Source organism: Chryseobacterium sp. R2ACT005 (assembly GCF_049949215.1).
Taxonomy (GTDB): domain Bacteria; phylum Bacteroidota; class Bacteroidia; order Flavobacteriales; family Weeksellaceae; genus Chryseobacterium.
Genome location: NZ_CP188192.1, coordinates 978,785 through 1,036,455 on the forward strand (window position 1 = coordinate 978,785; position 57,671 = coordinate 1,036,455).

The 57,671-nt window shown below is 34.8% G+C and carries 50 protein-coding genes and 1 pseudogene (2 of these 51 running past the window's edge); 34 read left to right on the plus strand and 17 right to left on the minus strand.

Annotated features, from left to right (window positions below):
* A protein-coding gene (locus tag ACPF63_RS04525; protein ID WP_426482128.1) for a YybH family protein crosses the window boundary here: on the plus strand, positions 1-152 show its final stretch. 292 nt of this gene lie to the left of the window's left edge; the window shows 152 of its 444 coding nt (coding positions 293-444); the start codon falls outside the window, past its left edge; its stop codon occupies positions 150-152.
* A gap of 2 nt (positions 153-154) precedes the next feature.
* On the opposite strand, the gene ACPF63_RS04530 is transcribed toward ACPF63_RS04525, so the two are convergent.
* Positions 155-973 carry a helix-turn-helix domain-containing protein gene (locus ACPF63_RS04530; RefSeq protein WP_426482129.1) on the minus strand — a complete coding sequence of 273 codons (819 nt, stop codon included), beginning with the start codon at positions 971-973 and terminating at the stop codon, positions 155-157.
* A gap of 193 nt (positions 974-1,166) precedes the next feature.
* Here ACPF63_RS04530 and ACPF63_RS04535 point away from each other — a divergent pair, with 193 nt between their 5' ends.
* The gene (locus ACPF63_RS04535; protein ID WP_426482130.1) at positions 1,167-1,865 is read left to right on the plus strand and encodes a DUF1826 domain-containing protein; all 699 of its coding nucleotides are present in this window, start codon (positions 1,167-1,169) and stop codon (positions 1,863-1,865) included.
* A gap of 36 nt (positions 1,866-1,901) precedes the next feature.
* Here the strand turns inward: ACPF63_RS04535 and ACPF63_RS04540 are convergent, their stop codons facing one another.
* Positions 1,902-2,750: a sialate O-acetylesterase gene (locus ACPF63_RS04540; RefSeq protein WP_426482131.1), complete on the minus strand. Its 849-nt coding sequence runs from the start codon at positions 2,748-2,750 to the stop codon at positions 1,902-1,904.
* Positions 2,747-3,307: a TetR/AcrR family transcriptional regulator gene (locus tag ACPF63_RS04545; RefSeq protein WP_426482132.1), complete on the minus strand. Its 561-nt coding sequence runs from the start codon at positions 3,305-3,307 to the stop codon at positions 2,747-2,749. Before ACPF63_RS04545 ends, ACPF63_RS04540 begins: the two co-directional genes overlap by 4 nt.
* Before the next feature lie 252 nt (positions 3,308-3,559).
* Between ACPF63_RS04545 and ACPF63_RS04550 the strand changes: the two genes are divergently transcribed.
* The 7 genes from ACPF63_RS04550 (at position 3,560) to ACPF63_RS04580 (ending at position 7,932) form a co-directional block, all read left to right on the plus strand.
* Complete coding sequence (locus ACPF63_RS04550) at positions 3,560-4,339, plus strand: T9SS type A sorting domain-containing protein (RefSeq protein WP_426482133.1); 780 nt, start codon at positions 3,560-3,562, stop codon at positions 4,337-4,339.
* 126 nt (positions 4,340-4,465) lie between these two features.
* On the plus strand, positions 4,466-4,894 hold the full coding sequence (locus ACPF63_RS04555; protein ID WP_426482134.1) for a Rid family hydrolase: 429 nt from the start codon (positions 4,466-4,468) through the stop codon (positions 4,892-4,894).
* Between the two features lie 600 nt (positions 4,895-5,494).
* On the plus strand, positions 5,495-5,938 hold the full coding sequence (locus ACPF63_RS04560; RefSeq protein WP_426482135.1) for a transposase: 444 nt from the start codon (positions 5,495-5,497) through the stop codon (positions 5,936-5,938).
* Between the two features lie 742 nt (positions 5,939-6,680).
* Positions 6,681-6,956 (plus strand): hypothetical protein, encoded by a 276-nt coding sequence (locus ACPF63_RS04565; RefSeq protein ID WP_426482136.1) that lies wholly within the window; start codon positions 6,681-6,683, stop codon positions 6,954-6,956.
* Positions 6,953-7,087, plus strand: coding sequence for a hypothetical protein (locus ACPF63_RS04570; protein WP_426482137.1), 135 nt, complete (start codon positions 6,953-6,955; stop codon positions 7,085-7,087). The genes ACPF63_RS04565 and ACPF63_RS04570 overlap by 4 nt, the downstream gene beginning before the upstream one ends.
* 155 nt (positions 7,088-7,242) lie before the next feature.
* A complete protein-coding gene (locus ACPF63_RS04575) occupies positions 7,243-7,578 on the plus strand; it encodes a helix-turn-helix domain-containing protein (RefSeq protein ID WP_426482138.1) in 336 nt (111 codons plus the stop codon).
* A 120-nt stretch (positions 7,579-7,698) separates the two neighbouring features.
* Complete coding sequence (locus ACPF63_RS04580) at positions 7,699-7,932, plus strand: hypothetical protein (RefSeq protein ID WP_426482139.1); 234 nt, start codon at positions 7,699-7,701, stop codon at positions 7,930-7,932.
* Positions 7,933-7,946: 14 nt separating this feature from the next.
* Here the strand turns inward: ACPF63_RS04580 and ACPF63_RS04585 are convergent, their stop codons facing one another.
* Entirely contained in the window at positions 7,947-8,147 is a 201-nt protein-coding gene (locus ACPF63_RS04585; protein WP_426482140.1) for a hypothetical protein, read from the minus strand.
* 582 nt (positions 8,148-8,729) lie between these two features.
* Here ACPF63_RS04585 and ACPF63_RS04590 point away from each other — a divergent pair.
* The 5 genes from ACPF63_RS04590 to ACPF63_RS04610 all read left to right on the plus strand — a co-directional run bounded on the left by ACPF63_RS04590 (position 8,730) and on the right by ACPF63_RS04610 (position 15,824).
* The gene (locus ACPF63_RS04590) at positions 8,730-9,878 is read left to right on the plus strand and encodes a hypothetical protein (RefSeq protein ID WP_426482141.1); all 1,149 of its coding nucleotides are present in this window, start codon (positions 8,730-8,732) and stop codon (positions 9,876-9,878) included.
* 256 nt (positions 9,879-10,134) lie between these two features.
* Positions 10,135-10,998, plus strand: a complete 864-nt coding sequence (locus ACPF63_RS04595) for a hypothetical protein (protein ID WP_426482142.1) — start codon at positions 10,135-10,137, stop codon at positions 10,996-10,998.
* Between the two features lie 407 nt (positions 10,999-11,405).
* Positions 11,406-11,879 (plus strand): hypothetical protein, encoded by a 474-nt coding sequence (locus ACPF63_RS04600; protein ID WP_426482143.1) that lies wholly within the window; start codon positions 11,406-11,408, stop codon positions 11,877-11,879.
* An 18-nt stretch (positions 11,880-11,897) separates the two neighbouring features.
* A complete protein-coding gene (locus ACPF63_RS04605) occupies positions 11,898-13,532 on the plus strand; it encodes a hypothetical protein (protein WP_426482144.1) in 1,635 nt (544 codons plus the stop codon).
* 846 nt (positions 13,533-14,378) lie between these two features.
* The gene (locus ACPF63_RS04610; protein ID WP_426482145.1) at positions 14,379-15,824 is read left to right on the plus strand and encodes a hypothetical protein; all 1,446 of its coding nucleotides are present in this window, start codon (positions 14,379-14,381) and stop codon (positions 15,822-15,824) included.
* 490 nt (positions 15,825-16,314) lie between these two features.
* Here ACPF63_RS04610 and ACPF63_RS04615 read toward each other — a convergent pair whose 3' ends face one another.
* Together ACPF63_RS04615 and ACPF63_RS04620 are read right to left on the minus strand one after the other, a co-directional pair.
* A complete protein-coding gene (locus ACPF63_RS04615) occupies positions 16,315-16,860 on the minus strand; it encodes a cysteine hydrolase (protein WP_426482146.1) in 546 nt (181 codons plus the stop codon).
* 119 nt (positions 16,861-16,979) lie between these two features.
* Positions 16,980-18,014 carry a nuclear transport factor 2 family protein gene (locus ACPF63_RS04620; RefSeq protein ID WP_426482147.1) on the minus strand — a complete coding sequence of 345 codons (1,035 nt, stop codon included), beginning with the start codon at positions 18,012-18,014 and terminating at the stop codon, positions 16,980-16,982.
* Between the two features lie 102 nt (positions 18,015-18,116).
* On the opposite strand from ACPF63_RS04620, the gene ACPF63_RS04625 reads away from it, so the two are divergent.
* From ACPF63_RS04625 to ACPF63_RS04635, 3 genes are all read left to right on the plus strand, one after another.
* Positions 18,117-18,434: a MerR family transcriptional regulator gene (locus ACPF63_RS04625; RefSeq protein ID WP_426482148.1), complete on the plus strand. Its 318-nt coding sequence runs from the start codon at positions 18,117-18,119 to the stop codon at positions 18,432-18,434.
* Positions 18,435-18,519: 85 nt separating this feature from the next.
* Positions 18,520-18,891, plus strand: coding sequence for a hypothetical protein (locus tag ACPF63_RS04630; RefSeq protein ID WP_426482149.1), 372 nt, complete (start codon positions 18,520-18,522; stop codon positions 18,889-18,891).
* 1,101 nt (positions 18,892-19,992) lie between these two features.
* Complete coding sequence (locus tag ACPF63_RS04635) at positions 19,993-20,994, plus strand: terpene synthase family protein (RefSeq protein ID WP_426482150.1); 1,002 nt, start codon at positions 19,993-19,995, stop codon at positions 20,992-20,994.
* Positions 20,995-21,476: 482 nt separating this feature from the next.
* On the opposite strand, the gene ACPF63_RS04640 is transcribed toward ACPF63_RS04635, so the two are convergent.
* A complete protein-coding gene (locus ACPF63_RS04640; protein WP_426482151.1) occupies positions 21,477-23,225 on the minus strand; it encodes a tetratricopeptide repeat protein in 1,749 nt (582 codons plus the stop codon).
* Positions 23,226-23,478: 253 nt separating this feature from the next.
* Between ACPF63_RS04640 and ACPF63_RS04645 the strand changes: the two genes are divergently transcribed.
* The 6 genes from ACPF63_RS04645 to ACPF63_RS04670 all read left to right on the plus strand — a co-directional run bounded on the left by ACPF63_RS04645 (position 23,479) and on the right by ACPF63_RS04670 (position 33,065).
* The gene (locus ACPF63_RS04645; RefSeq protein ID WP_426482152.1) at positions 23,479-23,757 is read left to right on the plus strand and encodes a hypothetical protein; all 279 of its coding nucleotides are present in this window, start codon (positions 23,479-23,481) and stop codon (positions 23,755-23,757) included.
* Positions 23,758-23,807: 50 nt separating this feature from the next.
* Positions 23,808-26,180, plus strand: coding sequence for a TonB-dependent receptor domain-containing protein (locus tag ACPF63_RS04650; protein WP_426482153.1), 2,373 nt, complete (start codon positions 23,808-23,810; stop codon positions 26,178-26,180).
* A 77-nt stretch (positions 26,181-26,257) separates the two neighbouring features.
* The gene (locus ACPF63_RS04655; RefSeq protein WP_426482154.1) at positions 26,258-26,428 is read left to right on the plus strand and encodes a class I lanthipeptide; all 171 of its coding nucleotides are present in this window, start codon (positions 26,258-26,260) and stop codon (positions 26,426-26,428) included.
* Between the two features lie 130 nt (positions 26,429-26,558).
* Positions 26,559-29,642, plus strand: coding sequence for a lantibiotic dehydratase (locus tag ACPF63_RS04660; RefSeq protein WP_426482155.1), 3,084 nt, complete (start codon positions 26,559-26,561; stop codon positions 29,640-29,642).
* Positions 29,617-30,858: a lanthionine synthetase LanC family protein gene (locus ACPF63_RS04665; protein ID WP_426482156.1), complete on the plus strand. Its 1,242-nt coding sequence runs from the start codon at positions 29,617-29,619 to the stop codon at positions 30,856-30,858. The genes ACPF63_RS04660 and ACPF63_RS04665 overlap by 26 nt, the downstream gene beginning before the upstream one ends.
* Positions 30,859-30,863: 5 nt before the next feature.
* A complete protein-coding gene (locus tag ACPF63_RS04670) occupies positions 30,864-33,065 on the plus strand; it encodes a peptidase domain-containing ABC transporter (protein WP_426482157.1) in 2,202 nt (733 codons plus the stop codon).
* A 638-nt stretch (positions 33,066-33,703) separates the two neighbouring features.
* Here ACPF63_RS04670 and ACPF63_RS04675 read toward each other — a convergent pair.
* The 6 genes from ACPF63_RS04675 to ACPF63_RS04700 all read right to left on the minus strand — a co-directional run bounded on the left by ACPF63_RS04675 (position 33,704) and on the right by ACPF63_RS04700 (position 41,515).
* Positions 33,704-34,183 carry an SDR family NAD(P)-dependent oxidoreductase gene (locus tag ACPF63_RS04675; protein WP_426482158.1) on the minus strand — a complete coding sequence of 160 codons (480 nt, stop codon included), beginning with the start codon at positions 34,181-34,183 and terminating at the stop codon, positions 33,704-33,706.
* Positions 34,184-34,562: 379 nt separating this feature from the next.
* Positions 34,563-37,622 (minus strand): efflux RND transporter permease subunit, encoded by a 3,060-nt coding sequence (locus ACPF63_RS04680; RefSeq protein ID WP_426482159.1) that lies wholly within the window; start codon positions 37,620-37,622, stop codon positions 34,563-34,565.
* A gap of 11 nt (positions 37,623-37,633) precedes the next feature.
* Positions 37,634-38,680 (minus strand): efflux RND transporter periplasmic adaptor subunit, encoded by a 1,047-nt coding sequence (locus tag ACPF63_RS04685; protein WP_426482160.1) that lies wholly within the window; start codon positions 38,678-38,680, stop codon positions 37,634-37,636.
* Positions 38,681-38,684: 4 nt separating this feature from the next.
* Complete coding sequence (locus tag ACPF63_RS04690) at positions 38,685-40,055, minus strand: TolC family protein (protein ID WP_426482161.1); 1,371 nt, start codon at positions 40,053-40,055, stop codon at positions 38,685-38,687.
* Between the two features lie 43 nt (positions 40,056-40,098).
* The gene (locus ACPF63_RS04695) at positions 40,099-40,707 is read right to left on the minus strand and encodes a TetR/AcrR family transcriptional regulator (protein WP_426482162.1); all 609 of its coding nucleotides are present in this window, start codon (positions 40,705-40,707) and stop codon (positions 40,099-40,101) included.
* Between the two features lie 43 nt (positions 40,708-40,750).
* Positions 40,751-41,515 carry an SDR family NAD(P)-dependent oxidoreductase gene (locus ACPF63_RS04700; RefSeq protein ID WP_426482163.1) on the minus strand — a complete coding sequence of 255 codons (765 nt, stop codon included), beginning with the start codon at positions 41,513-41,515 and terminating at the stop codon, positions 40,751-40,753.
* Between the two features lie 535 nt (positions 41,516-42,050).
* On the opposite strand from ACPF63_RS04700, the gene ACPF63_RS04705 reads away from it, so the two are divergent.
* The 7 genes from ACPF63_RS04705 to ACPF63_RS04735 all read left to right on the plus strand — a co-directional run bounded on the left by ACPF63_RS04705 (position 42,051) and on the right by ACPF63_RS04735 (position 48,894).
* Positions 42,051-42,965 carry an NAD(P)/FAD-dependent oxidoreductase gene (locus ACPF63_RS04705; protein ID WP_426482164.1) on the plus strand — a complete coding sequence of 305 codons (915 nt, stop codon included), beginning with the start codon at positions 42,051-42,053 and terminating at the stop codon, positions 42,963-42,965.
* A gap of 1,081 nt (positions 42,966-44,046) precedes the next feature.
* On the plus strand, positions 44,047-44,940 hold the full coding sequence (locus ACPF63_RS04710; RefSeq protein ID WP_426482165.1) for a helix-turn-helix domain-containing protein: 894 nt from the start codon (positions 44,047-44,049) through the stop codon (positions 44,938-44,940).
* A 79-nt stretch (positions 44,941-45,019) separates the two neighbouring features.
* Positions 45,020-45,682, plus strand: a complete 663-nt coding sequence (locus ACPF63_RS04715; RefSeq protein WP_426482166.1) for a hypothetical protein — start codon at positions 45,020-45,022, stop codon at positions 45,680-45,682.
* Positions 45,683-45,837: 155 nt separating this feature from the next.
* On the plus strand, positions 45,838-46,299 hold the full coding sequence (locus ACPF63_RS04720; RefSeq protein WP_426482167.1) for a DoxX family protein: 462 nt from the start codon (positions 45,838-45,840) through the stop codon (positions 46,297-46,299).
* Between the two features lie 7 nt (positions 46,300-46,306).
* A complete protein-coding gene (locus ACPF63_RS04725; protein ID WP_426482168.1) occupies positions 46,307-47,149 on the plus strand; it encodes an arylamine N-acetyltransferase family protein in 843 nt (280 codons plus the stop codon).
* A gap of 9 nt (positions 47,150-47,158) precedes the next feature.
* Positions 47,159-47,770 (plus strand): superoxide dismutase, encoded by a 612-nt coding sequence (locus ACPF63_RS04730; RefSeq protein ID WP_426482169.1) that lies wholly within the window; start codon positions 47,159-47,161, stop codon positions 47,768-47,770.
* Positions 47,771-47,817: 47 nt separating this feature from the next.
* Positions 47,818-48,894, plus strand: coding sequence for a medium chain dehydrogenase/reductase family protein (locus ACPF63_RS04735; RefSeq protein ID WP_426483200.1), 1,077 nt, complete (start codon positions 47,818-47,820; stop codon positions 48,892-48,894).
* A 211-nt stretch (positions 48,895-49,105) separates the two neighbouring features.
* On the opposite strand, the gene ACPF63_RS04740 is transcribed toward ACPF63_RS04735, so the two are convergent.
* Positions 49,106-50,440, minus strand: a complete 1,335-nt coding sequence (locus tag ACPF63_RS04740) for a potassium channel family protein (protein WP_426482170.1) — start codon at positions 50,438-50,440, stop codon at positions 49,106-49,108.
* Positions 50,441-51,245: 805 nt separating this feature from the next.
* Between ACPF63_RS04740 and ACPF63_RS04745 the strand changes: the two genes are divergently transcribed.
* The 3 genes from ACPF63_RS04745 to ACPF63_RS04755 all read left to right on the plus strand — a co-directional run bounded on the left by ACPF63_RS04745 (position 51,246) and on the right by ACPF63_RS04755 (position 53,831).
* On the plus strand, positions 51,246-52,007 hold the full coding sequence (locus ACPF63_RS04745) for a terpene synthase family protein (protein WP_426482171.1): 762 nt from the start codon (positions 51,246-51,248) through the stop codon (positions 52,005-52,007).
* Between the two features lie 87 nt (positions 52,008-52,094).
* Positions 52,095-53,093, plus strand: coding sequence for a terpene synthase family protein (locus ACPF63_RS04750; RefSeq protein WP_426482172.1), 999 nt, complete (start codon positions 52,095-52,097; stop codon positions 53,091-53,093).
* Positions 53,094-53,495: 402 nt separating this feature from the next.
* Positions 53,496-53,831 carry a hypothetical protein gene (locus ACPF63_RS04755; protein WP_426482173.1) on the plus strand — a complete coding sequence of 112 codons (336 nt, stop codon included), beginning with the start codon at positions 53,496-53,498 and terminating at the stop codon, positions 53,829-53,831.
* 338 nt (positions 53,832-54,169) lie between these two features.
* Here the strand turns inward: ACPF63_RS04755 and ACPF63_RS04760 are convergent.
* Positions 54,170-54,994: pseudogene (locus ACPF63_RS04760) on the minus strand (DUF932 domain-containing protein); the annotation flags it as partial.
* Positions 54,995-55,622: 628 nt separating this feature from the next.
* Here ACPF63_RS04760 and ACPF63_RS04765 point away from each other — a divergent pair.
* Entirely contained in the window at positions 55,623-56,579 is a 957-nt protein-coding gene (locus tag ACPF63_RS04765; protein ID WP_426482174.1) for a hypothetical protein, read from the plus strand.
* 462 nt (positions 56,580-57,041) lie between these two features.
* Here the strand turns inward: ACPF63_RS04765 and ACPF63_RS04770 are convergent, their stop codons facing one another.
* On the minus strand, positions 57,042-57,542 hold the full coding sequence (locus ACPF63_RS04770; RefSeq protein ID WP_426482175.1) for a hypothetical protein: 501 nt from the start codon (positions 57,540-57,542) through the stop codon (positions 57,042-57,044).
* Position 57,543: 1 nt separating this feature from the next.
* Positions 57,544-57,671: the 3' end of an SDR family oxidoreductase gene (locus ACPF63_RS04775; RefSeq protein ID WP_426482176.1), read on the minus strand. Its footprint extends 694 nt past the window's final position; only the last 128 of its 822 coding nucleotides appear in the window; its start codon lies off the right edge, out of view; it ends in the stop codon at positions 57,544-57,546.

The following is a 57,671-nucleotide window of genomic DNA, read 5'->3' on the forward strand; positions in this document are numbered from 1 at the left end:
AAACCTCAGTCACTGAAGAAAGTTATTACGAAATGACAGATGTAGAAGGTAAAAAACTGGATGACGGAAAAGTAATAGTGATCTGGAAGAATACAAAAGAGGGTTGGAAAATGCACCGCGACATGTTCAGCAGTAATCATCCTGCAAAATAGAATTAAAAACCAATATTGACAGCCTGTTGAAGATCCATATCATTTTTAATCAGTGACTGCCTGGAGGCAGAAGGAGTGATGCCTGTAAACTTTTTAAACTCTTTGATAAAATGGGCCTGGTCATAATACCCGCAGTCATAAGCTATAGTGGTAAGTGATTCCGGGGTGTTGAGAACCATTTGCAGGCTTTTGTTAAATCTGATGACAGCAGCAAAAGCTGAGGGGCTTATTCCAACATTCGTAAGATAAAGTTTTTGAATATACCTTTCCGATAACCCTGAAGCCTGTGTCAAAGCCGGCAGGTCCAAGGTATGATGATTCATTAAAAACTGTTGACTGCCTGCCTGAACCATGATAGTTTTCTTTACCCGGTTTTCATTTTTTTTCAACTGTTGAAGAAAGTATGCTTCCAAAACATTGATTTTTGTATAAAGACTATCAGCAAACATGATGCGGTCATATAAATCTGTGCTTCCACTTTTTGCTACATCATACATATCAGTAGCGTAGTTCGTGAATTCCGACAAAGGATCAGAAAAGAATAAAGTACCGGCATATGGATAGATCCTTGCTATCAGCACCGAAGTTCCCTGTGCAACAGTAAGCCTGGTAGGAAGTGTGAGATGCCCCAGAAGCTCTATATCCGGAGTATCCTTTCTTTTTCCATTAATAATAGTAGCTGCAGCACCACCGGAAATATTAATGATCAGATCTATATATCCGCTGGGATAAAAAACTTCATCCCTGAGATCATTATCGATGGTAACAACGGTATAACTCTTTATGTAAGGTGCTAAGCTGGCGGAAGGTAAAATTTGCATAGCTGGTAATGGGTGTTAATTCATTGACAGATAGTTTCTTCGAAGTTAGGAATAAATATAATATGAATAGAAAAGAAGAATGTCAAATAAAAACTTCCATATTAAAAGTACATCTGATTTTTGTAATGACGATTTAAATAACCTATTCCGTATTTTTGTAGCCAGTAAGCAATTAAACCGCTTATTTCAAAACATGGGCAATATATTTTCTGACAATCAGCAAATAGAGGTGGTATCTTCTTTCTCTGAACTTGTAAATACCAGTTTTCAAGGAATGATGAATGCAATTTGCTGGCATCGGAATTTAGTTGGAAATTTTAAAGAAATCGTTTCTCAACTTCAGTTAAATGAAGATGTAACAGTAATTTCCGCTCAGGATCTTTTAGCATTACAATTATCAGAAGATGGGGATGTGGCAAGAAAAATGATCTTAAATGATTTACAGTTATTAAATGATTTTGGCGCTTCTCCGGTTCTTAATTTGCTTAAATGCTATGAACGGGATGAAGAACTCGGTTTCATTTCAACAGATGTATATTCATATCATGTAGATCGTTCACCCATCGGGACAGATACTTTTTTATGTACCTATCACGGAACAGCAAGTGATATCATTCCCAATGACCAGGTAGAACAGAAAATTTTGATTCCTGAAATCCGGGAACAGCTCAAAAAACTACACGATGGCCCCGAAGAAGAATTTGAAGACTTCCTCAGAGAATATTTCTTTGATCTTCATTATCAGCCCAAGCCCAATGCAGAACCCGTAAATTTAGGGAAAGGTCATCTTTGGAGAATCGCTGTAGATCATCCGGAACAGCAGGCGCTGCCATGTGTTCATAGAGCTCCTGTAGAAAACGATGGTGAATATCGGTTGCTGTTGATCTGCTGATATATTAGATACTGAAATAATAAGTAAGATGTTCCTTTACTCTTGCCCTATAGCTTTTAGTTGCATTAAATAATCTTTACCTTCAATATTCCCGACTGCAAATTCGTGTTCCAGCAGCTTAAGTCTTTCAGTCTTGGTATAAGGACGATCATAGATTTTGTTCAAAATATCATTTTCATTAACGTTGGGGTTCAGAAGATGTTTTAGATCACGGTAAGCACAATAATATCTGATTCCTAATAATCTTTGTGAATGCGCATTGAAATGAACACCATCAGGATTAGCCGTAAGCCCTTTTGCGGAAACAAAATAACAGTTTTCATTAGATTGCGCAAAGTCCTCAAGTTCCCGGTTGACGAAAGAATAGTGCGTGAAATACTGACCAAATAATCCGTTGGATAAATAATCTCCTAATCCGCCAATGATAAGCGGGGCTTCGGGAATATTGAGTTCCTGGCGTAAAGCATTAATAATCTTAGAGAATTTTTCCTGATATTGTTCTGCCTTTTCAGGAGAGCAGTCACTTTCACCCTGATGCCATAAGATTCCTTTAATCTCACTTGTTCGCTGGGCAAGTCTGGCCTGTGATAGGGCATTCTCAAACAGAGCACTCCCTACAGCCCAGTCATCAAGGCTGGTTCCTCCATCAGCACATGGAATTAATCCAATTTCATCTTGTTGATGATCTTTTCTCCAGGAAGCTGCAAATGATGAAGCGAGCCCTACACCCGAGCTCGGGCGGTCAAAATTAATTGGTTCTGACATAATCTGCCATAATCCGTTTCTCAACATTTTAATACGTTCATCAAAAATAGGCGGAACTTCTTTTGCGTAGCCACGCCCGGCCATATTGGATTGGCCTATCATTAAAAAAGAATGTATCATTTTTGTTTATTTACTACTAAGCCTATGCTTCTGCTGAATGAGTTCCAGGCTAATTTTTTTACCTCATTAGGAGCAATATCTCCTGATCTGTATGCGGTGATAGTTGCTGTGATAACGCTTGTGAACAGCATTCTTATCCATGCTAATGGCAGTGTGTTGTCTATCACCTGTTTTTCTTGCAGTGTTACTATTGCACTGAATATACTGTTTCTTGCTTTTAAATAATCCTTACTTATCTCAGTTGTATAAGCAGGTTCTACTTCGTTCAGCTTAATTAAAAAGGCATACTTCGTTCCGCTTTCAATACCAGCATATAATAAATTTTCCAGTTGTATCAGGGGATTGGTAGAACTGTTGCAGGCTTTAATGGCCACCCCTTCCCAGGCCTTCATCATATTTGCATTGCAGGCTTCCAATAATTCGTTTCGGTTTTTAAAGTATCGGTGCAATGTCCTGCGGTTAAGATTACATTGTCCTGCAATCTCTTCAAATGTTGCCGAAAAATTCTCATTGAAGACAGATATTGCTGTGTCAATAATTTTTTGTTGGGTATTCATTATTTTTTCAATGCCTCAAATATAAGGTAAATGTCTCAAAATTGAGACATTTAATTCTAAAAATACCTATGGATTTAAAAAGGCATGGCATATTAAATCTACAGTTATTAAATAAATATAGGCAGATATCAGGAAGTCTTTCACATTTACTAATTGTCCATTTACGATCCGGCTCAGAACTTTCAATTTTACATTATTAAAAAAATCAGAATAGATCTATCAATAAAAATAACAACTTAAAATCTAAATAAAATGAAAAAAATTATCTTATTGCTAACTTTTTTGCTGGTCTGTCATAATCAATTAATGGCACAAATAATTATTGGCCCCGTAGAGACTTATAAAGTCACCTTTACCAGACATGATGATTATATTCCGGGAAATATTGCGTACGCCAATACTACTCTTACACTTGAAATAAAAACCGGGGTTTCTGCTCCGCAATTTAATTCATTTATTCCTAATAGTATAACTTCTAAAGACTATGCTTTTCCTTCATTTACTACTTCATCTCAGGTTACGTATGTTAAAGCAAAGTTTAATGATCCGGTAAGTCCAGAATTGGCTAGTGGATACTATCCGCTTTCAACTGTAGTGGGAAGTCATACAACCATTTCAGATCCTAATATGATTGCATATCAGCCAACCTATTCAGGGTATGGATATGGAGTAGATATTTATTGCAATGCGCCAAACCAGTATACCATCAGGGTTACCAAGTTTTTATGCTATACATGTACTCGTCCTACGGTTTCTAAAAATGGAAATCTCCAAAGTGATAATACAGTATTGGTACCCAATCCAAGCATGGGATTCTCTGAGCTTTACTATACGGCAGCGGATAAAGAAACAATTTCAATCAATGTTGTTGATATCAATGGTAAAGTAGTTAGAACATACACTACAGATATAGAAGCCGGATTAAACAAATTACCTATTGATCTCAAAAATTCTTTGGGAGGTACGTATATTGTTCAGTGGAAATCCAGCATCGGTAAAAATGGAACTTTAAAATTAATAAAGAATGAGTAGTTACTAATTACTACTTAGTTTTCAACTCCTGCGCTTTGCAGGAGTTTTTTTTGATTATTAAACTAATTAAATTTCTAAGATTTCTTTCTGTTCTACATTTGTCTTATTAATTTAAAATATAAAAAAATGTCACAGGAAAATAAAATAGCAGAAGGCTTTGGAATGCCTTGGGAAGATATTTTTGGATACGCACAAGCGGTAAAAAAGGGCAATACCGTCTGGATTTCCGGTCAATTAGGTCACAATGATAAAGGCGAATTGGCAGAAGGAATGGAAGGGCAGATGAAGCAAACCTATTCTAATATCAAAGAATTATTGTCAAGATATGATATGACAATGGAAAATGTAGTAGAAGAGGTGATTTATGCAATGGATATGGCAACTGCATTTGAGGCAAGAAAAAATTTCAAAACAGAATTTTACAATAATCCTAAAACCGTAGCCAGTACAATGGTTGGAGTAAGCGGACTTGCGTTGCCAGGACAGCTTGTCGAAATTAAAATTATTTTATCTCCAGTAAGGTTTATTAAATTGGCAATATTAAGACTTAACTGATAAAAGGCAGGCTGAATTTCATTTAGTTTATAAAAATATCGGAAAAAGATCTTAATTTTTTAGCATAAATAAGGATCAAATTATAATGGAAATAACAATTCTAATTTAAATTTGTCTACTTCTATCTTTACAGCAATATGTTTTATAGTATAGAATTATGTGAAATTTATTTTTTTTTGTGTCAAAAAATAAGCTTATCTCAATGCGTTTTATTTAATTTAATGCTCTTAAAATCAGTAATTTGTTGCAATTGTAAATGTCTTTTTACAAAATGTCAGCCGCTGTTTTTACCTTTTTTTCTTTATTCATTTTTCGAAGCATTAGTTTTGCTGCACCAGAGTTTCAGAATACTACCACCTTCTTAACGGTAGATTTATAAAAGTTATTTATATACCTGAAAACTATGATTAATCTCTATTTTTTTAAGACAGGCAAACTATAAGCATACTATAACCAAATGATGGAACGCACTAATGATAATCAGTATGTTTAACATGTTTCAGATGAGGAGTATCCCCTCCTCATCATGCCTGTCTATAATCAAAAGTTAATAGTAAAAATAAAATGGAATCTAGTATTATCGATCCAAGATTGTAAGTTATGGAAGATTTTAAAAACATTCATATAGGTGAATTTATTAAAAAGAGAATTGAAGAATCAGCAATAGAGATGGACAGGATTACTGGATTTATGAATAGTACAGTAGAAGAGATTAAAGAAGTGTTTTCAAAACCTTCTCTGGACACAGAAGTATTACTTCGCTGGAGTAAATTACTTCGCTATGATTTTTTCAGATTGTATACTCAACATATTATGTTGTATGCTCCTGTTGGATCTAGGGAAATTGTTGTGGAAGAAGAGAATGTTATAGATTCTATGCCCCGATTCAGGAAAAATATTTATACCCCTGAGATCATTCAATTCATTCTGGAACTTATTGTATCGAAAAATAAAACAAAACAGGAAGTGATGAAGGATTATAATATTCCCAAGACTACCTTATATAAATGGATCGCCAAATATCAGAAAAAAGAAATAGAATAGCCATATTATAGATATTAACCCTTAAAGTCATTTAGAATTATTTTTTTCCGCTTTTCATTTCTATAATTTTATTTCGGTTATAGTGTTAAATGAAGTTTTTCACGTGGCTCAGACAGGTTATCAATACATACTGATGAAAAAAATTACCAGTACAACTTGTCGATGGGGAGGGATTTCTTCCCCATTTTGTTCCGATCTTAAGCCTAAAATAGAATATTGGTCTAGTAATGATCGTGTTTAAAAAACACTAAGGTCATTAAAAGTTAAATAAGTATTAACCTTCTGAAGCCTGATGCTTTAAATAGATTATTTAATAAAAACAAATGGGAAAAAATAAAAATTTGGCCCTCGGGAGAGTGATGTTACTAAGTTTTTGTGCACTCTGGGGGGGCACGATGGTATTGATAGTTGGGTTTCCAGAGGAGCTTGGATAATAACAAACATGAAGGAAAACGTATACGTTTGATTCAATTTGGTGTCCTCGACGAATGATGCAGCTGCTGATATCAAAAAAACGATTTTCTGTGCGTTTATTCGTGCCTATCCAGAACAATTTTTTATAACGGGGTAAGGGATTGCGTAAGGTTGAAACCATTCTTCTTCGGGCGGTGGAAATCCTGCGTTAATGGCCTTTCGCGGCAGCACATTTTTGTATGGATTTCTAACTATGCTAGTGAGATTAATTAAGAATATATGTCACGGATCAATCTAAGGGACAATAACATTTAAGATGAGGAATTATATGTATCTGAAAGTAAATAATAAAATGCGAAAATATGATTTATTGGGGAAAAACAGGACTGAAATATACTTAATGATGAGAAGAAATCCCGATGAGATGGAAAAAGAATTCTGGTGTTATGTATTGGAAGTGTCGCGGCTCAAACAGACTCTTTTGTTTATTGAGTTTGAGGATGGGATAGCTTCTCATTTATCTGTAAGAGCTGTGCACAGAAATCCTTTATTTAAGGCAGAATCAAAATATATAAAGATGCATGTTGCTAAAGAAAGCCTATGAAAAAGCATGAAAACAATCTATATGTCCGTCTTGAGGGACTGAAAAAAAATGATATGAGGAAAATTTTCGGAGACGAATTCAATTTTCACCTTTCCTGTTTCTGGACGTACACATTGGAAACAAGATGGTGACAGTCCCCGATATCTTGTCTTTATTTTTTGAGAATAAAAGGGTTAACAAAACTTACATTTGGGAGGTTGTTTAATGTCCACAACGGAGTTGAAGATCAGATATGGAATAAATAGGAAAGATGATGACATTGATGATGGAAATAATATTTAAGCATATGAAAAAATTAAATGAGAACGGGTTTATCCCTGATTACAAACGAATCTATATAGACCTTCTTGAAATGAAGTATCCTGAAAAGAAAGATGCATGTAGTATACTTTTAAAAAAAAATAAGTTATCCGCTCTTGATGTGATCAAGATTAACAGAATTATATTTGGCAGAAGCAGAACCAAGAGAATTCACAGGTCATATGATGAGAATTCAATTATGAAAATCTTAAAATATCAAGACGAAAATAATCTGACCAATATGGAACTGTCAAGGGAGTTAGGAATCAGCCGTAATACCATCGCCAAATGGAAAAAATATTTCCACAATATTCCGGTATAGAGTGTCCTAATTTATAACTTTTAAGCTTCGTGTAGCATTTTTTAAACAGGAATGATTCGAAAAATGCAATTAAAATTATAATGCAAAAAAAAAATTAAGTGCTCCTCAGTGTTCATAATATTGAGATATTCGACTGTATTTTGTCAGGTTGGGATTAATGCATTAAGCCACAAAGTTGTACTCAATAATAACGGAGCAGAGAGGGCATCCACTAAAAAATCTTCAACAGAAGATCTTATACGTTTACAGCAAAGCGACGATTTTGTCATTGCAGTTACAGGAACTGCTTGCTTAGGGACTATTGCTCCACATTCATCTTGTATTCTGGAAATGGAACTCTGGTATATCAGTTAACAGGAACTCCAAGTTTAGACTGAAGTACAATCACTGCTATTTTTCTTATTCAGTTTGCATGAATGTCCTGTGTGGAAGGCAGGTACTTTGGACCAATCTACATCTTCAAGAGGCAACACAGCTAAAGTAGTAATATCACGGGCAATGGAAGATTCCCCTAAGATTTTCACTGTAGGAAAATTCATAGTGGCTGTTGACTCTGAAGGTACTGGCATTGAAATATTATTAAGCAGGCTATAAATTCCGAATTGAAAATAATTGTATTTTTTCATGGGTCTTGTGCTGGTTGTGCTTATGCACTTTTCCCTACACATGAATTATCTTTATCCCTTCTGATCAATCCGTGTTTAGAAAAATAGGACAAACTTCATACCACAACATGTTAAAAAGGGAATCAGACATTATCTACATTACTGATCCGGAGATAACTGTTGTTACCAGGTAACCATTTATGCTTCAACTACTGTCTACTGTTATGCAGATCGGACATATATTATGCTTGTTGAGCTGTTTTAATTATAGGGTCAGGATAACAATAAATTACCTTATAGAGACAGTTGTAAAGTAAGTTTAATATAATCAAAATGGTCCGTGCAGACAGATCTGAGATACTAATGGTCTGCGATTTTATTTGTAGAATTGTTTTTAATAAAGGATATTAAATATACAATGATCTTTAACTTTAAAATATTAAAATTCTATTACAAAACACTTATATAGAGTAATGTTAAAGCTTAATTTCATTATTTTTGTAAGTTCTTTATGGAAAAGAGAGGACTTATAACCAACTATTAAACATGACAGAACTATTTAAATATATATATACCTCACTTCCAATGATCTCCTCACTTACCTGTGGTATGTTGTTTATCGTTGCTTACGGGCAGGAACTGACTAAAGTGGAGCAGCTGGTCAAGAAGTTACTGGGTGTTTATTTTGCTTTTATGGTCTTAAGCTGGGTATATGTTCAGTTCAATTTAATCTATGAGTATGTGCTGAAATATTACCTCCCATTGGTGTGTTTTGTATTGCAGCTCAATCAGGTTATTTTTTATCATTTTATAAGTCTTCTGACTCCTATAGAAAATGACAATCGGTTTCAGATAAAAGCTCATTATATTATACCACTGATCCTTCTTTTTGTTTCAGGAATCTTTATGATTACTTTTACAGGAATTAATCAGCTTTCAAATGATGCCATTTCATCTTTGTTCATGCCTTATACCTCTCTTTCAGTTTTCTTTTTCATGCTTTGTTATGCAATATTGGGAAGCATAAGGATTATTAGGTATAAAAGAATATTGATAAAAAAATATGGTGCTGAAAAATGGAAAGTTATGCGCTGGATGGAACCACTGATGATCATAAGATTTATTCTTCTTATTTTGTTTATCTGTAATCCATTGCGTATCAGTGCTGTATTGATGATGATGGCGCTGTTTGTTCCGTTACAGCATATTCTCATTGTATATAACATATTGATGAGAAATTATACAATTCTATCATTTGGTAACAATCATACTGTAATGATCACGGGAGGACAAATTACTTCATTGTCAAATATCATTAATAATTTTGGAGTGCAAACTGTAACCAATACATCTCTGCTTCTTACCAAAGAAGAACTGGAGCAGTATTATGAAGATAGTAAACCCCATCTGAATGCTGGTTTTAAGATGCAGGATCTTGCTGCTCATTTTGAGACCAACAGAACCTACTTGTCAGGGTTTATCAATAAAACATTCGGAGTCAATTTTTCACAGTACAATAACCTCTGGCGTCTAAAAGAGTTGGAATGTCTTCAGAGAAATCCAGAACATAAAGATAAGAACCAGGAAGAACTCGCTTTGATGGCAGGGTTCTCTAATCCAAGATCCTACTGGAGGGCTAAAAAAGCTGCCGAAGAGAAGGATGAACACAAAGACAGTGATAATTATGGAAATTGAACGCTTATTGTTGGCCTTGTCTTTTTCTATTGGTGTATTTTCTGCTTTTTTTTGCAGCATACTACTTTTGATGAGACTGTTTGGAAATAAAGATAAATTTATAAGGAGGGTAATTATCCTTCTTGTCACTGGTTATGTAGTAGAAGTTATTTATGTAATTACTATTTTCTTATATAATTTTGATAAAGCGACTTTTATTCAAGTCAAACCAGTTAATTTTTTGACAACGCTTCTATTACCAGTCTTGTTTTATCATTTGATCTTTAAGTTAACCAGACTTAGGACTGCTGAGCAATTTTCTTACGGGTATTATGTAGTCCCTCTTATTTTAGCCGGAGGGTACTGTTTATGGTTTGCATTCATACCCTGGAGGGTTCTGCTGCTTATGGATGCAAAAGATATTCAATGGATAGAAGGTTATAAGGGGTTTATTTTTTTTGACTACAGCCGTTTTTATATCAGAATGATCTTAAGTGGGATTTACTTATATCTGGCTGTTAAAAGAATTATCCGTTACAGAAGAGAAATAGTACAGTATTCTTCCAATATGGAAGAAACATCGTTAGTGTGGCTTTATCAGATCTTTGGTGTTCTTTTTTTAGTTACTCCGTTTCCTATATTATATTATTTTATTGATTCAGAGGTGTATAAAAAATTTATCGGTTTATTAATCCCTCTTTTATTTATATTGATAGTAAATGTTACGATTTGTTACCATATCTTCAAGCAGAATTTTATACTGCTCACGGAAGATATAATAGCAGACAGGCTTTCCGAACAGGAAAAAGAATTTCGGGAACCTCTTAGCCATGAAGTAGTATCGAGATATATGGATGAAAAGAAGCCATATTTAGATCCTAATCTCAAAATTACAGACCTGATCACTATTTTCGGTACTAATCGTACTTATCTGTCTTCTTTTATCAATACAACTTACGGGCTTAATTTCAGCATGTATATCAACCGGTACAGACGTGAGGAATTTCAGCGATTAAAAAATCTGCCGGAATATAAAAATGCTGAAGAAGAAGAACTGGTATATCTGTCCGGTTTCAGAAGCCTTCAAAGCTTTAAAAGAAGTGAGAAAATTTTAAAATCTCTTGCAGTTCATGTTGAATGAAATTAAACATGAAGGAATTCTTCTATTAAGTTTAATTGGCGATAATTACTTGAATTGTGACCTTTGAAAAAAACTCATAATGGATCTCTATAAGTTGGTTGCTTTTGTAAACTAGTCGGATTATGATTTGATGACAAACGTGAATATTTGTTTAATGAATACTACAATTGAATACTGAACTGATTCTCTTTTTTCTGTTTTTTATAAATTATAATGAGTTTTGCGAGGACATAATTTATAACAGGTCTGCAGTTTGTGAAAATGTAAAATTACAATTGCTGATTTGACGGGGATATTTTTACTTTTTTTTAACCTTCCGATGGACAAACAGGTATTTTTGCTGTTCTAAAAAATAAATTATGATCAGTAAAATATTTAGAGTTCATCTTTTGGTGATATTCCTACCAATGAGTTTATTTGTTTTTATGCCTTGTAAAGGGCAAATTGGTATTGGAAAGTCATTAGTGGACGGAGATGGTATACTTGATTTTGGAGACTCTCCGAAAGGAATTGTACTGCCTTTATTACCGGCTCTACCTACTAATCCATATCCTGGAACTTTTGTGGTTGATAACAGTGATTCAACTGTAAAGGTATTTAGTAATGGAACCTGGATTTCTTTAACGGATGCACCGGGAAATACAGATAGACGGATTATAAATCCATCTGTTGAAACGGGCCGGGGAGTCATAATTGGTGCTCCTGACTCTCCTGCGGAAGGAGTATTGGTCTTGGAATCTGAAAATAAAGCGCTTATTCTACCTAAAGTTGCAAATCCTCACCTGAATATCCTTAATCCTGTTATCGGAACAATATGTTATGATATGGTAAGTAAAACCTTGGCTGTATTTGATGGCAATAAATGGTATTTCTGGAAATAGCAGATATAAAATAATAGTATGAAGAATATTGGAAAATACGTAATGAGAGCGGTAATATTAGCTGTCATATTACCTTTTAACACCCTGAAGGGACAACAATGTAACGAAGTTGTCCCTACATTAAATCTTTCTATGAGCAATGAATTTTCACATTGCCCAGGAATAAATACAAGTATCAGTATCAAAATTATTTCAGGACATATTCCTCCAGGTGCTGAGGTCAGATGGTATACTAATCCTAACGCATCCGGTAATATGATAGATGCCGAAAATATTACTCAGCTAGGTACTTACTATGCCTTCTATTACCATCCTGCGACAAACTGTTATAGTCTGCCTTCAGATCCCGTTTCTGTAATATCTCTTTCGGATACTCCGGTTTATCTTAATAATAAAGCTCGATATTTTGGTTTCGGTCAAACATTTAGCCTAAAAGGGCTGGAAGAGACCTCTCGTAGACCTGTTGGAGTAGCTACCTCTGTAAAATGGTATTCAGATGCTTTAGGAACAGTTCCTGTTCCTAATCCTGCACTCGTAGATTTTGCAGGGCCATCTAGTCCGGGGCTACCTCCAGGCAGCAAAACTTTTTACGCCAGATATGAGCAGAGCTTTAATGGGCAAACTTGTAATGGGATCTTGCAGGCAGTAGAAATAAAAAAAATTGCTCCTTTCCCACAAGTAAGGCTCTATACAGATGCCGAATTTGATGAGCCTACAATTACTGGTGGAATGGGGTATAAAAATACGATTTGCAATCCACAGGACCTTACAAAATTAGAAGTTCCGCCAGCTCCAGGGATGGTAAGTCCGGGAACAATTGTACGTTGGTATTCTGTTGCAAGTATTAATGCAGATAATCAGATTACGGCTGATCCGGTTTACTGGACTGGAGTTAGTGAAGTATCTGATCGGTTTGCTGCTGGCGGAGGGATATATTCTCCCCGATATTATGACCCTGCAATTAATTATTATGGACCTCAGGGATATCATGCTGTCAACAAAAATTCAAGTAATATTTACTATGCATCTCCACGGTTAAACAGTAGTTTTAATAATATACCTCCAACTCCGTGTTCAAATCTTCCTAATGGTGGTGAGCCAATTGTTCTTAAGTCCCAACTTACTATTTGTTTAGGAGAAAAAACTGATCTTACAACTCCGGGTATTATTGAACCCTGGACTTCAGGTGGGGTCAATATAAACCTTCCGGAATTGTACTGGTATGATAATGATCATCATGGAGGAACTCCTGTTGCTGACCCGTCAGCAGTGGGTCCAGGAACTTATTATCCTTTTTATTATTATTCAGAATTTCAGTTGTTTCGTCCGATTAAGTCTGCTGCAGCAGTAAATGTAGTTGAAAAACTTAATTGTAATGAATGTACCCAGCCTGGCAATACGTCAGTTCCTGCTGATATTTCGCTGATTGGGATTTCATCATTAGAAAGTCAGACAGATGGCTGGCCACAGCATTACAGTGCTTTCATTCTATTAGAATCAAAAACTAAAGGATTTGTGATTACAAGAGTAGCAGGGATCTCAAAGATTATACATCCTATTGAGGGAATGCTGATCTATGATACAGTAGATCAGGGTATTAAGCTTTATAATGGAAGCTTCTGGAAAAAAATTGAAAAAAGCTGTAATGAATAAAACTAAAGGTATATAAGAAATGTATCTCTAAAAGAGACAAGATGAAAAAGGAAAGTAAAATACTCTTGCCTTTAAGATGAGGTATATTGATGCATGTTTTTTAAATTAATTATAACCATGTTGTTAAGATGATTTAACCTAGAATTAAAACACTGAAGATTCTTCTTTGGTGTTTTTTTTATGCACACTAATTATCTAGATATAATATCCTGCTTTGAAGAACCAGACTAATTTACAATGAAAGTTTTTCTAACCAGTTAGATGTATGGCTTCGATACCTAGATCTACTAGAAAATTTTTGTAGCCTCCTTTATAAATTGTCGTATAATATTCAGTGTTTTTGATAAGAAGTTAGTTCATTTTTCATCCAAATTCTTCATCACAAAATCTGCAAAATCTTTTTTTTAATTTTCTTATTACAATAATCAACGTTATAACTTCAAATTTTAGTTGGTTTTTACTAATTCATAGTTAATACTTTTTTATTTTATAGTATGAAGTATGTCAGTTAGTTATGATAATGTTGATTTGAATTGCTGATTTGTCAGTCGGGTTTTTTACTTTTTTTTGTTCATAACCAGTAAGACCTTTTTAATTTTGCCATGTTAATAGAGAGTCGCTTAAATGAATTGCAGAGTCTGTTAAATTCCCCAATATACATTATTTCAAATGCTTCATATTTCGTTGCAAGGATTACATGTTTAGAGAAATCTAATTTCCTTTTTTCTTGTTTACACAAGATTGAAATTTTTTATGATAGCCTTTATATGATCGCCATAAAAATTGAGTGAATGATTTGGGATTTGAGATAGCGAAAAAATAGTAAATAACTAAAACAAAATTGTAATGAAAAAAATAATGATTACAGGAATACTTTCTGTACTTAGTTCAATAAATATTTTTGGTCAGGTAGGAATCAATACTACTCAGCCTCACGCATCAGCAGCTTTAGATGTTACAGCAGATAATAAAGGATTTCTACCACCCAGAATTGCTCTGAAAGGGGTAACTGATAGTACAACAATTAAGGATCCGGCAGTCGGGCTTTTAATATATAATACAGCGGTAGCGGGTAACAGTACAAATGCTGTTGTACCTGGATATTATTACAGGAGCGGAGATAACTGGACCTTAATAGGTGATACCCGAAACACATGGGGAACTTCCGGAAATATTAGTACTAACCATGACACGAATTTTATGGGCACAGTAGACAATCAGGATCTGGTTTTCAAAAGAGGTGGAATAATTGCAGGGAGATTAAGTGGAGTTGGGATTTATAATACTTCCTATGGAGTAGGTTCATATAAAGGAAATACAGGTCTTCAGGGACGATGGAATACAGCGATAGGATATGAAAGTCTTAAAGGAGAGAACGGAAATATGATTGCCCATGATAATACTGCAGTTGGAAGCCATAGTTTAACATCAAATTATACTGGGGAGGCCAATACGGCTGTTGGTTTTGAAGCCATGAAATACAATACAAGTGGAAAATGGAATATTGGAGTAGGCTATAGAAGTTTAGCAGGAAATACAATAGGTAATCATAATATTGCGATTGGAACAAATGTATTGTACAGTAATAAAGATGGGCTGGAAAATACAGCTGTAGGATTCTCATCTCTAGCCAATCATACTACCGGAAATCAAAATGTCACATTAGGTGCTTATTCTGGACAAGGATTATGGATGGGTAGCAATAATATTATGATAGGAAAAAGTGCTGCCCGGAACCAATCCTCTGGATCAAACAACATTGCCATTGGCTCCGATATCGACTTAAAAGATACTTCAGGGAGTAATCAGCTCAATATTGGAAACAGTATTTATGGGAGTAATGTGAATGTAGGTGGAAATATCTATGCCAAGATAGGGATCAATACAGCTGTACCAGGTAATAGTCTGGAAGTGAAAAGTGAACAACCTGGTACTTCAGGATTGAGACTAACGAATCTTGTCAATGCATACAGACTTGGCACCAATAGTAATGGAGATATTATCGAAATACAGCCTTTTGTAAAGAAGATTACAGCAAATTACACAGTTACCGGATTTGATGAGATTATTTTAGCAGATACTTCATCTTCAAACATTGAACTTACTTTGCCTGCTCCATCCCAAAAAGGAAGAAAAATAATTATTAAGAAAACAGACGGTTCTGGTAATACTATTACGGTCCACGCGCAAAGCCAGATTGATGCTCAGTCTGATCTTTCAATCAGCCAGTCGTATTCAGGTGTTATTGTTTTAGACGATGGATCAACTTATTGGGTTATTGGAAGGATTTAAGCAAAGCATCATACTTTAATGTATAAAAAGGATTTTACAATAAGAAAGAGGCTGTCGCACTTTTGAGAAAGCCTCTTTCTTATTGTATTAAAAAGGTTATGAGATTATTATTCGTGCGGTCGCTGCCGTTGTGAGGACGTTATTCTTATACTCTTTTATCTTAAAGTATGAAAAAGATCAAAAAAATACAGTTTAAAGTTTTAAATTCAAGAGGAATCTTTAATTAAGCAAAGAGGCAATGTATCTTTAAATGCTCAAGAAAATCTCACCGCAATTATTGGTTTATTCATTGATAGTAATTGTTTTCTCTTTCTATAATATAAGCGTAATCTAAAAAGTAACTTGCATAAATGTTATTACATAATTAAACATAAAATGCTTAAACTATTCTTATCAAAAATCTGGAAATATCTAGCTGGAAATACAACTGTTTACCAAACAAAGTGGTGTGGTTATCTAGACCATAAAAAGTGATGTAATTTTAAAGTTTTTATTCTTTGATGAATTCTTTGGTTGTCAAATATTCGCCAAAATGATGAACAACTTCACTAAAAAAAAAATTTTGTTGCGTTTGATTAAAAGCCGAAGTTGCATCGGAAATCACATAGGTATTGTAACCTTTTTCGTGAGCATCTCGAAAGGTGCTTTCCACACAGACGTGTGTTGCATAACCAACTAAATACAGGTTTTCAATTTTGTTGTTACGCAGATATATGTCCAAATTTGATCCTGTAAATCCACTTGCACCTACACGACCCGTAACTACAAATTCACCTGCAATCGGTCGTACTGTTTCGTAAAACTGTGAACCAAACCCATTAATCGGGAATGTTCCTGCATTTGGAATCGCTTTGCGTAAACCACTTTTTCCGTTCGCCAATTCGGGATAGCCCTTTTCAAAACGCAAGCCAACATGAATTACTTCAATATTTTTTTTTCTGGCATAATCCAATGTTTTTTCAATATTTGTAATGGAAGTTAGCATCATCTGTTTGTCTTTTACCAAAGTCTTGTACAACTTTCCGTCTATGTGCATCCACTCGTTTTGAGTTTCAATAAGAATGAGTGCTGATTTTTCTTTTTGTCTGTGCCGGTAAGTAGTTCATGGTTAGAAATGTTATAATAATTAAAATGGTCGTTTTCATTTTTTTGGATTTATAGATTGAGTTGCAAAGGGTTTACGATGTGTTCATTGGAAATTTTTGCCACTGCTTTCCAACCCTCTGGGTATTTTATGTATGACAGATAATCTGTAATAATGAGTTTGCCCTCTCTGAAAAACTGTGTTTTTACAACTGCAGTATGCCCCGTAATTTCTAAGATTTCAATCATGTAATCAAGTGTTCTAATACCTGATTTTATCTTTTCGGGATTGTTTTTATATTCTTCTACAACTTTCATCCAATCCCGAAGTGAAAGACGGAAAAGGCTGTTTTCTTTAGGTATCAGAATAGCGAAATCAGAGTGAAAGCCTTTCAGCATTTTCTCTACGTTCAGCTTATTCAAAGCCCCATTAGCAAAGGTTTCTTCTGTAAGTTTTCTTAATATCTGTTCTTCTATTGACATATTTAGGTTAGCCTCGGCTAGCCAACTATCGTGTAACCATTTTTCGGTAGTACGTTTATGTTCGCTGTTATTCCATTTTATATTACGTTCGAATGTAATTATAGAGCCGTCAAAGCCAACAATTACCCACGCATAGTTATTTTGTGAGGCACAATAACATTTGTATTTCATTCCTGTGATTGTTGTTTTTACACCATTTACCAAAATTTCTTCATCATGTCCTTCTATCCAAATATTTTTCAGACCATTGGCTAAAGACCTATCCAAATTCAATAAAAAGTCTTTAGCTATTTTTTCGGTTTCCGATTTTGAAAGCATATTTATATTGGAATACTTTTTATCCATATTGGTAAATCCTAACATCTGTTTATCCTTTTCTGAAATGACAAACGAATAATGTTCCCCTTTTAAGCCTTTGTTTGTCGATTTCTCAAAACGGAATAAGTAAGCTGGTATATCGTCAACATTGACCTTATTTACTGATTGAAATTGGTAATCTCTTGGGATTTCAAAGTTCCTTTTAAATTCGTCTAGGTAGGATTGTACTTCTTTTAAAGATACCGTTTGTGCACTTACATTTGCTGTCATCATTAATATGCCAAGAATTAGAATTGCTATTTTCATGCTTTTGTTGTTTTTAATTGTCCATAATTGTAAATAATTTACAATTGTAAAATAAAGGCTTTATTTCTATATTTGCAACATAAATTGTAAATAAATTACAAAATGAGTAAGCTGAAAACGAAAAATGACCTGTCTTTTGACTTTGATTTTTTAGATAAATTGGTTGTAGGAATCGGCGAAGTATCACAGATTACGGGCATTCCCACAAGACAAATTCGCTATTGGGAAGATAAAGGAATTATTGTAAGCCTAACTGAAGAAGAAGGCAAAAACCGAAGATACAACTACGAAAACATCAAGAAAATATTGCTTATCAAAGAACTTTTGGACGAGGGGTATACTTTGGATGCTTCGGCTGAAAAGGTTAAAAATCGAATAGAAATGATCGAGAAAACATTAAATAAGCTAAAAAATAAATAATGGTTGTATACGCTTTTTAAGAAAACCCAACTTATAAAGTCATTTCAAACTTTTATCAATATTCTTTCTTATTGCTTTCAACGAATTGATAGCAGTTTCCTGTGCCTGCCTGGCGGCCAGGGTATGCTTAGAACTTGCAATCGAAAAGTGTGCTGAAGAAGCGAAAGACGAGGAGACAGAAAACTGGCTAAAATACGGTAGAAAAGTTGAATCTGGAATTGATGTCCAAATTATTGGTGGACTAACCGACTTGGACTTCTCGAGTCTCTTAGATAACAAAGAGGAAAGTGATGATGCTCTGACAAGTAACGAAGATAAAGAATTAAACAAATATGAAGTGGCGATAATAAAAGGTCGTATTGAACATACCGAGAATCCTTCCAAAATTAATAGTATTATCTGTGTCAAATATAGTTGTGTTCAAATTCGAATCAAGTCAAATTTAAATTATTATTGATCTTAGATTGTAATTTAGTAATGGCTTTTTTCATCCTTGCTTTACTTTTAGTTTGATTTACATTTTGTACGTCAGTTTGTTTATGATTTTGCCACAAAAATTATGTGTTTTTATAAATTTTGGCAATAACAAAAAACAAAAAAAATTCTGCAAATCATTATTTTAGAGGATTTAATATTTTTTTATGCTTTTTGAGAACTTTAGTTTTTATTGGTTTAGGATTGTGTAGAAATCAACACCTACAAATCTAGTCTGGGGTTTCAACTCTGAACAGACAATAATGAAACTAATTTTCTATATAGGGTGATCATTGAACGAAACGATGAGAGCTCAGAGATATAAGTATTGCTGCCATTGAAAATGACACAGCTTCTACTGCCCTTTACAGAAGGATGCACTTTATTCAAAAACAGGAGATGAAAAATGGTGATAAAATCTGATAAAAATAGAAATTTCAAACTTACGCTAAAATAAAAGATTTCATTCCTTTTAATCTCCCATAAATACAGTGATATTGCAATATTTATATACTAAATATCAATTTTTCATGAGATTAATTAGGTTGTGTTAAATAAATTTTTAATTTAGTAGTACAAAACTAACATAAAACTTTAACCCTCAAGTTGCTACTTATTACAATTTATGAAAATTTTGTTCTTTTCAGGAAATGAAAAGTGATACCATTTTAATTCCAACAACCATCGTCATGCATAATAGAAATAATTGTTATTCTATTGAAGAGCCAGCTGACAAAATCAATCACAATATTGTAAAAGTGATCTAGAACGAACAGCAGATTCCTCTCGAAGAGGCTTGTCTTGAAGATTTACAACTTCATAATGAAGACCTTAAGGAGTTTATACACTTGCAATCCTCTCTTCCTGATTTTGGTATTTGGCAGGAAGGTATGGTTAATTGGATATATTATATGAGTATGGTGCTAAGGGGTTGGAAAAATATTTCCACCAAACTTTATCGTTATAATAGTACCGAATTTCCCAACGTTTCAGAATTAAAAGAAATGTTGGGGCAGAATCAACTTTGATAACCAATGGAATACGGTTTTTAATAATAGAATAACTAAAAATAAAACTAATTAAAATGGAATCTGAAGTTAAACATTTCGAACAACCTTATGCATTAATTTTTGAATATCCATGGCCAGATTTGGTAAATCCTCATTTTGATCAAATGAAGGAAGATTTAGAAAGCTGGTTGGATACTGACTTTACCTTTTTATCTGCAAAAACGCGTGAAAATTATAAACGCATGGGCCTACACGGAGCCACCGCCAGGATGCTTGCTATAGCTCCAACTTATGAGCATGCAAGTGCCTGTAATCGCTTCATGATCTGGATTACCACTTTCGATGATTATTGTGGATTATGTACTGTTGATGAGGTAGATGATATACATAAAAGAATAATTGGTATCCTCAAAGGTAATCAGCCACTGCCTGATGCGCATCCTCATGATAAAATAATGGCACAGATCAGGGATGAATATCTTGCAGTTACATCTCCCGAATGGCTGGAGACATTCACCTTTTTTATGGATCGTTATATAAAATACGGAATGCGTGCTGAAGCCCCTTATAAGACAACAGGAACATTTCCTCCGCGGAACTATTATATGATATTCCGGGAATATAGCATTGCCATGTATGCCTATGAACCCTGGGCTGAACTTGGGCTTGGATTTGTTTTGCCTAAAGAGATTTCTGAACATCCTGTAATCCAGCGAATTCAGGCATTAACATGTAGAATAATGAGCTGGCAAAATGATTTGTATTCCTTGAAAAAAGAAATTGCTAGAAAAGGAGAAGTGATTAATTTGGTACTTATTATACAGCATGAAGAAAATATCTCATTGGAGGAGGCGACACAAAAATTAGTATCCATTCATAATGAAGATGTAGCTGAATTTGTTGCTCTGCATGAAAACCTGCCAGATTTTGGTGAGTGGAACGACAAAGTATATCAATATGTACTTTATCAGGGAATGATGATTCAAGGATTGAATACATGGTATATAAAGGATACTTTGCGTTATCATTCCAGTGATCAATATGCTGAAAAGGAATACACTCGGCAGAACAAATAGTCTTAAGGAAGTACTATTCGTATAATGGAGTTCCTATCTTTGTTAGGACAGAATTCTTATACTCTTTAACTTTAAGAGTATGAAAAAAAGTCAGAATAACTTAATTTAAACCCCATATATCTATGGGGTTTGAAAAACACTTTTGTCCAGGCCGCCACATGAATTATTTGAACACAGGTTAAAACATAACCTGACACAAGACGGGCCTCCAACAATTATTTTTAATTCTACTTTTTGTAAGCTTTTTTTATTTTTCTTATTTAATACTATTTATGTTTATGAATGGTGGAATTTCCCAACCCTAAGTGAATCAATGAATTTGACCTGGATACATTTTTACGCCCTTTAATATACCTTAGAAGTTAGGAATCCAAAAAGATAAACTAAGAGCCCTCATCAATGCTTAACTTCTGATTGAGAGTTGACATTTTTTAAAATCTCAAATTATAGTTTAAAGTAAATATTAAAGACTTTTTTATGGCTTACTTTTCTTTTTGAGTATGTTCTTCCAGTTCTTCTTTTCGCTTCTTGATAAATACAGTGGGTCTAATACCATTAATTTCTGTAAAAATTTCCGTGAAAGATTGCCTTGATGGCATACCACAATCACTAGCTAAGCCCTCAATGGTGTAATCCAAGAATTTTCTGTTGTGATACAATTCGTGGGTAATATAATTTATTCTAAGTGTATTCAGGTAAGTATTGAAATTACTACCCTTATATTCATTAATCACTTGTGAAAGATAAGTGGTGTTTGTGTTAAATTTTTTAGAAAGGTCAAGTTGTGTTAATCCCTTTTTTGTAAATTCTTTCCCTTGCTCAAATATTTCCAACTTTTGCAATAGATCTTCGATTACACTTTCAGGTGTTGCTAATTTACCTTCTTTTCTTCTGGTCCTATTAGCAATATTCTTACTGTCTGGTTCGAGGTTCTGTTCATCTTTTACCAATCTCTGTTCCAGCTCCAAGTACTTTTTTTGCACTTCTTTTTGCTTCTTATTTCTTTTGAAAAGTATAATGAGGAGTATGGTTATAACGAGGACTGCTCCCACAATAAGGATAAGTGCATGAGAATTTTGGCTTTCCAGATCACTTTGCTTTTTAAGTAATGATTTTGTGTCATATTCCCTATGAATTTTGGGTGCTAGATATTTAAAGTCCTTTCCCAAAATATTATCAGCTTTCAGAAGTTGCTTGGTAAAAAGAAGCTCGTTATCGGAATCTCCTATTTTATCATAGTAATCGATTAGAATTTCATAATTCTCACGGACCTCAGGAAGTATAAAGTTATGTTTTTGGAAAATTGAATCTACTTTATTGAAATAAGTAATTGCTTTTTGAGTATCGTTTGCTTTCAAAAATGATTTTCCCAAATAAAAAAAACATACAGAAGCCCAAGAAAAATCATCTATCTTCTTTAATTCAGGTAAAGCCTCCGATAGATTCTTAACAGCCCAATCATAATTCCCTTTTCTAAATTCTGAAACCCCCTTGCACTTTAAGAAATACGCTTTTTCTAATTGAAATTCTTTAGATGCCGGTAACAGAGTTAGGGCATGGGTTACTATTGAGTCGCTCTTTCCAAACTCATTCATATTCCTATAGCATACTGCCAGTTGGTGCAGACTATTAAAATAACCCTTTTGATTATTGAATATAATGTTTGGATGGGAATTACCTCTGCTTAGTGGTTCAAAATATGCTATACATTTATCAAATAAACTTTGGGCTTCATCGTAATAGCCCAGGTAGCTCTTTACTACTCCTAAATGATAAACGATGCTATTTTTCAAATACTCGTCCTTAGTATTTAAAGAGTAGTTGTATGCCTTGAGATATTCGTCTAAAGCAGGTTGAAACTTTTTGAAAAAAAAGTAGTAAACAATACCCCGGCTTAAATAGGACCGGCTTATCAATTCAGGATCTCCTGATTTCATGGCATAATAGACGCAGCTGTCAGCATATAAAAGCTTTGTGTTGCTATTTTTAGAATAGTAAATCAGATCTTTATACCCCTGAAAAATATGCTGATGTTTTCCGTCTGATTTTGCGCGGCTGATATAGTTATGCACCAAAGGAACTGCCTGCTCATTATTTTCTTCAAAACTTTCATATAAATTTCTTAAATCATTTAAGTTTCCTCCATTTACTTTAGTCGGATTTTGACTGTAAACGCAAATGCTTACCGATAAAAAATATAATATGATTGTTAGTTTTTTTAATAAATGCATAAATAAGGCATAAAAGGTACATTCAAATTTAATCAAAAAACACAAAATAGCGTATGGAATATTTTGTCCGTAATATATTAATCAAAACTCTTGTAATCAGGCATTTAGATATGGTGTGATTTGTAAATTATACCATTGAAATTTATAAATCTAATCAGATTCAAGCCGACATGAGTGTTTTAAATCAATAAATTCGATGCAAGCTTATTAATAATCCCGGTACCTGGATAAACACATTAAATGTAAACAAACCATGAAAAAGTTTATCCCCGTTTTAGTGATACCTATTTTAGCACTGCTCAATTCCTGTAGTAATGACGATGATTATATATTTATAAACAATAATAATCAAAAAGAAACTGAGAATGCTCTGTTAAAGAACAAAAATTTGGGCAATATTAACCAATTCGATTTCAAAACTATCGCTAAAGACTCAATTTTTAAAGAAAACACACAACAAGATGCAGCACCAGAACAAAATGAAGGAGATCCACCTGTAAAAAATGGGGATCATTGGATCTATGGTAATTAGTTGTCCACAACTGTGTGGAGATTTTATTAAAATAAGAAGTAATCGTATTCATGAAGTATTTTAAAACATTACCGCTGTCCTTTGCGATAATATTTCTTAGCACCGAAACGGTGTTGGCTCAGCAGTATGTAGTTAGGGGACAAGTAATCAATAAAGAAAAGAAGCCTATAGAATTGATTCAAGTTAACTTAGTAAAGAACGATACAGTGTTGCTGGCAGGTATTATGACTGATGATTTGGGGCGTTTCTCTTTTAAAGCTGAGAAAGGAAATTACCGATTAATTTTAGAACGTCTTGGATCAGAATATTATAATCAGAATTTTGACCTTATTAAAAATCAAGACTTAGGAGAAATTGAAATTAATGAATCCATATTGTTGGAAGGAGTAACCATAACAGCTCAAAAAAAACTTATTGAAAGAAAAGTTGATCGTTTGATTTATAATGTAAGTAATTCAATAGCATCTCAGGGTATGAACGGCCTGGATGCCATTAAAACTACCCCTCTTGTCAAAGTTCAGGATGAAACGATATCACTAATCGGCAAAAGCGGGGTATCGGTAATGGTAAATGACAGGATAATCAATCTGTCCGGAGCTGAGCTTTCAAATTATCTGAGATCATTAAGATCAGAAGATATTTCCAAGATTGAAGTGATTACAGCACCTCCGTCAAAATACGATGCATCGGGGAATAGCGGATTACTGAACATCATTATGAAAAAAAATCCGAATTTAGGATGGAGTGGTTCTATTAATACTACATATCAAAGAAATCATTATAATGGAATCAGATTGGGGGGAACTATAAATTATCAATCAAAAACTTTAAGTTCTTCATTGCGTCTCCGTCAGCATGAGGTAAGTTATCTAATGGATGGATCAGTGGATCTGTTAGGGAATGGCCAAGGAATATACACAACAGAAACCAGAAAAGACAAAACCCGTGGAATTGGAATTAATTACAGCCTTGATATTAAAATAAATAACAAATCTAATGCAGGATTAATATACGATTTCGGAAGAAGTAAATATAATATTGATGCAGATGGACAAAGTGCCTATCTATCCGGTTCTGTTCAGGATTCAGTGTTTATCACACCGTCTAAACAACGGTGGAACACGCCGTCTCATACATTGAATCTGTATTATGACCTTAAAATTGATAGTTTAGGAAAGAAACTAAGTCTCGGGGCAAATTATTTAAGTAATGTTTCCGACCGCAGCAATAACTTTCAGACTATAAACAGCCTTACCAGCACCTTTTCATCTGCTCAGAATAACAGCAATATGAATTATAAAATATATTCGTTGCAAGCGGATTTAACATTGCCCTATAAATGGGCCACAGTGGAAGTTGGGACAAAGTATACTCTTTTGAAGAACAATTCATACGTTGCCTATTATGATATAATAGATGAAAAAATGGTATTCAATCCGGCAAACAGTAATATATTCGATTATAAAGAACACAATTCGGCAGCTTACATAAGTGTTAATAAAGATTTTAACAAATATTGGTCAGCAAAGGCAGGATTACGATATGAATATACTTCGCTGGAAGGAAAAACTCCTGATAGTGGAAATGAAACAGTCACAAATAAGTATGGCAAATTATTCCCAACTGTATATGTAAGCTATAAACCAAATGAGAAAAATTTTATTTCAGTAAATTATTCAAGAAGAATCAGCAGACCTGGTTTTCAATCTCTGAACCCTTTCAGGTGGTATAAAAATGAATATATGTATTTTACAGGTAATCCATTCTTGCTGCCCACTTTTAATGATAATTTTGAATTGAATTACGCTCTGGATAACAAACTGAATATAGGATTATACCACCAATATAGCAAGGATAACACTACCAGTGTAGCAGAGCTTGAAAACGGAATATTTGCAAATCAAGTCAAGAATGGATTTAATAAGAGAACCACGGGAATCACTATCGGTTATTATAATACATTTTTTAAAAGATGGGAAATTTCATTAAGTACTGATGGATCATATTCTAAAACGCTACCCACGATTCGGGATTTAGAAGCTTTAGATGTTTATTCTCTATACTATTCCATCTATAACACAATTGCATTAAATAAGGCTAAATCTTACAGTTTGCTCGTTAACTTTTGGCATCAATTACCGTTTGTATATGCAAACAATTATTTGAAGGATCAGATGAATTTTTCGTTTGGCTTTAAGGCCTCCCTTTTTGAGAAGCGGTTAAATCTTAGTGCTGTAGTTAATGATGTTTTCAGAACATTAAAGAATGATGGTTACACCTATAATAATGCACTTCGATACCAATTCTTTAATTACAATGATCACCGGAATGTCACAATAAGTCTGACATATAGCATCGGAAGCAGTAAAGTCAAAGGGACAGATAAACGCGTCCGTTTTGATGATAAAAATAGAATCAATTAGATAAAGATATTACGCGCGTATTGGGAGTAACTCGAAAATCCCTAACAGAGTAGAGACTAATTTTTAAATTAAAAGTCATGAAAAAAAGATTCAGTAACCTAGAATTAAACAAGAAGTCAATTGCTAAATTGAATGATCAACAGCTAACAGCCTTAAAAGGCGGTAATGCTCCTGCACAGGAACCAGAAATCAAATGTCAAGACAAAGGTTCAACCATTGTTTGTACAGGTACGACGGTAGTTGAATAAGTTAGGCTATTTCTACTTTTTGTAAAAGCAGCCTTCCCAACAACAAGTCCGGGAAGGCTGTTATCTTAAAGGATTGTCTGCACTTTTCACTAAAATTCTAAGCAGAATAAACAACCATAATTTAGGCAACATGTTTCATCCACTTGATTATTTCCTTCTTAGAGTTCCTAGACTCTCTATAGAAAACTTCAAAACTCTGACGAACGCCATACGAAGAGAAGATAAAGAACAAATTAAGGATATCTTTAGCAGTGCCTTCTTTTTAAATTCCATTTATCTTTCCTCTAAAAATTTCTATTATGAAACATTAAACTGGATTAAATCAGATCAGGATTTTGGTTTGAACGATAAAATCGTTTTAACATTATACAAATATTACTCGAGAATGTGTACAAGAGCCACTCCTTATGGCACTTTTTCTGCTTTTTCTTTGGGAACTGTACTGCCATCTAAAGATAGAGTTGTACAGATTTTGTTTGATGATAAATGGGAGCCTCATGTACGTATTGATTTACATTTTTTAGATCAACTCCTTAAAAATATACTTGATAAAGATAAAGAGGCAAATTTAACATACATTCCAACAAATACTCTTTATTACTGTAGTGATGTAATAAGATATATAGAATCTGATAACCATAAAAATTATAGTGTCAGCGAGCTTGAGAATAGTGAAATTTTAGAACATATTCTTGAATTTTCGGCTCAAGGATCAACTTACATTGAACTAGTGGAAGAGATTTATCATGAATCAGAAGGATTTGAGAAAGAAGAAATTAGAAATTACTTAAACCGTTTGATCGATTCTCAGATTCTGATTCCAATACAGCCACCTTTTATAACTAGTTTAAAAGACCCATTAGAGGATTCAATACAATTTTTACTCTCCAAAAGAATCCCGGCAGACTGTTTAATTAGCGTTGAAGAAGTTCAAATGAGGCTGAAGAAAGAAATAAGTACTGCACCATTACAAGAGCTATCTGAACATTTTGGATTACTATATAATAAAAGTCTTCAGCAATTCCAAATTGATTTAGAAGCAAAAACTTGTACTAACCAGATATCTACCAAAGCAGTCAAAACACTTTGTTTAAGGGCTAATGAGATTTCACATTTATACAGAAATATGGATAATCCTCGTTTAAAAGCTTTCGTCAGAAAATTTGAAGAAAAATATGAACGTCAGGAAGTTCCACTTGCCCAGGCACTTGATGCTCAATATGGAATTGGGTATGGAAATTATGTTTCAGGAAATATTGAGGGAACAGAGTTGTTAAATGGTATTCTTTTTCCTCATAAAGGTAAACAGAACTCTTCGGAGGTATCGGCTATCATACAGCTCATTCTTGCAAAATATGGCTCATGTTTTACTGAAATGAAACCCATTCAATTGACAGAAACCGATCTCAACTCAATTCATAGCGAAGATTCTTATCCACTTGCGGACAATTATTTTTTGTTTGGCGATTTACTTTCGGTATCAGAGGTAGAATTGAATCAGGGTAATTTTAAGTTTTTAAATAAATCCTCATTACCAACCCCATATCCGGAAAAAATTTTATCCCGTTACGCATTCCATGATGAAGCTTTAAAGGAAAAACTTAAAAACTGTATCACTGATAAGGATTCAAACGGAGCATTATATGTAGAAATTAATCATGTGCCATACCCACGATTGGGCAATGTTTTATTGCGACCGAATAATTATCAATACGAGTTTGCCTATTGTAGTATTTCTGAACCTAACGAATTGAAAAAGACTATTACTATTGATGATTTACTGATAAGTGTTCGCAATAAACATATTACCCTTCGATCTAAAAAATATCAAAAAACTGTTTTTCTGAAAAATTCGGCAGCTTACAATCATGATACAAGTCAATTACCATTAATTCAATTTTTGGGAGATTTAGAGAAATATAATCTATATACAGGTGTAAGCTGGGATTGGCAAGGCCTTAAAGGGCTTTCGTATTTACCAAGAGTTGAGTATAAAGAAATTATTCTTTCACCAGCACGATGGAAAATAGAACAAGACCCTAAAATTACGCTTCATGGGCTAAAAGAACTCCTTAAAACTTTAAAGATTCCTAAATTTTGTTCGATTCAGGAACTTGACAATGTCTTATGTTTAGATACTGATACGGATTTGTGCCTAGAAATACTTTGCAGGGAAATAAGAAAAGATAAGGTTGTTTTATTTGAATCTTTTCTTGAAATGTACAATAATTTTAAATCTGGGCAACAATATGTAACCGAATATATTATCCCTATAAAAAATTCAGCTCAAGCTAAGGAAGATGGTCAGGGATTACAACAAGAGTTAGAACGTTCTAAATCTAATCGTTTTTTTTCTCCTGGGGCTGAATGGACTTTTTATAAAATATACTGTCCATATGAATTTTCGGATAATATTATTACTGTGATAGGTTCTCTGTTAGTAAAGCATTTCGCCAACATTAAACGAGAGTTCAGATGGTATTTTATTCGATATCAAGATCCCGATCATCATATTAGGATGCGGGTAAATGTACCAATAATGCAAGAAATACTGGAAATGATTAATAACCTATTAGATGGTTTTGGCAAAGGTAATGGTATTGTAAGATTACAGATTGACACATATAGCCGTGAAATAGAAAGATATAAGATCGTTGGTATTGAAAATGCAGAACGCATATTTTATTATGATAGTGTAAGTGCCTTAAAAGTTTTGGAATTAATTTCATCTACAGACAATGAACAGAACAGGATAATTGCAGCAATGATTTCAATAGACACCCTATTTTCAAATTTTCATATAAAATTACATGATCGCTGGGCAATAATGGAAATTCTTTTCCAAAAATTCCGGCAGGAATTTATCGATAAAAAAAATCCAGATTCCACAAAAAAATTCAAAATCTCACTGGATGCAAAATTTAGAACATATCGGTCAGTTTTAGAAAAAATATTGCGGAAAGATGATGTGTTAACCCATAGAGATCTCCGGAATATATTCGATGAGCGAACTGGCCAATTGGAACAAGTACTAGGTCCACTGCTACTAGAAGTTGAAAATACAAAATTACTATGGGATACCATTCAGGATCTTATTCATTTGTCTATGAACAGGCTGTTCTATACTAAAAACAGAATGCATGAGCTTGTAATTTATTATATGATGTTTAAAGGTTATAAATCAATTTATGAACGAAGCAAAGCAAATCACTGAAATCGACGAAATATTGTCTCACATCAGTATCGATATACAAAATAATCTAAATCTGTTTAAAGATGGTACAGTGGAAAGTGGCTATCTGGGGCTGGCTGTATTTAACTTTTTCTTGCATGAGACATATCGTGACATAAAATTTTTAGAGCAGGGAGAGCTAATGATTGAACATGCAATTATTAGTATCTCTGAGCAATCTAAAAATGAGTTTTTTATCCCTAAGTACAGAGGTGACACTTTGTTAAATCTTATTTCCAGCTTTGGGAAAGGGTTATTGTTTATTGATAAAAACTTAAGATATGATTATGATTTTTCAAGCTATTACAATCAAATCAATGAAACGCTTAAAGAGATTGTAGAACCTGCATTAAAAAGTAAAGATTTTGATTTGTTTTCCGGAGCATTAGCGGCGGGTCACTATTTTCTCAATCATCATGTTCATTTTAAAAGTACAGTAGGATTACAAATAGTACATGATATCGTTTTTAATTTAACTCAATGTGCAATTTACCATCAGGATGATCAGGTATATTGGAAAGCACCAGCTTATGGTGACAAAGTGTATCTGGGGATATCTCACGGTTCGGCAATGATTATCAATTTTTTGACAAAGCTATTTCAACATAACATTTTAACGAGGGATAACCATAATGAATTAAATTTACTAAGAAATGCTGTCAATTTTGTTTGGGCACAAAAGAGAAGTTTTGATAAAGGCTTTTTCCCTAACTTTTATCCTGACATTGATGTTCCTAATACTCCGACCCAGTTATCAATGTGTTATGGTGACCTGGGGGTTTTATATTCTTTATATAACGCCTCACAAGTCATTCATGACGAAGAACTCAAAAATGAAGTGGAGAGCATGCTATTGAAAACAGCGGCCAGATCTTACGATTCCAATTATACACTTGATGGAGGTGTGATTTTTGGGTGTTCAGGAGTTTATTTTATATTAGACCGTTTATACAGAAACACTGGAAAGAAATATTATTTTGATTATTCAAAGTACTGGATAGAGCAAATTTTATTATGCAAAGATCCTCATCAAAATACATTGTCAAAATTCAAATTTGCTTTAGAAAAGTACGAGGATTTCAATACTGCTGCCAAATTTTCGTTCGGCTGGGGGCTAGCTGGTATCGGATGTACTTTACTTTCTTCCTTTAATAAAAAATTGCCGGCATTAGACGAATTATTAATAATAGGAATATGAAAAATATGAAGTTCATCGCACAGCACAACCAAATGGATTGTGGGCCGGCTTGCCTTGCCATGATCTCAAATTTTTATGGGAAAGCCATCAGTATGCAATATTTAAGAGAAAAGAGTTATTTAACCAAGGATGGAGTATCTCTGCTCGGGATAAAACAGGCTGCTGAAGATATTGAATTCGATACTTATGCAGCTAATTTGGCCATCAGTGATATGGAAAATAGTTTACTTCCCTGCATTCTTCATTGGAATCAAAATCACTTTGTGGTCTTGTACCGGATTAAGGAGAGTTTTATCAGAAAAAAAAAGATATACAAAGTTGCAGATCCTGCTCACGGATTCTTAAAATTATCTGAGGATAAGTTGAAAAAATCATGGGCTTCAGGAAATGATACTGGAATTGCTCTTTTTTTGGATCCGAGTGAAAAGTTTCAGGATCAGGAATTTGACCGGGAACCGCCAACCACTTTTAAAAGTGTTTTAAAATATCTATTGCCTTTTAAAAAAGAATTAGTTCTGTTATTTTTCTTCTTATTGCTTGGAACTTTAGTCACTCTGGTTTTACCGTTTCTTACACAACAATTAATTGATTCTGGTGTGGTGAAAAAAGATCTGCATGTTATTGTGTATTTGTTTTTTGCACAGTTAGCATTATATAGCGGAAATATTGTTTTCGAAATTTTCAGAAATTGGATTATGGTAACTGTTGGTACAAAAATAAATATTCAGATAATATCGGATTTTCTTACAAAGCTTTTTAAGCTACCCATAAAGTTCTTTGATACCAAAATGGCTGGAGATTATACACAGCGTATTTCGGACCATGAACGAATTGAACAGTTTCTCACTTCCCAGAGTATTTATGCCTTTTTTTCTGTAATTACCTTCTCCGTCTTCTTTGGTGTCCTTTGGTATTATGATTATCGAATATTATTGGTTTATTTTATACTGACTGTTCTATCTATTTCATGGTCGATGTATTGGATGAATAAGAGAAAGATTATAGATTATGTCAGGTTCCATCAAAGAAGCGAAAGTCAACAATCCATTTTAGAAATAATAAATGGAATCACAGAAATGAAGCTCAATAATTTTGAAGAACGAAAAAGAAAAGAATGGGAAGACATTCAACAAAAGCTCTATCATACAAATATCCGAACTATGAAAATCAATCAGCTGCAGTTATCAGGATTTGATTTTATTAACCAGATTAAAAATTTAGTTGTTACTTTTTTAGCAGCTTATCTTGTTGTATCAGATAGGATGACATTGGGAGCCTTACTTAGCGTATCTTATATAATTGGACAGATGAATAGCCCTATCAACCAATTAATTGCGTTTTTTCGTTCCTTTCAGGACGCTAAATTAAGTTTATCACGTTTAAATGAAGTGCAAAACCATGTAGAGGAAGAGCAGGAGGGGTTAATACCCTTGCCTGATAATAAAGGAGTGGATGACAATCAGACATTCAGGGAAATTGTTCTTAACAATGTATCATATCAATATGAAGGACCACAATCTCCATATGTTCTTAAGGATATTAATCTTAAAATTCCTGCAGGGAAAGTAACAGCCATAGTGGGAGCAAGTGGCAGCGGTAAAACCACATTAATGAAGCTTTTGTTAAGATTTTATAATCCCATACAGGGAAATATTACTTTCAATGGAAGTGATATTGTTACACTATCACCCAAAAGTATCAGGGAAAATTGTGGAGTGGTTATGCAAGATGGATATATTTTTTCTGATACTATTGAGCGTAACATAGCTGGGGCAAGTGAAGATATTGATAAGGAAAGAATTTACCATGCTGTACGAGTCGCCAATATCGATGATTACATTCAAAGTCTGCCACTGGGATATAATACAAAAATAGGTGCTGCGGGCAATGGTGTTTCCGGTGGTCAGAAACAAAGAATCTTAATTGCCAGGGCAGTCTATAAAAATCCTTATTACATGTTATTTGATGAAGCTACTTCAGCACTGGATGCAGAGAATGAAAAAATAATTCACGACAATTTACAAGTGTTTTTCAAAGGGAAAACAGTAGTCATTATTGCTCATAGACTCTCCACTGTAAAAAATGCTGATCAAATAATAGTACTTAAAAATGGTGAAGTTGTAGAGCAGGGAAATCATGATCAGTTAGTCACCTTAAGAAAGGAATATTTTAATCTTGTGAAAAATCAGCTTGAATTGGGAAATTAATTAAATCTTTTTATTTAAAAATCAATAGTATTTTAGCATTAAAATATTCAAATAAAATTGAATACAATAAGTGTAAGATTTCTCAAGCTACGAATTTGTAAACAGGCAAGGGGGAGAGGCAGAGCGCCTTTAGATGGAAGCACTTTAAAAGGCAAGAATAAATTGTATTGGTATGATTTCCCTGTCGGGATAAATTATGATACTTTTAGAATGATGGACAAGGTCACGTAATTCAAGTGGGACATACACCTTATTTGCCAAATTATCTTTATCCGCGATAGCTGAGAAAGACTTTCTTCTATCTATATTACACATCAGAATCTTTAGTTTCACAATAATTTGATATGTGCATTGTGGATATTTTTGGTATTGAAAGCAATCATCTTTTCATTATAACAATAGGAAAAAAACCGTTGTTAGTTCGATCCGATAATGAAGATCTAATAATAATCGAACAGTGTTTCCAAAATCTTTTGGAAACACTGTTTTAATAATAATATTATAACTGTAAAAATTCGACCAGTTTTAGAAATTCGGTAAAGGAGAAAAAATTTCCAACACTTTTCTTTCACCGGAATACAACTAATCATTAGTGATCATCATGCGATCATTAAAAACTTGTTGTAAAATTACAAGGATTATCTGCGAATAGTAACCCCTCCGTCAACTGACAGGTATGAACCTGAAATATAAGAAGCTTCGTCTGAAGCCAGAAACACAATAGCATTTGCTATTTCTTCAGCTTCTCCGATTCGTTTCAGCGGAACCGCTGCTGCTATAGCATTCTTAATATCTTCTGGTGTCTGTTGATTCATTGGTGTATCGGTTAAACCGGGAGCTACGGTATTTACCCGGATTTTTCTGTCTGCCAATTCTGTTGCTGCTGTGCGTGCAATTGCGTCAACTGCGCTCTTTGTTGCAGCGTATGCTCCCATTTGTGCATATCCACTAACCGAAACTCCGGACGAAATAAGAATGACAGAGGCTCCTTCTGCTAAATGTGGAATTAGTTTTTGTAAAGTAAAAAATAAGCCCTTTACATTGATATTGAATAAATCATCAAACACTTCTTCTGTTGTTTCTTCTATTAGATATTGTTTTGCAATTCCTGCGTTCAAAACAAGTACATCTATTTTCTCTCCTTTTTCTGCAACTTCATTTTCCGATACAAAACTTAGAGCTCATATTAAACCATTGTTTATTAGTTTGTTATGATTTTCGAGGGACAAATGGGTCACACGATAAATTTAACCGTAATAAACTGTTTCAAAGATAGTTATATCTTAACATCAAACCAAATCAAATACTAATTTCAAAAAAATCTATCAGAAAAATTTTTGAAATGGTTATCAAATGCTACTTGCTAGTTCCAAATTAGGAATGATAAATATTTTTGAAGTTTACTTTATGGTTTCCCTATGGTTAAAAGAAATGGCTACCGCTCTGGGTAGCCATTTCTTTTGTTTTAACCTTGATCTAGTCCATATATATTTGGTATCAAGCCTTAGCCTCTGATTCCAATTGTGGAGGGATTAGTTTGTACATTACCGGAGTAACGATCCTGGAGAGGATAGTAGAGCTAATCAACCCACCAATTAGAACAATTGCTAGCGGCGCAATAAGTGGGTTAGGATTCAGTGCAATCGGGAGTAGTCCACAGATTGCGGTGATCGAAGTGAGAACTACCGGTAGAAAACGGGTTTCACCAGCCATATTTACTGCTTCATCGATACTATGTCCTTCTAGGCGCAGCTGATTGGTGAAATCCACCAACAAGAGTGAATTTTTCACCTGAATTCCAGAAAGTCCAATAAAACCGATAATGGATACCAGTGACATGGGATTACCTGTTATCAAAAGGAAAACTACTCCTCCAAGGATTCCGAGCGGTATAATCGATAACACGATAATGATTCCTTTGAACGTTTTGAACTGTAGCAGGAGTACGCCAACAAATAGGAAGCCGCTCAGTAAGATCACAGAAAGGAAATTTCCACCTAATGCATCACCTTCTGATTCTGCTTCTCCGGATAATTTATAATAATAGCCCGGAGGTAATTTCATTCTATTGAGCTGGGGAACAATATCTTTTAGAATGTCATTGGCATATACTCCGTCCTTGGTCAATGAGGTAACTTTAGCAAATCTCGATTTGTTAAAGTGATTGATCGCCGTAGGAGAGGTTTCAAAACCAATAGTGGCAATCTGGTCAATCTGGACAGGAGTTCCTTGAAGATTGTTGACATAAAGTCCTTTTAGTGCATCAAGGTTGGAGAATTTCTCGCGAGGGAGCGTGATCACAACATTACGTGAATCGCCTCTGTCATCAATGTAATCACCCACATTAAGCCCTGCCACTGCCATACGGATCACCTTATCAACATCACTGGTCAGCACACCCAAAGTCCTTGCTTTTTCTTTGTTAATGGTTACTTTTACGTCGGATTTATAGGCATTGAGCTCATTGTTTACAAAGAATGTTCCTGGATGTTTCCGTAAAATTTCCTCGGCTTTAAAAGAAAGTGCTCTCAGGGTATCCTGATTTTCCCCGAATAACCGCACGACAATGTTTGCTTCAATAGGAGTTCCCTGTTCAAAATCCTTTACCTCAATTCTGGCTAATGGAAAATCAGCAAACTTTTTCCGTAATGTTCTAATCAGTCTCTGTTTGGACTTAGGGCTGGCTTCTTCTTCCATCTGAACGAATATCTGCGCGAAATCCGGCTTGATATCCTGCTGATGTACATTGTAATAGATCTGCGGATTACCTTTCCCGACATTGGAAGTAAAATAGACAATTTCTTTGTGCTGCTTTAATTCTTTTTCTACAAGTTTCGCCACGCGGTCGCTTTCAGGAATATCAGCCTGTAAAGGTAATTTGATGTTGATCAGGAACATCGGTTTTTCAGATGTCGGAAATAGCTTGAACCCTGCCAATGGAAAGAGCAGAAAGGCAAGCACACTCAAAATTATAGAAATTCCCACGGTGACCTTCGGCCAAGAAAGTGCTAAAGGCATTATTCTGCGATAAGAGAAACTTAAAAACTGCTGCAATTTTTGCAGGAAAAAGTTGCCGCCACCATGGGTATGCGTTTTCAACATGCGGCTACCCAAAAACGGAACTAAGGTAAGTGCTACGAGCATCGAGGCTAGAACACTTGTAATGACCGCAATGGGTAAGCTTCGGATAAACTCACCTGCAATATCAGGAAGAAAGGCAAGGGGCAGGAATGCAATCACAAGCGTAGCCGTACACCCAACCACAGCGACGCCAATCTGCTTGGTTCCTTTTAAGATGGCATCTGTTTTTGAATGACCTTCCCTAAGCCATCGTTCTATATTTTCCACGACAACGATACTATCATCCACTAATAATCCTAAAGCCACAACAAGTCCTACGATACTGAGCTGATTAAGCGAGTAGCCCATCAGGTTCATAGCGATCAATCCCAGGGCCAGTGATAATGGAATGGAGATCATAACGATCAATGAAGCACGGAACCCAAGTGGGAGTAGGGTAATAACGACCAATAGGATCGCAAGACCAAAATCAAATCCCAGATGTCCCAATCGTTTGGATACCATGTCTGCCTGATCAAAATTTTTGACCATTTTGATGTTTTCTGGAAGGTCTTTGCTGAATGCGTCCAGTACAGGCATATATTCTTCCTTTACCTTACTGATATTAACATTGTCCTTCATCGCTGCTGTCACCAAGATACAGCGATGTCCATTGAGACGGGTAATGTGATTTACTGTTCCATCTTTATAGCTTACCTCAGCCACGTCCCTTAGATAAACGATTTTGCCATTGGCGTTGTAAATAACCGTACTGGCAACATCATCCACGTTTTTGAATTTACCGCTTGTTTTTACATTGAATACCTTGCTGTCCAGATTGATGCTTCCACCCGGAATGTCTGCAGCTTCACTCTGGAGACTTCCAATAACCAGACTCAGTGGTATTTTTAATTGTGCAAGCTTATCCAGCTGCATGTCAATCCGGATTTCCTGTTCAGGGATCCCCGTATATTTAACCTCTTTTAGATCGGTTATCTTTTCCAGTCTTGTTTTCAGTATGTCTGCATTATCACGTAGGACCTTAGCCGACGCTGTGCCTGAAACGAGGGCAACCTGAATAATCTTAACATCGGAAGAGGCGACCTTTTCGGTCTTGACAAGATAGATATCCTTAGGAAGCTCACTGTTCTTCAGGGCATTGATCTCTGTGGAGATTTCCTGGTATTTATTGTCAACATCAACACCGTACTTAAATTTTGGCTGGATGACAGCGACTCCGTCTTCAACCGAAGTCAGGATCTTTTCAATATTCTCGAGTCCGTATATCTTATTTTCAATGGGTTTTACCACCTGTTCCTCCATATCTTTCGGACTGGTACCCGGGTATATCGCAGTAATGATATACTGCGGAGAATGTGTTGTCGGATCTTCCGATCGTGGCATAGTGAACAGTGTCAACAGTCCAACAACTGCGAAAAGAACGAATATGATCAGCGTAAACTGATAATTCTTTACAGCGAAATTTGTTATTTTCATCGGATGTAGGATTACTTGATTATTTTAATGATGGACTGTTCGTTGAGATAGGCGCTGTTTGAAACGACAATGTTATTAGCACCATCAAGTTTCCCTGTTAGATAAACTTTATCATTGTCAAATTTTTCAATATTGACGGGTAATTTTTTAACTTTATTGTTGCCAATAGCCGTAAATACATAGGCTTTTTTTCCATCTGCTTCGACCAGTGAACTGTAGGGGATAACAATGGATGTTTGTTTTTGCTCGGTGGCAATTTCTGCCTTACCGAACATACCAACAGCAGGTACAATACCTTGCAGGTTTAGTTTTAATTCGACCTGAAAGGAACCGATTTGTTGGTCAGCAGACTGTAGCTTTCTTAAAACACTTGCCTGGAAAACTTGATCAGGATAGCCATCCAGTTTAACTTTTGCAAGTTGTCCTATTTTTACTTCTGCCCATTCAAGGTCCGTTACACCAACTTTTAATAGATAGCTTGCATTTTGTTTTACGGAGTTGGTCAAAAGCACTGGCATGCCACCACCAACAACTTCGCCTTCACTGGCAATCTTTTTGGCTACAAAACCATCTGAAGAAGCATAAATCTTTGCATAACGTTCATTAAATGCAACAGCCTCCTTTGCCTTTCTTGCGACTTCAAGAGCTGTTTTTGTATTTTGTAATTGCTCAAGGGTAAAGACGCTATCTCTATAAAGATTTGTTGCCCGCGTATAATCACGTTGTGCCTTTTCTACGCCTAATCCGGATTGGGCAACGCCAGCTGCGATCTCTGTTGTATTCAGTGTTGCCAACAATTGACCTTTTCTGAAAAACTGTCCTTCATTTACCAGAATACTGCTAATAACACCACCTATCTTGAAGGAGTAATTGGTCTCGTCTTCTGTACTTATCAGACCCGTCACCAGTATGGAACCGGATGTATTTAATGAGGAGATAGGGGATACTTTTACTGATATAATATCAGGTTCACCAATTGGACTTTTATCTTTTGGTTTCTCATTGCAGGATATAAGAAATAAGCCTGAAATAAGAAGTACGAATTGAATCTTTTTCATTTTTTTATTTTTGAATGTTAAAACTAGCTGCGGCACGTTCAATGGCCGAATAGGAAATCCATGTATCAAAAAGGGCAATATTTGCCTGGAGCTGGGAGTCTACCCATTGATTTTGGGCATCCAGCAATTCGATATAAATGGCCATACCTTCTTTATACATCAGTGATACATCTTTGTAATAGGTCTGACTTGTTGTCAATTGGCTCTGCGCAGCCTGGTATTGTGCAATGGCGCTCAGCATATTGGCCTGACGGACTCTGAGTTCGGTCAATAGCTGCTGCTCAACATATCCAGTCTGGGACTCAATAGCGTGCTGTTCTGCAACGGCCTGTTTTATACGATTGGTATTTTTACCCGATGCAAAGAGATCCCATTGTAAGGAGACTCCCAATAGATAATAACGGCTCTGCTTATTGAATTTCCAGTCAAAAGCCTGCGAACCCAGATCCATGCTGGCGCCAATTTTTGGGATGAGGTATGATTTTGCCAGTCCAGTCAGGTCTTCATTGATCCGTTTTGCAATTTTAAGTTTGGAGAGTTCTTCACGAGAAGAAACATTGTCCATAAGGGAAAGATCCTGCTCAGGCAAAGTCGTGATTTCCTCCACCGCAATACTGTCCGATAAAGGCCGGTTCAGTAGAAAATTAAAATAGAACTGTGCGGACTCTTTTGTTTTTTGAGCCGTGACTATCGAAGCGTCTATTTTAGAAACTTCATTTTTACTGCGGATCACTGCTGTGCGGTTGATCTTGCCATTATCAAAAAGCTTTTTATTTACGCGTTCACCTTCTAATACTAGCTTTCGGTAGGAGAGGTAGATCTTTTCAGCATTGACAGCCTTCAGGTAATTATAGTATGAAGTTTTGATCTCTTTCACCAGCTCACGTTTATAGAGCTGGACTTCCGTTTTTTGAAGGTCGATCTGCTTGGATTTAATCTTTTTGTTATAGCTGATTTCCGCATTTAAGATCGGCTGGGTAATTCGGAATTTTGCATCGTAAAAATTATCCGGATTAAGCTGTTCATTGCGGTTTTGAAGCTGGGGAAAAGCGTTTGTTCCCGTAAGCTGATTTAGGGTAGAATAGACATTATTCAGCATATCACCAACTGGAATATCTATAGTGCGCCCACCATCTGCTTTAGTATAGGTAGTTGAGAAGCTGACATTGGGCATAAACAGGCTTTTAGCCTCGGCAAGAGCATATATACTCTTTTCAAGCATGAAATTCTGCTGATGAATGCTGTGGTTTGACTCAAGACCTTCTGAAATGTAGAGGTCGAGCTTGCTTTGTGCACTGGTCTTTTGCCCAGTGATAAGCGATATAGCCAATAAAACTGGCCATAAAAATTTTCGGTTATAAAATTTATTAATCATTGTAATATTTTTAAACAGTGTTCAATAATGAGTTAAAAAAGGTTTAGCCCTTTTCAAGTAAAGAAACAAAACATTCGTAGCCGTTTTCCATAAGCTCATCGTTTGTTCTGTTAATAAAACTTGTTGTACGGTCTTTGCAAAACAAGGCACATATTCCATGCATTGCAGAGAGCACCATGAATGTAAAATAATCTGTATCCATTCCTTTGAACCTACCTTGTTGCTGGCATTCGCCAATCATCGAACACATATGGTTTATGGCTTCCTGTGCTATTTTGAACCTGTTTTCGCTGGGCTCTTTTACGTCTTCCTCAACCATAAACATTAGGTTGTAGTAATCCTTGTTTTCCAGCGCGAATTGAATAAACACACGTCCCGATGCCTTCAGGCGTTCAAATGGATCTGCCACGCTATTCAGTACTTTTAACTGGTTTAGAAGCAACGTGAATCCTTCTTTTTGAAGCTCTTGAAAAATTTCGGTTTTATCCTTAAAATGAAAATAAAGACTACCAGGGCTATAATTGATCTCACTTGCAATATTACGCATACTGGTTTTTTCATATCCCTTTTCAAGGAATATTTTTCTAGCCCCATTTAAGATGCGCTGGTGCATTTCCTGCTTTTCTTCTTGTTTTCTTTCTGCTATACTCATGTATGATCAATATGAATCGTTAAAAATTATTGTTTGGATCCTTCTATGAGTGAGGAATTCCGGGACTTATTTTACCCATAATATTAACTGCGGCTTTCCTGCTGAGTAATCTGAAACCAAAGAGCATCATTCTGTTTTTAAATCCCTGAACAATTCTTGGTTTGCTTCGATTATTTAGTGCATTTATTAGTTCCTCAGCTACTTGTGCTACCGAAGAGACAACAAATTTAGGAAATGCACTGGTTTCCTTTCCAGCATTGTGGTGGAAATCCGAGTCTGCAGCACCTGGATTGAAGCCTGCCACAAATATACCCTTATTTTTAAATTCGAACCAGAGCGATTCCGAAAAGTTGGCTACAAAACTTTTTGTTGCGGCATATACAGCGCCGCCAGGCAATGAAGAATGGGCAAGGAGTGAACCTATATTGATCAGTGCATCACCAGATCTTGCTTTCTTCAAATAGGCATACGAAAGTGTTACTAAAGCTTCCATATTCAGTGTCATTGTACTTAACTGGTTTTCCAGTGGTATTTCGACAAATTTACCATAAGTTCCGGTACCTGCATTATTGATCAGGACATTGTACCGATTATCTGTTATATAGTTACTGAGTTCTAATATATCCGCTGTTTTTGTCAGATCTAAAGAAAGGACTTGATGGCGGTCTTTACCTAAAGATTCTTGTAGAGATAAAAGTTTCTCTTCATTACGTGCTACCAAGGTTAGGCTATAACCTTGAGCCGCCAGTTTTTTGACTACTTCAAGACCAATGCCACCACTAGCTCCTGTAATTAATACTTTTTTCATTTGATAAATTTTAAATTGAATTTCTGGGTGTAAAGATATTGAACAGTGTTCAATAATCAAAACTTTTTCAAATTAATTATTAATAGAGGAGAACTTTCAAAGGCAATATACAGTCCTTAATATGTTATTATATAGCTTTATTTAGTATTAATTGTCATTTTTTCTTTAATTTCATTCATAACTTATTTTGAAAATAGAAATTTTTATGTACATTTGAACAGTGTTTAATTTTTGTAGGGAGGTATGACAAATATTCCATTTTGTAATCATCTAATAATGCGTATATGGAAACAAGCCGGTCAGAAAATATTAAGCGTATTAAATTTTGCCAAAAAGGCAACTTGACAATAGAACTTAATTCTTCAGGTAGTGCCCTCACTGGGAAATTGGAAACTACAAACACTCTGATCACAACATCGAGTGTGCCAAATGGATCAAAAAAAATATCAAGAAGAGAATTAATTAAACTAGGGGGACTTGCATTAGTAACTTTGGTCTTACTTTACCAATAACATCATTTTTAAATTTTAATGAAATGACAGACAACAAAAATTTTGACGTAATCGTAATCGGTGGAAGTTACGCAGGACTTTCTGCTGCAATGGCTTTGGGACGTTCGTTAAGAAATGTTTTAATTATCGATAGTGGTTTACCCTGTAATCGTCAGACACCTCATTCTCATAACTTCATTACACAAGATGGAGAAGAACCAAGTGCTATTGCACAGAAAGCAAAAGAACAGGTGTTGAAATACGACACGATAAAATTCGTACATGAACTTGCCATAAATGGAAAGAAAATAGAGAACGGTTTTGAGGTTACAACGCAATCAGGAAAAGTTTTCTCCGCCAGAAAATTGATTTTTGCAACAGGATTAAAGGATGAAATGTTAAACATAAAAGGGTATTCCGAATGCTGGGGGATTACGGTACTTCATTGTCCTTATTGTCACGGATATGAAGTAAAGAATCAAAAAACTGGAATTTTGGCTAATGGATATGGTGCATTTCACCTGTCTCGACTTATTCATAACTGGACAAAAGATTTAACGATATTCACTAATGGAAAATCGGAACTGACGCTGGAGCAAACCAATGAAATTAAAAGACACAATATTTCAATAGTGGAGAAGGAGATTACCTCATTGAAACATAAGGACGGGGTACTTGACGAAATAGTTTTTTCAGACAATTCAACTTTTCAGTTAGAGGCTATCTATTCAAGGCCACCATTTGAACAGCACTGTAAAATTCCCGAATTATTGGGCTGTGAATTGACAGAACAGGGACTTATCAAAGTTGATGCATTTCAGAAAACAACAATAGATAATATATTTGCTTGTGGAGACAATACGAATCCTTTACGTTCAGTATCATATGCTGTATCAACGGGCAATAATACAGGTGTATTTTTAAATAATGTCCTTGTTGAGGAGGATTTTTTAAAATAACAATAATAACTGCCTAGAATGTAAAAATGGTGGTATGTGTTAGCACAATGCAAAATCAGCACAGAATAAAAAATTTATCTGCAAGTTACTCTGGAATAGTCTTATACAGAAAATGTTGGAAGAAAAATTACAGTAACTAGATCAACGAAAATTACCGCATTGGAATATGCAACCAGAAATATCAGGGTAAGCTCAATGCACCCAGGAGAACAGAAATTGCTGATCCCAAAAATCTTGATCCTACTCTTATGAGAAGGTTTGCAGATCCAAGAGAAATCGGCTATCACGTTCCTTTCCTTACCACTGATGAAGCTTCTTTCATCAATTTTGCTGGTTATGGGTGAAGATGCACCAGGTTTCCATCAAGGGTAATAGAATTAAACAGATCTCAGTTTGCAAAAAATCCGAAAAGTGAAAGCTAAATTATAGAAGTTTTTTTAGTAGTGTTTTATTAGGAAAATACTACTATTTTTTATGGATTTGGTGTGAGATAGCGTAGTATTAATTCTATTATTTCCACTTTTCTAAAGTCTCATTAGCCTCATATAAATTGATAACTTTTTTCTGGGTTGCTATAATAGCTGCTTGGTGTGCTATGGTTTCCTTTTGTTGTTCAATTTCTTGCGTTAGCAAGCTCATTTTACTATTTAATAAATCTTTATTTTGGGATTATGATCAATTAATATTAGCTCATCCATCAGAAGATGAATGATAATACAATATAGCAATGAAGTGTTTACTGCTGAAGTTGAAAAATAACTAGTAGACGTATAAGTAGAAAATTAAAATGCGATAATAATGCCTTAAAACAATTTTTTCAAAACTCTACGAGAATTTAATAATAAGATAATCTCAAAAATAATACCTAATTAATCTCAAAAAATGTGTTATAAAAGAGTGCATGAATTTTGTTTCATAAAAAATCAACAATTCCATGGACGATAAAGCACTATGAGTTTGAACTTTCAATGAACAAGTATGGTTTCAATATAGTTCATCTTTGTGATAATTAATATATACCATAATTGCATAAAGTGTAATAAATTTTTATTTTAGTATAACAAATATAAATAGTACCAAATTGGCTAGAATTCCAGAGTTTAAACCGGATAATTTCAAAAAAATAATCAATGTCGTTCGACTAGATACCAAAAGTATTTTCAGCGATTTTTTGATTGAACCTCTTACTTCTTTAAATGAAACTGCAGTTTTGCCTTCTGTTCCTCATCGTAAAACGGTGAACGATTTTGTTTTCATAACAAAAGGTGAGTTGTCAAAAATGGTTTGCTCGGATGTATTCGTATTAAAATCTGGAATGTTAATGCTTTTGCCTGCTTATAAAATACGGACTATCTTAAAAAAAGCAGGGAATATTGAAGGCTATTACGGACATTTTTCAAATCATTTCATTAATGATCTTTCATCCCAAAAAAAATTAAAAGAAATATCTAATTATATTGAACTCATTTATAATCCTGTTTTCAGTTTTGATAAGGAAACAACCAATAGAATTCAATATGTTTTACAGCAACTTCTTTTGCTGTATGAAAAAGATACTGGCAATAGTTTATTGAAATCCTATTTAAATACTCTTCTGAATGAAATTGCCAATTTTATCCAAACACTTCCTTTGCCTGTATTTTCTCCTAAGGAAGCATTAATACAGCGATTTAGGAGATTAATTACCGATAATATACAAAAGACACACAAACTACAGGTATATGCAGAGATGCTCAATATTACAACTAATCATCTTAATAAATGTGCAAAATCAGTAACAGGGAAAACGTCGTCAGCTATTATAAACGAAGCACTTACGATGGAAGCTAAGGCGCTTTTATCATTATCCAATCATACGATTTCTGAGGCAGCTTTTGTCTTGGGATTTGAAGATGTTTCTTATTTTTCACGGTTTTTCAAAAAACATTCCGGTCTTCAACCTAGTGAATATCGGAAAATGATTGATTTGTCCTAGTCTTTGATTTTTTTGTTCTACAATTATGATTCGAATTGGAAGAAATTTGTATCATAATAACAGTTAAGAACAAAAAATAATGAACAGGATATTTTTGATTAATGCACTACTTCTGTTTTCTTCCAAAATTTTCGCTCAGGAAAATGGTGTTCAAGAAGTAAAAAATTCCCCAATTGTGGTAGAAATTTTACCGGGTACAAGTGGATATGCCGCACAAATGACAGTTAATAAATCATTTCGGAACTTTCATAAATTCGGTATTTTCAGTGTTACCAATTTTTCTTCGAAATGGAGTGAGACCTATTCAAAAGATATGATGAATCAAATTCATCTCACTTATCAGTTCGCTAAAGGGTTTAAGATTTTAGCAGGAACACATTATACACCCAATTCCGGTTTGCGCCCTAACACAGCAGTATTATACACTTATTCATCCAGAACAATATTGTTTTCCCTGATGCCGAGGATTGATTTGTCTAAATATAGCAATTGGGAGGGATTTGCGCTGTTTGAATATAAGCCGCAGATAAATCAGCAATGGAACATATATACTCGAGCGCAAGGGTTGTATTGTGCAGCGGTGAAAAATGGAGATCATGCAAGAAGTTATCTCATGCTGCGGGCAGGGCTGAGTTATAAAGACTTCCGTTTTGGTTTAGGAGCAAATTGGGATGCATACGGCCCGGATAAAGCAACTAAAGAGAATTACGGGGTTTTTATAGCTTCCAACATCTTCAATTAAAAATATTAGAAAAAAAAACTGCATTTACTTCAAGTATTACTTCCTACAAATTTTAATGATCAGTTAAAGCATAGTGGGGCTTGGATTATCATTTCTTTCAGAAGTACTTTATAAGAACATAAATTCAATTGGCATACAAATAAATATTCAAAATAATGAAACATATAATTTTTAAAACATACAGCACGTTCACCGGATTAATTTTACGAGTTACATTGGGCCTTATTTTTCTGCCGCACGGCTTGCAGAAAACCATAGGAATGTATGGAGGTGCAGGATTTACAGGTACGATAAAAATCTTTACTGAGCAGCTACATCTTCCAACAATTATAGCATTTGCGGTAATTATAATAGAGTTTTGTGGAGCTGTTTGTCTTTTGCTTGGACTGGTTACAAGATTCTGGGCAATTGCTTACGTAGGTTTATTACTTGGGATCATGTTTTCCACACATTTGGAAAATGGTTTTTTTATGAACTGGTTTGGAAACCAAAAAGGGGAAGGCTGCCAGTTTGATTTATTAGCAATAGGAATTGCAATCGCTTTAATAGTGGAAGGCAGTGGAAAATATTCATTGGATACATATATTTTTCGTAAAAGATCCTTAATATCAAAATAAAGTATTTATGGACTTGCACATACAATCATATTTTGAAAAAATTCAATTTCAAAATGTTGCCCAACCAGATTATGAAACATTGTCGCAATTGGTAAAATTGCAAACTCACTTTATTCCGTTTGAAAATGTGGATGCATTTACCGGCACATCACCATCTCTGCAAATAGAACATATTTTTGAAAAATTAGTTCATCAACAGCGTGGAGGGTACTGTTATGAGCAAAATCTACTTCTTAATTATGTATTGGAAATTATAGGGTTTCAAAAAAAAATCCTTTTAGGAAGAGTATTATGGAAAAAGGCTGATAGCTCATTATCGCCCAAAACACATGCTTTTATTATTGTTAGTCTCGATGGTAAAGATTATTTGGTGGATGCCGGTTTCGGTGTAACTACACCTTGTTTTCCTGTCCCCCTAATTAGCAATGCAAAAAATATGAATTCTAAAAGCGGGTATCGAATTGTGAGAAACGAGACTTTTTATACACTTGAATACTGGAATAAGGATTGGTTTCAAATGTACAGTTTTGAAAATGAACAAAGTAATGTACAGGATCTAGAAGTTGCCAACTGGTATATGTCAACAAATCCTCAATCGGGCTTTGTGAAAAATTTAATTATTACAAGAGGAGGTGAAAACGGAGTTTATACGCTTCAAAATAATCAATTTAAACACAGAAGCCAGGATGGTGTCGTACTCACCAAGTTATTGCAGGATCCTGAAAAATTGATTTACACTTTACGCAAGGCTTTCAATATTCAGATTGAAAAGGCAGAAACTTATGAAATTTTAATTCGTAGAATATTTGGAACAAATCAGTCAATCATCAATAATTATTCATCCATTTAATTTAAAAAAATGAAATACACATTACAACCGTTGCCTTATGAAATAAGTGCACTAGAGCCCGTTATCGATACGAAAACGATGGATATTCACTTTAATAGACACCATAAAACCTATGTAGATAATCTAAACAAAGCTTTAGATGAAATGGAAATTGAAAATCTTTCATTAGAAGAATTATTCATAAATATTTCAAAACACCCTGTTGCTGTGCGAAATAATGCAGGTGGACATTATAACCATGCAATGTTTTGGAAAAGTCTTTCACCTGTAGCCACAGAACTTTCAGAAAGTTTGTCCAAAGCCATTAACAATCAGTTTGGTAGTTTGGAAAATCTTAAAAAAGAAGTAAATGAAGCTGGATTGAAACGTTTTGGAAGCGGTTGGGTTTGGTTGATTATCAAAGATGGTGCACTACAAATTATTTCGACACCCAACCAAGATAATCCGCTTATGGATACTGCCGAGATCAAAGGTGTTCCAATCTTGGGTATTGATGTTTGGGAACACGCTTATTATTTGAAGCATGAGAATAAGAGAGTGGATTATTTGGAAAATATTTGGAAAATCATCAACTGGAAAGAGGTTTCTTGGCGCTACCAAACTGAGTTGAACAAAATTTAGTATTGAGGTAATGCATGTAGAATAATATTAAGTTGTTATTGGCAGAAATGTCCCTTGGTTTCCCTATTAAAAGCAATAAAAACGAAAAAATTAAGGAAAAGATGTTTTATAGAAAAATAATGATAACTGAATTTGGTGGCCCAGAGGTACTACAAATAGTAACGTGCAACAATTTACCGGAACCAATGTCGGGGCAAGTTAGAATTAAAGTATTGGCAGCTAGTGTTACATTTACTGACACACTCATCCGACGTGGAATTTATCCATCTGTAAGAAAAGGAAATTTACCGTTAACGCCGGGCTATGACTTGGTAGGAATTGTAGATGCTTTGGGAGAGGGAGTGGAAAATATAGGTATAGGACAAAGAATTGCGCAATTAACGGTTACTGGAGCATATACTGAGTATATTTGCTTGGATGCAGAGACTCTGGTTCCGGTTCCTGACGGGATAAGAGATGAGCAAGCCATAAGTCTTGTGCTTACATATGTTGCGGCTTATCAGCTTTTACACAGAGTAGCAAAAGTGCAATTCGGACAGACTGTTTTTATCCACGCTGTTGGCGGGGCAGTTGGGAAAGCATTAGTTCAGCTCGGAATGATAATGAATTTAAAGATGTATGGTACAGCATCCCTACATCATGAGGAGTTTATTGGGCATTCAGGAGTGCAAACCATTGATTACAAAACAGAAGATTTTGAACAAATTCTAAAGGAGAAAGAACCACAAGGAGTAGATGCCGTTTTTGATCCTATTGGCGGGATACAGCTTGAAAAATCGCTTCGTATCTTAAACAAAAGCGGAACACTGGTTGATTTTGGTTTTCAAGGAATGGCGCAGGGAAAAGAAGGAAGTGTCTATCTTGACTTTATCAAGGTCTTGATTTGGAAGATTTTACCATGGTTTCCAAATGCTGCGTTTTACGACATAACAGCATACAAAAAAAGGAATCCTAAATTTTTCACGGAAGATTTGCAAAATCTTTTTCAATTATTAAAAGATGGAAAAATAAAGCCCAATATTTCTAAAATCGTTAGTTTTGAAGGAATTCAGGAAGCCCATCGTTTAGTTGAGCAGGGGAAAACTTCGGGCAAAGTTATACTTAAGCCTTCGAGTAGTCAATAACTAGTTGCCGCATGAATATACTATTTTTTGTTGTCAACATTTTACACCAAATGAGCTATATGTACCAGCATTAATATTTCAAGAAGACTGGATTTACTAATTCTTTAATTGAATGTGATTATTATGGATAAAAATGCGTTCTATCAATAGGATATTAGCATTTCATTAACTTTATCAAAATATTATCTGCATATTTAGTCGCTAAAAAGAACTAATATTTATTATTTGCATATCCAGCCAATAAAAAACCTGTGTTGATTACGCCAAGAAAGGACTCTAATGCTGCTACTGATTTCAACCAGCCTTGAGGGCTATAGTCACCATATCCTAATGTACTGAATGTTATCGTGCTGAAATATAGGCTATTTCCAAAATTAAATGCCTCTTTTGCATTGGTATTGATCGACACAAGATCACTATTTAACCAGTAGATAAACGAACATAAAAGAATCAAAATAATTGAACAGTAAATTATGCGGTGAGGCTTGCTTCCATATTGCCAATAAAAATAACTTAGTGTTTTGGTGACAAAGTTCCAACCCTTAAGATTTGATCTCAATACCTCATTTTCCATTACATAATAAGATTTAGCTAATTTATCCTCACCTTGGCTTTCATAGATTTTTTTAAAACTTTTGAAACCATTTAAGTTTTTATTACTGGTATATTTACCATTGATCAACTCTGTATCAAACAAAGAACAGGACTGCATTAACGGGTTGAAATTTCCCCCGATAATGTATACTCTTTGAAGTTGTGAATTTGAAAAGTTTCCACTAACCACCGTATCATAGAAAAACCAGGAGGACAGCTTTGAGTCGATGAGTTTAAAATTTAGTAAAGAACAATTCTCTAGCCTCAACATGGGCATATTTAAATTATTGGTAGTCCAATTATCACAAATGCAGTAAGAGCAGGCTAAATTACCCTCCTCTCCAAAATGAAATTCTCCATCCATCTGAAGGCCACAAAGGTTCGCAAATTCTATATATTTTCCTCTTTGAAGGACATCAAAAGGGGTTTTGGGCACTTCAATACCTCCCATTCGTAGAATTTCAAAATCATTTTGATTGGAATGGCCAATGGCATTAATAAAAACCCTTTCCCTAGAAGACCTTGGAGCTGATCTTGAAACGGGTGCAAGGATATTGACGTTCCGACCGTGACGTTCTGACCAGTCAAGGTAAGATTCTATTTCATTGACGTGTGTATAATAAACATCTTCTCCCAAAACCATCTCATGGCCTTCCGATTTAGTTGAGGATACGATTAAAAGTTCATTTTCTTGCCATTTCTGTATGGTAAGATAAACGTATTTTTTACGGTCTTTCTTCGTCAATGCGAACTTCTTTTTGACGTCCTTTTTTTCAAGGAGCTGAGTTATATTTCCTGACTGAATAATGTCCTCGTTGGTCAGATTATATTGTTGCTTCCATTGTATAAATTCAGGTAAAACGATATCAAAATGTTGCAGCAATCGTGGAAAGTCATGTATCTTTCTCCATTCGATAAATCTTTCTTCAGATAATGCCCAAAGATCTTCCACAGTCGGGTGCGGATTATCCTTGATTCTATAACAGAACCTTCTTTTGGAATTTAAAACCGTAAATTATTTCATTTCATAAAGGATAGTAATTATTGAAAATATTTTTTTCAATCAAAAAGAGTTAAAATTTAAAATTTTCTTAAAAAATTAGTTTATATTAATAAAATTACTAATTTAGTAAGAGAAACTAATACCACAAAATGTTAACCACGGAATCATTAAATATGAAAAATATACTCCTTAATAAAATTGAAAATTGAAATCATCCAGGTTTTTAATTTTCCAGTAAATATCCATACAGACATTTAGCTCTCCTAAAACTAGTACCGTTATACTATTCCTTCAATAAAATACTATGCTCTGTAGTGGCTGGCTTGAGATTGAAATTATCTGCCAATCTCTGTTTTGTATGATTGATCCCAATCTTAAAAAAAACTAAAGTGATGGATTGACTTGCATTATTAGCGATTGTGTTCTATCAATGGAAGTTTGATCATTCGATCAGCAACCTATTTTGATCATTAAAATAAAATTCCCTATGAAAAACTAATAAATAATACTCCCATGAAACACCCTATCCCTACTTAATAATCATTTTAAGTATCCATTCCCAAGTTTAAAAAACCCTAATGCAGATCTTCTGCAGGAGATTACTGAAAATGACTGGATCGACGGAGAATATCTGTGGCTCTATCAGCAAAATCCAGACCTGCGTAAGAAGTACAAGAAAACCAAAACAGCTCATATTGCTGCACAGTGGTTTCCTACTGCACCGGTTGAACGTTTCAAGCCTATTTGCAGGCTGATGCTTTGGACGCTTTACAATGATGATATTTATGAAGAAAGCGAGTCGGAGGATATTGAGGCCGTTCGAAGCCAATCTATTTCCATTCTGAATGGTGAAATTAATGCCGAAGAATCAACCATTCCTTTGGGAGCCATGCTATTTTCATTGAGACAGGAGCTTCTGCAGTTTATTCCGGAGGAATCAGTCTCCAGATTCGCTCGAATGATTAACAGATATTTTATCGGATTAGAAAAAGAAGTGCAGTATAAAAAAAATAAAAAATTCCCTACAATAACGGAATGTATTGCCCTGCGGGAAGATTCAATCTGCCTATATCCTTTTTTGCAGTTGACAGAAGTGGAAACTGGTGTTATCCTTCCGTTGGAAATTCATGAACACCCCGTAATACGTCGCTTACAGGCATTAGCCTGCCACTTGGTAACTTATTTTAATGAAGTGCAGTCTGTAGTGAAGGATGAAGCTACAGGAAGCATATATTATAACATTGTAAAAGTAATCCAGAACGAACGGCATATTTCCCTGGAAGAAGCCTGTCTGGAAGATTTGCGCCTTCACAATGAAGATCTTAGGGAATTTGTGGAATTACAATCCTCTCTTCCTGATTTTGGAATCTGGCAGGACGCGATGGTCAACTGGGTCCATTATATGAGCATGGTACTGAGCGGATGGAAAAATATATCTACAAAACTGGACCGTTATACCGCAGCTGAATTTCCTGGGGCAGCAGAACTAAAAGCAAAGCTAAATCAGGTTCAATAACACTTTGTGCAAGAATATTTTAATTTAAAATATCCTATCATAATAACAACCTATCAAACATCAATTTATCACTTTAATTCTAAAAAAATGAAACCAGAAGATTACAACCCGTCGAATTACCTGCCTCAAGGTTATTACCCTTGGCCAGATAAAATCAATCCGAATGTGGAACAAATGGGTATTGATTACAGAAACTGGATTGATACTGATTATGTATATTTATCTGAAAATATACGTGAACGATACAAGGGCATGAACCTGCACAGGTGTTCGGCAAGAATGTACCCTTATGCAAGTTATGAGCGCATAACACCTATGCATCGGTATGTTGTTTTCCATACCATATTTGATGATCAACTTGAATATTCAACCGAAGAAGAGGTCAGTAGATATTGCGACCGACTCGTAGCAATATTCAGAGGAGACAGCCTTACTCCGGAAGATCCCGGTTATTTCATCCAGGCCGCCAAAATCAGAGATGAATTTGGTGCTTTTATGCCTGATGAATGGATGAAACGCTTGGCAGATACTTTTTACACCGTTACAAGATATGGTGCTCAAGAAGAGGCAACTTATAAGGCAACCCAAACAGTACCTTCACTTGCATTGTTTAAAGTACTCCGAGAATATTCAATTGTAATATTCCCTTATTTCTATCTGGTTGATGCAGAGTTTCATACCTTTTTAACAGAAGAAGTAGAGCGCCATCCTGTGATACAGCGTGTTCGAGCCGTATGGTCCAGAATTATTGCCTGGCAGAATGATATCCAGGGATTGAAAAAAGAACTCAGCAAGGATACCGAAGTTATGAATATCGTTATCGTCTTACAGCGAAACTATAACTTGTCATTAGAAGATGCCATGACTGAAGCCATGAAAATTCATGATGATGATCTTGCAGAACTTGTTGCTTTACAGGAAGATCTTCCCGATTTTGGGAAGTATCAGGAACAGGTAAAACAATTGTTCCTGGGCTGGGGCAGTCTGATACAAGGTCTGAATACTTTTTACCTGGTAGATACAAATCGTTATGATCCCGAATGCTTTGCATGGCCGGATAGGGAAACTGAAAATTCATCACTTTAGATTATAACTGATCCCATCACAAAAATTATAGATAATGATTATAATGTTGTAGAACTATTTTTTTAGATATGGCCGATAGTGATTATCAAATTCCTCTGACAAATGTTACAGGAATTTTTATTGCATTTCGGAGTGTAAGAGATTATAATATCTCGAAATTCAGCAACTACCAGACAACAGTATAAAAAAACTTCTCAACCCAGATTTTTAGAGAATAACAATGAAAAAGGACTTTTCAAATTAATGTATTTCCACAATGCGAATATTACTGAGATGTGTCAATACAAAATAATCTTTTTATGTTTAGAGTACGATCACCAGGATTATAAGAATCCTTAACTAAAAATCAGCTGATTATATCACTACATAATCTTTTAAATAATACCAAAATTAAGATTACGCATGAAAACTGATAGAATAAAAGACATACTTGCTGAAAAATTAAGCAATGATTATGATACATGGCATAATGTATTAAACAATACCCAACCAAAAGACTATGTTTGTAGCCACTGGAAAGTAGACATCAACCCAACGGATATTGAGATCGATATTCCTAATAGAATCTTTTTGGTTAATGACGGCTTTTTCTCTACTAATGGAAGATTATTAGACTTAGACAATGAAGATATACTTTATAATAAAGCTTTTACTGCAAAAGGTAAATTTAACCTAGATAATGCAAGCAATCTAAAAATGGAGGAAATAAAAATTGATATTGAAATAGATATTTTTTAGACTACTATATGTTATTTAAAATGGAACTTAATTGAGGTCTACAATAATGTTGACAAGGTTAAAAATAAAACAACCCAAGACAGAACATTTCCTTATAGCTTACAGAGGTAACTATTCTTTAGTACTAAAATGGATTATTTAAAGCATATTTTTTTTCTGATCGGGTATATAGAGTTTACAAAGTATTTGGAACATAACATAATAGATTACACAACATTATTACCAAGGTCTAACCAATATCTTCCTTTATCTCTATGGTAACCATATTTTTCGCTTAATTCCCGTATGATCTCAAGTATTTCAAACCTCGAAGCAACGGTATCTGTACAGGATACATAAGTTGATGCCCCTGCATGGTTCGGAATTTCCCCATTTTCATCTCGCTGAAATTTTTTTGAGATGGCTTTCCAATTTGTACCTGCCCAGCGGTTCAGGCGGTTAATAATTGCCTGCGATTTGAAAAGACCATTTTCCGATTCAGCAAATCGTTGACGTCCGATATTTGCAGGAGTAATTATATCACCATCCCATAGATGGACTTCTAAACCAGGGTGGTCAAGCTCCAAAAGACTGTGGTTGATTTCCATCAGTGCTGTCATAAATTTAGAACCAGTTCCACCCGCCCCGATTACATTTACTCGGATAAAGGCTGCTGTAATGCTTCCGCTTCCGTCATGGGAGGTAGTGAGGAAGATGTATTTTTCAATGACATCGTCCGAGTTGCCGATACGGATGTAATTTGGAAGTTTAGCGGTTATAAATATGCGTTCCCCTTGACCGAGTGCCCCTGTGGTCTCGTACAGAATCCCACTGCCACCACCTACTATAGAATCGAAAAATGTAAAGGCATCTTTATTTTGCACGATATGATAATCTTTACCCACTACCCCGAGTACGGTATTGTTATCTGTGCGGATATTCGCAAAGTAGTTGGGAACTTCGATTTCCGTGTTCTGTATGACGATACCGTCTGCAATCTGTACGATTCCTGAGCCTTTTGTAAAGAGTGGACTTTTTTCTACGCTGTAGTCAAATCCTGCGTGTCTGATGGCTTCGGCACTTGTCGGATAATCTTCGACTATCTGTCCTAGTCCGTGCCAAGCTTTTTCCTTTACACTGAAAAATGAATATCTGCCGTTGTTGAAATTTAAATTATGTCCCATGATTTCTATTTTTTAAAGGGTTGAAATGTTTGTAATTACTTAGTGTATCCTTAGAAAGGCAGGTCATCATCAGACTCTTGCTTCTGCGTGTTCGCTTGATTTTTTTTCTTTGTACTGGGTTGTACAAAATCCTCTTCCTTTTTTGATGGTCTTGCCAGTGGCTTGATTGCGGAGGTGTGGAAATTAATTTCTGCCTTAGCCGTTCCGTCAATTACCTTTATGTAGTATAGTAACACAATGTGATTAAGAAATGAACCTTTTTTAGCTTTTATCGTAAAAATAATGATTTTGTCTCCTTATGTGTTAACTATAAAGGATGCTTTGTATTGATTTTTTGTTGGCTTTTGATACTAAAAAAATAGTGTAATTTGACATTTTCTGAAAAAGTTTTTAAATTAGATATTAATAAATATTTGCTCGTTCGAGCATACTTTTCATAAATAGGTTAATAATATGGCTGAAACACCCGAAGATCCCCAATCTGCGGGTGTTTTATTAATGAACTATTTTTATAGCAACTTCAGGGCGGCAAGACTCGCAGAATGTAGAATGCTCTTAAAACCATTTTATTTTCACGCTGTAACTTTTTTGGTTGATTTAATATTTATATTTTCAACACAAAAAATCTATGTTGGATACAGAATACATTGAAAATGTGCTAAAAGGGAAGGATGGTTTAGAGTTTCAGAAATCCTGTGTGAATTTCCTACGAAAAAAATATGGTGGGGCATTTCAGGAGGTAGAATCAATGGGCCCACTGGGGGATGGTGGTAAAGATGGTTGTGTGTTTGAAACTAGAGAGTACTTTGCCATGTCGAGCTGGTCTGAGAATATAGCAACAAAAATAAGAAATGACTTTAATAACTGCCTGGCTAAAAACCTCGAAGTCAAAAAGTTCATCTTTGTTACCAACCGGAAAATAGGCCCCAAGGAATGTGATATTATGGACGAAATAAGATTGGAGTATCCAGATATTAAAATCGAGGTACTCAGTCATAAAGATATTGCTAAAGATTTAATCAATTATTCTCAACGAGAGGTTTTAGCGATGCTTGGAAAGCCCGTACCATTTTTTGACGATAAAACTGTATATTTTGAAGAGTGCCTGGAGAGGCAAGTCACTTTTACCCTGTGGGAATCCGTGAAAGATTCAATGCATCTTTACATAATATGGATCATTTTCGTTGGGCTCTTTGCCGTCTCATTTTTTCTTGTAGAAGCTAATTGGGGAAAAACGCTCTGTTTTGTTGTAATTTCAGGTCTGATGCTGGTTTATATGCATTATAATATTGACAGTCTACGAAATTACAAATATGCCCATAAGATTTTGTACTTACTGCTTTTTGATAAGCTCCGAATATTGGATGAGGTTGTATTGGATGAGGAAACTCATTTAACGATCCGACGTAATTCAGTGTGGAACTTTACGATTAATAGAAGGTCGGTAGACTGTACAAAAAGAGGCTGTACTGGTAAAGTCTTTTTGACCAATCAAGAGGACGGTACGCTGGTAGGAAGGTGTGAAAAGGATAAAATCAATCACATATACAAAGTTGACAATAATTTTTATGGCGAATTGCTTTAAAAAGGAAAGATCCATTTACTATATACGTAACTCAATTCCATTAGTCCATTTTTTCTGAAATTGTAGTCTTCAAAGGTTATTATGAGGTTATAGGGTGCAGTAGGAAAGGGTATGGTCACTAAAAAAGTTCACTGCTTTACCATTTGCCAAAACAGAGATTGTAAATTTTTAAAATGAAAATAAGGCTTGGTTTCTTGTTGTACCTGCTATTAGAGCAATAGTTGATAATGACATTAACTCAGGAATTAATGATGAAGATAATTTGGTAAGAAAACTTCCTCCAAACATAAAAAAGATATATGAAGACACCAAGTCTGGTAAAGGTTTGATGTAGTCAGCAGAATGCAGTACCATTGGTAGTTAATATCTGAATGATATTTTAATAAAAAGGCCACTTCAAAATCGCTGAAACGGCCTTTTTTGTATCTCGTGTCCGAGAATGAATGCTCATATAAAGAGTTCTCAATTCACCTTATCAAGTCGTGAAACATTTTCAAAACAATGGGTTAATCGGCTGTGTAAAAATGTCTCTATCAATAAAAATCCAACGAATAAACAGAATAATCCGAGAATAAGCCCTTTGTAATATTCTTTTACAGTAAATAAAAAAATAAGTACAGAAAGAATGAGCAAAGTACTCCAAACAATTTTTAGAATAATATAGATTTTATGGTCAGATTGAGCTTTACCCAAGGCCATTTTTACTGTTTCTTTTGGGTTATTCTGGTATTGTTCTGTCACCGTTTTGAGGTGTTTTGCTCGGGAATAGGTAAGAAAGCTTCCATACCCCAGAGAAGCCGCTGTTAGCAGGCAAATAGGAATGAACATCCCCTTTAATAAAGGATTTTCATATTTGAATCCAAATAGCAGGCACAGCACTAAAATAAGTCCTATGCCTACCATTATTTTGCCTTGGAGCGCATCACCTTTTGTCCATATACTGAGTTCCTGCAAAAATTCCATATTATAATCCCATATTTTGTTTTATCATGGCTAAATAACTTTCGTCATTCAGCTGCTTACGCGCTTCTATAATTTTCTCTGCATCTGCTCCTGCTATATAACGCAGTTGTTTTTTACCATCTGTGGCAG

Coding starts and splice junctions, on each gene's coding strand:
- ACPF63_RS04530 (WP_426482129.1), bottom strand. CDS start 973: ATGCAAATTTTACCTTCCGCCAGCTTAGCACCTTACATAAAGAGTTAT.
- ACPF63_RS04535 (WP_426482130.1), top strand. CDS start 1,167: ATGGGCAATATATTTTCTGACAATCAGCAAATAGAGGTGGTATCTTCT.
- ACPF63_RS04540 (WP_426482131.1), bottom strand. CDS start 2,750: ATGATACATTCTTTTTTAATGATAGGCCAATCCAATATGGCCGGGCGT.
- ACPF63_RS04545 (WP_426482132.1), bottom strand. CDS start 3,307: ATGAATACCCAACAAAAAATTATTGACACAGCAATATCTGTCTTCAAT.
- ACPF63_RS04550 (WP_426482133.1), top strand. CDS start 3,560: ATGAAAAAAATTATCTTATTGCTAACTTTTTTGCTGGTCTGTCATAAT.
- ACPF63_RS04555 (WP_426482134.1), top strand. CDS start 4,466: ATGTCACAGGAAAATAAAATAGCAGAAGGCTTTGGAATGCCTTGGGAA.
- ACPF63_RS04560 (WP_426482135.1), top strand. CDS start 5,495: ATGGAAGATTTTAAAAACATTCATATAGGTGAATTTATTAAAAAGAGA.
- ACPF63_RS04565 (WP_426482136.1), top strand. CDS start 6,681: ATGTATCTGAAAGTAAATAATAAAATGCGAAAATATGATTTATTGGGG.
- ACPF63_RS04570 (WP_426482137.1), top strand. CDS start 6,953: ATGAAAAAGCATGAAAACAATCTATATGTCCGTCTTGAGGGACTGAAA.
- ACPF63_RS04575 (WP_426482138.1), top strand. CDS start 7,243: ATGAAAAAATTAAATGAGAACGGGTTTATCCCTGATTACAAACGAATC.
- ACPF63_RS04585 (WP_426482140.1), bottom strand. CDS start 8,147: ATGCCAGTACCTTCAGAGTCAACAGCCACTATGAATTTTCCTACAGTG.
- ACPF63_RS04590 (WP_426482141.1), top strand. CDS start 8,730: ATGACAGAACTATTTAAATATATATATACCTCACTTCCAATGATCTCC.
- ACPF63_RS04600 (WP_426482143.1), top strand. CDS start 11,406: ATGAGTTTATTTGTTTTTATGCCTTGTAAAGGGCAAATTGGTATTGGA.
- ACPF63_RS04605 (WP_426482144.1), top strand. CDS start 11,898: ATGAAGAATATTGGAAAATACGTAATGAGAGCGGTAATATTAGCTGTC.
- ACPF63_RS04610 (WP_426482145.1), top strand. CDS start 14,379: ATGAAAAAAATAATGATTACAGGAATACTTTCTGTACTTAGTTCAATA.
- ACPF63_RS04615 (WP_426482146.1), bottom strand. CDS start 16,860: ATGCACATAGACGGAAAGTTGTACAAGACTTTGGTAAAAGACAAACAG.
- ACPF63_RS04620 (WP_426482147.1), bottom strand. CDS start 18,014: ATGAAAATAGCAATTCTAATTCTTGGCATATTAATGATGACAGCAAAT.
- ACPF63_RS04625 (WP_426482148.1), top strand. CDS start 18,117: ATGAGTAAGCTGAAAACGAAAAATGACCTGTCTTTTGACTTTGATTTT.
- ACPF63_RS04635 (WP_426482150.1), top strand. CDS start 19,993: ATGGAATCTGAAGTTAAACATTTCGAACAACCTTATGCATTAATTTTT.
- ACPF63_RS04640 (WP_426482151.1), bottom strand. CDS start 23,225: ATGCATTTATTAAAAAAACTAACAATCATATTATATTTTTTATCGGTA.
- ACPF63_RS04645 (WP_426482152.1), top strand. CDS start 23,479: ATGAAAAAGTTTATCCCCGTTTTAGTGATACCTATTTTAGCACTGCTC.
- ACPF63_RS04650 (WP_426482153.1), top strand. CDS start 23,808: ATGAAGTATTTTAAAACATTACCGCTGTCCTTTGCGATAATATTTCTT.
- ACPF63_RS04655 (WP_426482154.1), top strand. CDS start 26,258: ATGAAAAAAAGATTCAGTAACCTAGAATTAAACAAGAAGTCAATTGCT.
- ACPF63_RS04660 (WP_426482155.1), top strand. CDS start 26,559: ATGTTTCATCCACTTGATTATTTCCTTCTTAGAGTTCCTAGACTCTCT.
- ACPF63_RS04665 (WP_426482156.1), top strand. CDS start 29,617: ATGAACGAAGCAAAGCAAATCACTGAAATCGACGAAATATTGTCTCAC.
- ACPF63_RS04670 (WP_426482157.1), top strand. CDS start 30,864: ATGAAGTTCATCGCACAGCACAACCAAATGGATTGTGGGCCGGCTTGC.
- ACPF63_RS04680 (WP_426482159.1), bottom strand. CDS start 37,622: ATGAAAATAACAAATTTCGCTGTAAAGAATTATCAGTTTACGCTGATC.
- ACPF63_RS04685 (WP_426482160.1), bottom strand. CDS start 38,680: ATGAAAAAGATTCAATTCGTACTTCTTATTTCAGGCTTATTTCTTATA.
- ACPF63_RS04690 (WP_426482161.1), bottom strand. CDS start 40,055: ATGATTAATAAATTTTATAACCGAAAATTTTTATGGCCAGTTTTATTG.
- ACPF63_RS04695 (WP_426482162.1), bottom strand. CDS start 40,707: ATGAGTATAGCAGAAAGAAAACAAGAAGAAAAGCAGGAAATGCACCAG.
- ACPF63_RS04700 (WP_426482163.1), bottom strand. CDS start 41,515: ATGAAAAAAGTATTAATTACAGGAGCTAGTGGTGGCATTGGTCTTGAA.
- ACPF63_RS04705 (WP_426482164.1), top strand. CDS start 42,051: ATGACAGACAACAAAAATTTTGACGTAATCGTAATCGGTGGAAGTTAC.
- ACPF63_RS04715 (WP_426482166.1), top strand. CDS start 45,020: ATGAACAGGATATTTTTGATTAATGCACTACTTCTGTTTTCTTCCAAA.
- ACPF63_RS04720 (WP_426482167.1), top strand. CDS start 45,838: ATGAAACATATAATTTTTAAAACATACAGCACGTTCACCGGATTAATT.
- ACPF63_RS04725 (WP_426482168.1), top strand. CDS start 46,307: ATGGACTTGCACATACAATCATATTTTGAAAAAATTCAATTTCAAAAT.
- ACPF63_RS04730 (WP_426482169.1), top strand. CDS start 47,159: ATGAAATACACATTACAACCGTTGCCTTATGAAATAAGTGCACTAGAG.
- ACPF63_RS04735 (WP_426483200.1), top strand. CDS start 47,818: ATGTCCCTTGGTTTCCCTATTAAAAGCAATAAAAACGAAAAAATTAAG.
- ACPF63_RS04745 (WP_426482171.1), top strand. CDS start 51,246: ATGCTTTGGACGCTTTACAATGATGATATTTATGAAGAAAGCGAGTCG.
- ACPF63_RS04750 (WP_426482172.1), top strand. CDS start 52,095: ATGAAACCAGAAGATTACAACCCGTCGAATTACCTGCCTCAAGGTTAT.
- ACPF63_RS04755 (WP_426482173.1), top strand. CDS start 53,496: ATGAAAACTGATAGAATAAAAGACATACTTGCTGAAAAATTAAGCAAT.
- ACPF63_RS04765 (WP_426482174.1), top strand. CDS start 55,623: ATGTTGGATACAGAATACATTGAAAATGTGCTAAAAGGGAAGGATGGT.
- ACPF63_RS04770 (WP_426482175.1), bottom strand. CDS start 57,542: ATGGAATTTTTGCAGGAACTCAGTATATGGACAAAAGGTGATGCGCTC.